The organism is Streptomyces sp. NRRL B-24484 (genome assembly GCF_000717715.1).
Classification (GTDB): domain Bacteria; phylum Actinomycetota; class Actinomycetes; order Streptomycetales; family Streptomycetaceae; genus Kitasatospora.
In genome coordinates this window covers 56,758-112,924 of sequence record NZ_JOAI01000024.1, presented here as the reverse complement: position 1 = coordinate 112,924, position 56,167 = coordinate 56,758, and the positions used below count along the sequence as shown (strand labels likewise).

Below are 56,167 nucleotides of genomic sequence, written 5' to 3'. Positions count from 1 at the left end.
CCGCAGTCCGGCCGGTGCCTGGACGCGCCGAACGGCGCCTCCGCCAACGGCACCCGGCTGCAGATCTGGGACTGCAACGGCGCCGCCGCGCAGAAGTTCGCGCTGAGCTGAGACCGGGCGGGCGGCAGGGGGCGGCCACTGCACCCCCTGCCGCCCGCGCGGCACCCTGGCCGCGCCCGGCCCGGTCGCGGCCCCCGGTCACCGAAGGTCACCGAGGTGCGCCGCGCTGCAGCGCCGTCCGGCCGTGGCGGCCACCGTGACCTGCGGTGCCGCGGCCCGCTCGTCCCGGCGGGTGCACGACGGCCGGATCCGGCCGGACAATGGAGGCCGGGGCGTCGGCGTGGTGGAGAGGGCGTGATCGCCGTGGCACCGGACACGGGCCGCTGGATGCTGACCTTCCCCGGAGCGGCAGGGTCCCACGGCGAGCAGGACGCCGTGGTGGTCGAGCGGCAGGCCGGGTACGGCCCGCACGGACACCCCGTCTACGAGGACGCGGACCGGGCCGTCCGGGTGGAGATCGAGGACGGCGGACTCGTGCACGTCCTGGACCTGGTCGGCCGGCCCGTGCCGGACACGCCCGTCCACGCCGTCCCGCTGCGCTGAGAAAAACCGGTTGGGCGCGGCCGGGCCGGGCTGATAGCGTCCGGTCAGCCGTGAGACGACCGAAGGAGGTGACACCCGTGAAGGCTGTATCCGTATGGGTGCTCCCCATCTCCGTTGCGGCGGGCGACTGACCGAGGTGTCGCCGGGAGCGCCTGCTCGATGGCACTCCCGAGAGGCAACTCCCATGAATCCCCTGAATCCTTCGCCCTCCACCCCCGTGGGGGGCGACCGTGCGGTCCCGGTCGTCCGGGTCTCCGACACGCAGTGGCAGGCCGTCGAGGACGGCGTGGTGGCCGGCACCGGCGACGCATCGCTCCGGCCCGACGGACGACTGTTCGTCAGCATCGACGCCTGGCACCGCGCCGCGTTCGACCGCATCGCCGAGGCCGTGCTGGCCGACCTGCCGGCACCGCTCCACACCCTGGTCGACGAGAACGACCACGAGGAGGCCGCCGCCTGGGCACGGCTCGGCTTCACCACCGAACGCCGCGAGTGGGGCCACCTGGTACCCACCGACCCCCGCACCACCGGCGCGGTGCCGTGCCCGGAGGGCGTGACGATCGTCCCCGCCGGCTCCGCCGAGGAGGGCCCGCTGCGCGAGCTGGACCGGATCGTCCGCGCCGAGGTCGAGTCCACCGTCGGCTGGCGGAGGATGCCGGCCGAGGTCCTGCCCCGCCCGACGGGGGACACCGTGGTGGACCCGTCGAAGTACGCGGTCGCGCAGGAGGGGGACCGGTACGTGGGCCTCGTCCGGGTGGTGCCGTTCCTCCGGCAGCCCCGGATCGGCCTGATCGCCGTCCGGGCCGACCGGCAGCGCCACGGCATCGCCCGGGCGCTGCTCGGCCACGCACTGGGCGCACTGCACGCATCCGGGCGGACCACGGCCTGGGCCGAGGTGGACGAGTCCAACACGGCGGCCACCGCCCTCCTCGCCGGCTTCGGCGCCCGGCGCACCTGCAGCACCCTGGAGCTCGTCCGCCGCTGACCCGCGGCCCCCGACGGGCGCACCCGGCCGTCCGGCCGGCCGTCCGCACCACCACCGACACAGAAGTGAGGACGCATGACCAAAACCGCAGGAGGCATCGAAGTGCAGGGCACCGTCGTCGAGTGCCTGCGCAACGCCACCTTCACCGTGCAGCTGGAGAACGGGCACAAGGTGCTCGCCCACATCAGCGGCAAGATCAGGAAGAACTACATCAAGATCCTCCCGGAGGACAAGGTCCTCGTGGAGCTCAGCCCCTACGACCTCACCCGCGGTCGCATCCGCTACCGCTTCCGGTGATCGCCCGCCGACGGTGACAACCTGTGAACGGCCCTGCCGAACCACCCGGTTCGGCAGGGCCGTCCGCCTTGAGCAGGACCGCAGCCCGGGGCGCCGGTTGACGGGCTCCGGCCCCGGCCTGTTGGATGACCCGAAGTTGGCTATACATCTTCGGGCCGTGGGCATGCGCCGGCGCCCGTTCGGAAGGGGGCGGGGTGACGCGGGAAGCGGTTCCGTTCGTGGTGCTCGCCGCCGCCGTGCTGCACGCACTGTGGAACGCCATGGCGCACCGCAACGCCGACAGGACGGCCGGGTTCGCGCTGATGAACACGGCGACGCTCGGCTGCGGCGCCGTGCTGGCCTGCCTCGTCCCGCTGCCGGACCGGGCCGCCTGGCCGTTCCTCGCGGCGTCCACCGTGCTCCAGGTCGGCTACCAGCTGCTCCTGCTCCAGGCGTACCGGCTCGGCGACTTCGGGCAGATGTACCCGATCGCCCGCGGCACCTCGCCGCTGGTGGTCGCGCTGCTGTCGGTCACCGTGCTCGGCCGGGCGCTGCCCGCCGGGCAGGCCGTCGGCGTGCTGGTCGTCTCGCTCGGCCTGGCCGGGCTGGCGTTCGCCGGCGGACGGCCCGGCCGCGCCCACCTGCCCGCCCTCGGCGCCGCCCTGGGAACGGGCGTGCTGATCGCCGGGTACACCGTGGTGGACGGCGCCGGCGTCCGCCGGGCCGGCGGCACCGCGGGCTACCTGGCCTGGATGTTCCTCGCCCAGGGCGCCGCGGTGCTGCTGGTCGCCCTCGCCGTCCGGGGCCGGCCGCTGCTCACCGCGATGCGCAGCCGGCCGTGGCAGGGTCTGGCCGGCGGGGTGATGTCGCTGGTGGCGTACGGCCTGGTGGTGTGGGCCCAGACGGTCGGCGACCTCGCCGCGATCGCCGCACTGCGCGAGACCAGCATCCTGATCGCCGCGCTGATCGGTGCGCTGGTGCTGCGTGAACCGCTCGGCCGCTCCCGGCTCGCCGCCGGGGCCGCGGTCCTGGTGGGCATCGCGGTGCTCCGGCTCGGCCACGGTTGACCTCGTACCGGCGCGTCGTCCGGCGCAAGGGCGTCCGGGGCAAGGTCGTCCGGCGCAAGGGCGTGCCGGTGAGGTGCCACCCGCACGCCCTCGGGGGAGACGGCCTACGGCTTCGGCGGCAGGTCCGGGGCCGGCAGGTCCGTGAGGCGGGCGAGGACGTCGACCAGGGCGGCGGCCCGGGTCGGCGCGTGGACGGACGCCACGTGGACGGATGCCCAGTCGGCGGCGAGGACCAGGAAGGCCGCGAGGTCGCGGTCCACGCCGGCGAGGAGGCCGCGGAGCTCGCCGACGGAGAGCTCGATCTCCTCGGAGTCGCTGAGCCCGGTGTCGACGACGAGTCGGACGGTGTCACCGTGCGGCAGAGCGGCCGGAGTCACCGGCTCGTGGCCGTACCAGAGGGGCTCGCCGGCCTCGGTGACGCGGTACCAGTCGCGCCGGTCCTCCAGGCCGTCGCAGCAGCCGGGCCGGAAGACGACGCCCGTCGAGGTGTCGGTGACCTGCAGCCCGCCGGACGCGCAGAGGCCCTCACCCGCCGTCAGCAACCCGTGCAGGAAGGCGCCGACCGGGTCGTCCGGCCCGGGCGGGACGCCCTCGCCGCCTTCGCGCAGGTACTCGGCGAGGCCCATCACCACCGTTCCGACCTCGGCCGGGGAGAGGCCGCCGTGCAGGGGCAGCAGGGCGAACGGCTCGACGTCGACGACCGGCCAGAGGCCGAAGGAGTCCGGCGGGACGATCTCCAGGACGGGCTGCATCACGATCACCGCCGCATTCTCGCCCGGGCGATGGGCCGGGTGCATCCGGTTTCCGTGCCGCGGGCGCGGGCTCCCGGCCCCTGATCGGGTGAGGTTCGCGCGGGGGCGCGGAGTGTCCGGGAGGGGGCTGCGGGTCGGCGGCTAGCGTGGCGGGCGGCCCGTGCACCTGCGGTCCGCCGCAGCAGGGAAGGGGAGATCCTTGGAGTTCGACGCCGCGACCGCGGTCACCACGACCCGTCCGACGCGCAGGACGGTGCTCCGCGGGCTGGCGGCGGGCGGACTGGCGGCCGGGCTCGCGAGCCGGTCGCCGGCCACGGCGCGGGCGGCGGGCCGGGACACCGGCTGGGACGCGTTCGCCGCCCTCGTGCGGGCGGAGTTCACCGCGATGGGCCTGGTCGGCGCGGCGGTGGCCGTGGTCGACCGGGACGGGGTGCTGCTGTCGCTGCCGCTCGGCGTCCGCGACCTGGAGGGCCGCGCGCCGGTCACGCCGTCGACCCGGTTCCTGGTCGCCTCGACGACCAAGGCGATGACCTCCCTGCTCACCGCCGTCCACGTCGACCGGCGGCAGCTGTCCTGGGACCAGCGGGCGGTCGACGCCTGGCCGGGCTTCCGCGCGCCCACCGACCGGCTGACGCACTCGCTGAAGGTCCGAGACCTGCTGGGCATGGCCACCGGCATCGACGAGCCGCCGGCGCTCTCCGGCCTCCACGAGGGCGACCCCACCGCCCCCCAGCTCCTCCGGTCGCTGGTCACCCTCCCGGTGGCCGGCCGGCCGAACACCGCCTTCCGCTACAACAACACGGTGTACTCCGTCGGCGGCTACCTGCCGCTGCTGGCCTCCGGAGTGACCGGCGACGACCTGACCGGCACCTTCGCCACCGAGATACGGGACCGGGTGTACGGGCCCGCGGGCATGGCCGGCGCCCGGATCGCGGACGACCCCCGCGGGCTGGTCACCGACTTCGCGCGCGGCACCGCCCTCGACCTCACCGCCGCCGCCCGGCCGCTCGCCTACGGGCCGGTCGGCAGCTACGCGCCGGCCGGCGGCACGCTCGCCTCGCTCGACGACATGGCCGCCTTCGTCCGCCTGCAGCTGCGGCGGGGCGTCTCGGTGGACGGCCGCCGCGTGGTGTCGGCGCAGAACCTCGCGGAGTGCTGGAAGCCGCACGTGCCCGTCCCCGTGTCGCCGGAGTTCGACCCGGACGTGACCGCCTCCGGCTACGGCATGGGCTGGATCCACCACCGCTTCCGCGACGGCACCTCGCTGGTCTGGCACAACGGCGGCATCGACGGCTTCAGCTCGTACATGGGCTTCCTGCCGGAGCACGACCTCGGGCTGGTCGTGCTCAACGCGATGAACCCGGCCCCGACCGGGCCGTACTTCCACCTGTACGTCCTCAACCTGCTGCTCGGCGAGCGGTTCGGCCTCAACCGGGGCGTCCCGGAGAAGGTCCACGCCGCGCACCTGGCCGCCCTGCAGGGCCTGCGCGACCTCGGGAGCCGCACCGCGCCGAGCGACCCGGGGGCGACCGCGGCGTTCCTGGGCCACTACGAGGGCGGCTACCGCCTCACCCGGCAGGGCCTCGACCTGTCCCTCCACCTCGGCCCGCGGACGATGCCGCTCGGGGTCCTGCCCGACGGCAGCTACGTGGTGACCACCGGACTGCTGGTCGGGAACGAGGTCCGCCTGACCCGGGACGCCGACGGCACGCCGCGGGTCGAGGTGCTCGGCTTCGAGACCGTCCGGCGCACGGTCGGGCTGCCCTGACCGCAGTCCGTTCAGACCGTCCCGGCCCCGGCGCCGTGCCGCTGCCAGGCCGCGACGATCCGGTCGCGGTCCGCCCCGAAGTCGGGGCCGGGGCTGAACGGGGCGGTGACGGGGCAGTGCAGGGTGACCACCTTGCCCGCCGTGGTGCGGAGCTCCATCACGGCGGCCTTCCGGACCTGCTCCTCGTGGACCGAGGCGATCCCGCTCCACGGGAGGACGGGCCGGGTGGCGAAGAACCTGCGGATCCCGATGCCGTCCCCGCCGACGACCGTCCCGGCCCCGGCGGCGGCGAGTACGCAGAAGGCGGGCAGCAGTACGGCGAACGGGACGTAGTACAGCGGGAAGGACGGGACCGCCAGGTAGGCGGCGACGCCGATGACCAGGTGGGAGACGGCGTGCCGGAGGGCGAGCCGGACCAGCCGGGCCGGCTTCATGGTGAAGGTCGAATGCTCCACGGGCGGGACAGCAGGGGATCACCGGCCGGCTGCACCAGGTCCGGTGGACCGCGCCCCGGGAGCGCAGCCCGCGGGGGTGCGGCCGGCGCGGACTCAGCCGCTGGGCGGCCGGGTGTCGACGGGGTACCAGGCGGCGTTGCCCGGCGCAGGGTTGAAGTCGTAGCGGACGCCACTGCGGCCGAGTCCGACCAGGGCGAGCGAGGTGGTGGCCCAGACCCGTCCGCCCCCGAAGTCGCGGTGCTGGACGAGTGCGGCCGGGTCGGTGCGGTCCAGGCCGTCGCCGTCGGCGATCGCCGGCCAGTCGCCCCACACCTCGGCGGTCGGCGCGTCCGGGCCGCCGGTGGTTGGCGCGTCCGGGCCGCCGGTGGGCGGCTCGGGCCGGTGGACGGCGGCCAGCCGGGGCCGGAAGTGCGCGAGCCGGGCGGCCATCATCCGCGAGGCGCTCCGCGAGGAGGTCCGGTGCGAGGCGAGCCCCTCCATGCCGTCGTTGATGACGGCGTGCAGGCCGGGCTCCAGCGTGCTGCGGGTGAGCTCGGCGCCGCTCCACCCCAGCATGGAGACCGCGTCGGGGCCGGCGGTGATCAGGTGGAACGGGTCGTAGCGGGCCCAGTCGCGGCCGGCCAGGTCGTCGCCCTCCGCGGCCAGCAGCGGCAGCTCCCCGCGGGAGAGCCGGTGCGCGGGGTCGGCCGGGAGCCCGAAGCCGTTCAGGATGCAGGCGAGCCGCGGCGTGCGGCCGGCGCCGCCCGGGTCGACCGCGAGCCAGGTGCCGCCCGCCAGCAGGTCGAGTCCGCCGAGCAGCCGGGGCCGGGCCGGCCAGTGCCGGGCCGGCGGCAGCCAGGCCCGGTCGGCGTACTCGTCCCGCGCGGCGAGGACGACGACCGGTACCGGCGAGCCGGGGTCGAAGCTGACGAACACGGTGCACACGGCGCATCCCCTCACCCGAGCCGGTTCCCTGCCTGTGATCCTCGCACGGCGGCGCGCGGCCCGGGCCGGCGGGCCGTCCCGTCCCGCCGACGGGACTTGACGCGCAGTCCGGGCCCGCGGCGGCGCCCCGCACGGCCGCCCCGGGCGGCAGCGGTTCCCGATCTTCCGAGAAATCTCGACATGAAGTATCTTGATGTCGAGATTCATATCGGAGGCGACGAACGGGGGCCCGCCGTGCGGCGGAAGCGCAACACCGACGGACTGCTGGCACAACTGCGGCGACCGCCGGGCGGACGCGACGGGCGGACGATGCTGCTCTCCCAGTTCGTCGACCGCACCGGCACCGGCGTCTGGTCGGCCGCGTCCGTCCTGTGGTTCACCTTCGTCCGCGGCCTCGACGCCGGGCAGCTCGGCCTGCTGCTCGGCGTCGGGGCGGTCGCCGGGATCGCCGGATCGCCGCTCGCCGGCCGGGCCGCCGAACGCTTCGCCGTCCGGGGGCTGCTGACCGCCTGCCACCTGCTGCGCCTCGGCACCACGCTCCTGCTGCTGGTCGTCGACGACTACACCGTCCTGCTGGCCGCGGTGGCCCTCACCTGCCTCGGCGAGCGGGCCGCCAAGACGCTCGAAATGCTCTTCGCCACCCGGGTCGCGGGCGAGCGCCGCGGCGTCTACCAGGCGCTCTTCCGCAGCACGGCCAACGCCGGCTACGCGCTCGGCGCGGGCATCGCGGCCCTCGGACTGGCCGTCGGCACCCCCGCCGCGTACCGGGCGCTGATCCTGGCCAACGCCCTCTCCTTCGTGCTGGCCGCCGCCCTCGTGCTGCGCACCCGGGAGCCGGCCGGCGGTGGGCCGGTCGTGGCGCGGAACGCGGACGGCGGGGGAACGGGGCCCGCGGCGCCGGCCGCCGCGCCCGGCCCCTGGCGGGACCGCGGCTACCTGCTGTTCGTCCTGCTCGACATCCCGCTGAACCTCGACGACTCGGTGCTCAACGTGGGCCTGCCGCTCTGGCTGGTGCACCGCACCGGCGCCCCGCACGCCCTCGTCCCCGCCTTCCTGGTGATCAACACCGTCCTCGTGGTGCTGCTGCAGCTGCGCGTCTCCGCCTGGGCCGAGGGCCCGCGCGGGGCGCTCAGGGCGCTGCGCTGGTACGGCGTGACGCTGCTGGCCTGCTGCCTGCTGCTGGCGGCCGCCACCGGCGCGGGCACCCCGGCGGCCTCGGCCGCGCTGCTGGCGGCCGCCGTCCTGGTCACCCTCGCGGAGCTGCTGCGCTCGGTGATCTCCTGGGAGCTGGCGGTGAGCCTGGCCCCGCCGCAGGCCCGGGCCTCCTACCTCGGGGTCGCCGGGATGGCCCAGTCCGTGCAGAAGTCGGTCGGTCCGCTGCTGCTGACGGGCCTGGTCATGACGGCCGGGCCGCTCGGCTGGATCGCGCTGGGCGGCGCGGTGACCGCCCTGGGCGCGGTCCAGCGGCGCGCGGGCCTGCGCCGACTGGCCGGGCAGGAGGCGGTGGCGTCGGCGGCGGCCCGGTCCGACCGGTCGCCCGCCCCCGCGGCCGGGGCCGTGTCCCCCTGACGGGTGATTCCGCCGTCCGGCTTCAGCGGGTCGTCGGAGCCCGCCGCAGGCCGGGTGCAGGGGCTTCGCGCAGGCCGCCGTTCGGGCGACATGTGCGTCTGGTCACATCGCTCCTCACAAAAATGCTAGGACGTCCTACTATATTTGTGTTCAGTAGCCTCCGCCGAACCGACATGAGGTCCTCCATGAGTGATCTGCACCGTCCCGTGCACCCCGTCCGACTGGTCACCGCGTCGGCACTGTTCGACGGGCACGACGCATCGATCAACATCATGCGGCGGATCTTCCAGTCCCAGGGCGCCGAGGTCATCCACCTCGGACACAACCGCTCCGTCCAGGAGGTCGTCGACGCGGCGCTGGAGGAGGACGCCCACGGCGTGGCCGTCTCCTCATACCAGGGCGGACACGTCGAGTACTTCGAGTACCTCGTCGACCGGCTGCGCGAGCAGGGCGCCGAGCACGTCCGCGTGGTCGGCGGCGGCGGCGGCGTGATCGTTCCCGAGGAGATCGCCCGGCTGCGCAGCAGCGGCGTCACGATCTTCTCGCCGGAGGACGGCCAGCGGATGGGCCTGGCCGGCATGGTCAACTCGGTCGTCAAGGACTGCGACTTCGACCTGTGGGACGGCCGGGCGGCCGACCTGGACGCGCTGCTCGCCGGCGACCGGTTCGCGATCGCCCGCAGCATCACCGGCGCCGAGCTGGGCAAGCTGCCTGCGGACTTCACGGAGCGGGTGCGCGCGGCCGCCGCGGCCCGGGTGACCCCCGTCCTCGGCATCACCGGCACCGGCGGCTCCGGCAAGTCCTCGCTCACCGACGAACTGGTCCGCCGGTTCCGCGTCGACCAGCAGGACAAGCTGCGGATCGCCGTCATCGCGGTCGACCCGACCCGCCGCCGCGGCGGCGGCGCCCTGCTCGGCGACCGGATCCGGATGAACTCCCTCGACGGCCAGCGGGTCTTCTTCCGCAGCCTGGCCACCCGCGGCAGCCACGAACTGCCCGAGCACCTCACCGACGTGCTCGACGTCGTCAAGGCCGCCGGCTTCGACCTGGTGATCGTCGAGACGCCCGGCATCGGCCAGGGCGACGCCGCCATCGTCCCCTTCGTCGACACCTCGCTGTACGTGATGACGCCCGAGTTCGGCGCCGCCTCGCAGCTCGAGAAGATCGACATGCTCGACTTCGCCGACGTCGTCGCCATCAACAAGTTCGAGCGCCGCGGCGCCAAGGACGCGCTGCGCGACGTCGGCCGCCAGCTGGTCCGCAACCGCGAGGCGTTCGGCCGGCGGCCCGAGGACATGCCGGTCTTCGGCACCTCCGCGGCCACCTTCAACGACGACGGCGTCACCGCGCTCTACCAGAGCCTGCGGGCCGGCCTCGCCGAGTACGGCCTGCCGCTGACCGAGGGCGCCCTGCCCGCGGTCGCCGTCCGCCACTCCTCCGGCATCCGCCAGGTCGTCCCCGCCGAGCGGGTCCGCTACCTCGCCGAGATCACCGAGACCGTCCGCGGCTACCACGCCGAGACCGAGCGGCTCACCGAGGCGGCCCGGTCGGTGCAGCGCCTGGACGTCGTCCGCGGCCAGCTCGCCGACGCCGGGCACGACGCGGCCAACGTCGACGCGCTGCTCACCACCGCCCGCAAGCAGCTCCCGCACGAGGTCGCCGAGCAGATCGAGAACTGGCCCGCGGTGGTCGCCTCCTACTCCGGTGACGAGCAGGTCGTCGTCGTCCGGGACAAGGAGATCCGCACCAAGCTGACCCGCGAGTCCCTCTCCGGCAACCGGATCCCGCGCGTCGCGCTGCCCCGCTTCACCGACCACGGCGAGCTGGTGGGCTTCTGGCGCCGCGAGAACCTGCCCGGGCTCTTCCCGTTCACCGCCGGCGTGTTCCCGTTCAAGCGGGACGGCGAGGACCCGGCCCGCATGTTCGCCGGCGAGGGCGACCCCTTCCGCACCAACCGCCGGTTCAAGCTGCTCTCCGAGGGCCAGCCCGCCACCCGGCTCTCCACCGCCTTCGACTCGGTCACCCTGTACGGCCGCGACCCCGACGAGCGCCCCGACATCTACGGCAAGGTCGGCACCTCCGGCGTCTCGGTCGCGACGCTGGAGGACATGAAGGCGCTCTACGACGGCTTCGACCTCGCCGCGCCGACCACCTCGGTGTCGATGACCATCAACGGTCCGGCGCCCACCGTCCTGGCATTCTTCCTCAACACCGTGATCGACCAGCAGACCGAGGCCTTCCGCGCCGCCGAGGGCCGCGAGCCCTCGCCCGAGGAGGCGGCCGGCCTGCGGGCGCACGCACTGGCCAACGTCCGCGGCACGGTGCAGGCGGACATCCTCAAGGAGGACCAGGGCCAGAACACCTGCCTGTTCTCCACCGAGTTCTCGCTGCGGATGATGGCCGACATCCAGGAGTGGTTCATCGCCAACAAGGTCCGCAACTTCTACTCCGTCTCGATCTCCGGCTACCACATCGCCGAAGCCGGCGCGAACCCGATCAGCCAGCTCGCCTTCACGCTCGCCAACGGCTTCACCTACGTCGAGGCGTACCTGGCCCGCGGCATGGACATCGACGACTTCGCGCCCAACCTGTCGTTCTTCTTCTCCAACGGCATGGACCCGGAGTACTCGGTGCTCGGCCGCGTCGCCCGCCGGATCTGGGCCGTCGCGATGAAGCAGAAGTACGGCGGCAACGAACGCTCCCAGAAGCTGAAGTACCACGTGCAGACCTCGGGCCGTTCGCTGCACGCCCAGGAGATGGACTTCAACGACATCCGCACCACCCTGCAGGCGCTGATCGCCATCTACGACAACGCCAACTCGCTGCACACCAACGCCTACGACGAGGCCGTCACCACTCCCTCCGAGGAGTCGGTGCGCCGGGCGCTGGCGATCCAGCTCATCATCAACCGCGAGTGGGGCCTCGCCATGAACGAGAACCCGCTGCAGGGCTCGTTCGTCATCGACCAGCTCACCGACCTGGTCGAGGAGGCCGTGCTCGCCGAGTTCGACCGGATCAACGAGCGCGGCGGCGTGCTCGGCGCGATGGAGACCGGCTACCAGCGCGGCCGCATCCAGGACGAGTCGATGCTGTACGAGCAGCGCAAGCACGACGGCACCCTGCCCATCATCGGCGTCAACACCTTCCGCCGCCCCGGTGGCGACGGCGAGCCCCAGCAGCTGGAGCTCGCCCGCGCCACCACGGCCGAGAAGGAGTCCCAGCTGGAGCGGGTCCGCGACTACCAGCGCGGGCACGGCGCGGAGGCCGCGGAGGCGATCGCCCGGCTGAAGACGGCCGCCATCAGCGGCGAGAACGTCTTCGAGGTCCTCATGGACGCCGCCCGGGTCTGCTCCCTGCAGCAGGTCACCGAGGCCTTCTTCGAGGTCGGCGGTCAGTACCGCAGGAACGTCTGACACGGACGGCCGGCACCGTCGGGCCCCGGCCCGCCCCCACGGGCGGGCCGGGGCCCGACCCGTTCCGCCCGGGTGTTCGAGTCCTCCGCGCGGCACTCGCACGGCACCCGCGCCGCACCCGCACGGCGCAGCACGGCGTGGCCCCGGTGCGTGCGCGGGTTCCGCGGCCTACCGTCGTCGGCGAGACCCGAGGAACGGGAGGACGCAGTGCCCGAGCAGAAGATCACCACCTTCCTGTGGTTCGACCACCAGGCCGAGGAGGCGGCGCGGTTCTACACCTCGCTCTTCCCGGACTCCCGGATCGTCGACGTGCAGCGCTACGGCGAGGTCGGCCCAGGCGCGGCGGGCTCGGTGATGACGGTGTCGTTCGAACTCGCCGGGCAGCGCTACCTCGCCCTCAACGGCGGCCCGATCTTCCCGTTCACCGAGGCGATCTCGCTGCAGGTGAACTGCGACGACCAGGCGGAGGTCGACCGGCTGTGGGACGCCCTCACCGCGGACGGCGGCCGGGAGAGCGACTGCGGCTGGCTGAAGGACCGCTACGGGCTCTCCTGGCAGATCACCCCCCGGCGGCTGACGGAACTGCTCGGCGACCCGGACCCGGTCAGGTCCCAGCGGGCGATGCGCGCGATGCTGCAGATGCAGAAGATCGACATCAAGGAGCTGGAGGACGCCCTCGTCGACGACGGCGCCACTGGAGCGGCCTCGTAGCCGGCCCGGTCCGGACGCCCGCTTCTTCGTGTCATCCGCCAGTACGGCCGTCCGGTGACGCGGAGGAGACTCTCTGCCACGACCGCGATCCCGCGCGCCCCGGACACCCGGGAGCGCGCGGGGTCGCGGACCGGACGACGCGCAGGAGGGGGCGGCACATGGGTGTGCAGCAGTACGACGGGATCGGCGAGGCGTTCGAGGGGTTCAAGTCCCTGCCGTTGATCCGCTACGGGGAGGTGCCCAGCTTCCTGGGCATGGTCGGCGAGGTGAAGGACCGGTCGGTGCTCGACCTCGCGTGCGGAACCGGCTTCTACAGCCGCGAGTTCAAGCGGCGCGGCGCCACGGACGTCCTCGGCGTCGACATCTCCGGCGAGATGATCGCCGCAGCCCGGGACATCGAACGGCGCGAGCCGCTGGACATCCGCTACGAGGTCGGCGACGTGGCCCGACTGCGGCCGCTCGACCGGCGGTTCGACCTCGCCGTGGCCGTGCAGTGCCTCAACTACGCCGAGACCGTCGCGGACCTGGAGCGGATGTGCCGCAGTATCCACCGCAGCCTCGTCCCGGGCGGCGAGTTCTTCGTGTTCGCCCAGAAGCCCGACTACGCGTTCGACTGCCCGGACCTGGAGCGCTACGGCTTCCGCTGCGAACCGACCGGCGAGGAGACCGGAACGGGGCCGCAGGTGCGCGTCACGGCCCTCCTCGAACCGCAGCCGATCGGCATCGTCGCCTCCGTCCCGCGCCGCGAGGTCTACGAGCAGTCCCTGCGGGCGGCCGGGTTCGTCGGGCTGGAGTGGCACCCGCTCCGGATCTCCGAGGCCGGACTCCGCGCGTACGGCGAGGAGTTCTGGGCCGACCTCCTCGCCCACCCGCCGCTGGAGATGCTGCGCTGCCGCACCTGAGCCCGGCACGGTCCCGCCCCGCGGCCGGCGGGATCGGCGGCCGCGACGACGGGGCCGTCCGGGTGCCTTCCGGGCCCCGCGCGAGCGCGCGGGGCCCGGCCGGGGTATGCCGTTCCCCACGAGACCGCCGAGGGACCCGCGAGGAGAACGACGTGTACGCAGCAGTGCGACGGTACGAGGGCGTGACCGATCCGGCGGAGGCGGGACGCCGCGTGGCCGAGGGGTTCGTCCCCCTCCTGCGCCGCGTTCCCGGCTTCGTGGCCTACTACTGGGTCGACGCGGGGAACGGGGTGATGGTCTCCACCAGCGTCTTCGAGGACCGGGCCGGCGCCGACGAGTCCGTCACCAGGGCGGCCGACTTCGTCCGCGACAACCTCGCCTCGCTGCTCCCCAACCCGCCCCTGGTGACGGCGGGTCAAGTCGTCGCTGCCGGATAGCACTCGACCGCACCCGGGCGGCCGCCCGTCGGTGTGTCTCTGAGTACGGATACTCATTGCGCCCGGCCGTTCGGGAGCGGATGATCTCCACCGCCATGGTTTCCACGAGGGGGCGGGGATGATCGAGTTCGACGACGACCGGTACGAGGAAGCCGAGTACGGCGACGCCGAGTACGAGGACGTCGACGACGGGGCGGCGGTGCCGCGGCGACGGCGGCGCGCCGTCCGGATCGGCATCGCCGTCGTCTGCGCCGGGATGCTGACGGTCGGCGGCCTCGGCGCCTACAACGTCGCCAGCGCCGTCTGGGGCGGCTCCGGCGGCCACGGCGGATCCGGCGGCGGGGGCGGGGGCGGGGCCGCCGGGCCGACGCAGCCGGCGGCCGCCACCCGGGTGCCGACCGCCGACCAGGCCGCCACCGCGGCGAAGGGCTTCCTCGACGCCTGGGGCAAGGGCGACTTCGCGGCCGCCGCCGCGCTGACCGACCGCCAGGACATCGCCACCGGTGCGCTGTCGGACTTCCAACAGCAGCTCCACCCTCGCGAGTTCACCCTCGCCCCGACCGGCCCGGCCCCCACCGCGGGCCGGCCGGGCGGGACGACGGTGGGCTTCCACGCCAGGCTGCGCTTCGAGGGCACCGACCGCGCCTGGGAGTACGACGGCCGGCTCGGCGTGGTGCGCACCGGCGAGGGGCGGATCGCCGTCCACTGGGAGCCGGCCGTGATCCACCCCGGGCTGGCGGGCGGCGGGACGATCGCCGTGCAGACCGTGGACGCCCTGCCCGGCCGGCTGGTCGACCGCAACGGCAAGCCCTTCGACGACTCCTCACCGGTCAAGGCGATGCTGGCGGGCGTGCGGACGGGCAAGGACGCCTCCGGCACACCGGGCCGTGCGGTGGTGATCGTGCGCGGCGCCACACAGCCGGCCGAGCAGCTGTTCGCCCTCACCGATCCCGGCGCGGCCGAGTTCCGGGTGACCCTCGACGCGGAGCTCCAGCGCGTGACGGAGGCCGCGCTGCGGGAGCAGACCGCGGGCGGCCGGGCCGGTTCGGCGGTCGTCGTCGAGCCGAGCACCGGACACGTGCTGGCGGTGGCCAACGCCGGCACGTTCGACCGCGCCTTCGGCGGCGGGATCGCACCCGGCTCCACCATGAAGGTGGTGACCGGTGCCGCCCTGCTGGAGGCCGGCCTCCGCCCGGACGGCCCGGCACCCTGCAAGGACACCGCCAACTCCCCGAAGGCGTGGCACAACGACGAGCGCGGCGACCACCTCGGCTACACCCTCGCCGACGACTTCGCCCACTCGTGCAACACCGCCTTCATCGAGCAGGGCCTGGCGAAGCTCCGGCCGGGCACGCTCGCCCAGGTCGCCTCCGAGCAGTTCGGCCTCGGTCTGGAGTGGCACACCGGTCTGCACAGCTTCGACGCCCGGATCCCGGCCCCGGGCAGCCGCGACGAGCAGGCCGCCGAGTACATCGGCCAGGGCGGCATCCAGATGAACACCCTGCTGATGGCCTCCGTCGCGGCGACCGTGCAGAGCGGCACCTTCCGCCAGCCGGTGGTGGTCGACGGCGTCGCCGACCGGGCGAACGCCCCCCGCCGGCTCCCCGCGGGGGTGGCGCGCGACCTCCGGTCGATGATGGCGAAGACCGTCCGGGAGGGCACCGCCCGCACGCCGATGGCCGGCCTCACCGGGCAGGTCGGCGCGAAGACCGGCACGGCCGAGGTCGACGGCAAGAACCCCAACAGCTGGTTCATCGCCTACCGCGGCGACCTGGCCGTGGCGGTGGAGGTCGAGGGCGCGGGCCACGGCGCGGACGCCGCGGGCCGGGCCGCCGCCGAGATCCTGCGGACGGGCAACGGCGGCTGACCACCCGTCACCGCGGCCGTCACCGCCGCTGCCGCGCCCCGGGCCGGGCCGGGGCCGGCTCCCCGCGCGCTGCGGGGCCGGCTCGTCGAGTCCGCGCGCTCGCCCCGCTTGTCGCGCGCTGTCCGCGTCGGCGGGACGATCGGCACAGGTCCGAAAAATCCCGGCAATCGAGGACGGATGAGGCGTATGGTCGTGAACCCCCCTCAAGGGAGAGGAGTTGACCTGATGGGACTCTTCAGGGACGCACCGCCCCAGGTGCATCCGGAGTACACCCACCTGCGCTTCATGGCCGCCGGCTCGCCGTCCTGGTGGAAGCAGAACCGGCACCGCGTCCTGGCCGTCGCGGGCCTCCTCGTCGGCTTCTGGCTGGCGGGACACCACGACGCCGCGCCCGGCACGTGCGACACCCCGGCCGCCACGGCCAGCCCTGCCCCCTGATCCGGCGTCCGGTGCCCTGACGGGCTCCGCCGTGCCCCGTGCGACCCCGGATCAGGGCGGTGGCGCGCCGTACTCGACGGCGACCCCGGCCTCGGCGGCCCGGGCGACGACGGCGGGGACGGCCCGTTCGGCGAGGGCGGCGATGGTCAGGGACGGGTTGACGGTCAGCGAGGTCGGGACGGCTGCGCCGTCGGTGACGAACAGGCCGGTGTGGCCGCGCAGTTCGTTCCGGTCGGTGAGGGCCGAGGTGCGGGGGTCGTCGCCGATCCGGCAGGACCCGAGCGGGTGGGCGGTGACCGAGCCGCCGACCCGCTCCGTCCAGGGCCGGACGGTGCCCAGCCCGTCCTGCTCCAGGACGGTGCGCAGTTCGGCGTCGGCGGCGTTCCAGCCGGCCCTGGTGGCGGCGGTCGGCGCGTAGGCCATGGTGCCGAGTCCGAGGCCCGGGGCGAGGCGGACGAAGCCACCGGTGGGCGGCGGCGGGCCGAACGTCCCCTCGTTGTCGTCCTCGGTCATGGCGAGCACCGTCAGCCAGGACCGCCACGAGCGGCGCAGCTCGCGCTTGCCGGTGCCGAACCACTCCGGGCCGAGGGTGGCCCGGGCGAGGGTGTTGGTGATCGGCGGGAAGTAGATCTGCTGGAGCGTGAATCGGCTGAACTCGGGGGCGCTGCCGTCGAGGTGGTCGAAGCTGGCGGTGGTGATGGGCTTGCCGATCGGCAGCGCGGCGTACGCGGAGCCGTCCGGACGGGCGAGGCCCAGCAGGTCGCGGACCTTGGTCTCGTCCAGGAGGGCGACGGAGACCCGGTCGCCGTTGCCGGAGAAGTAGCGGCCGACGGCGGCGGGGATGCCGCCCAGGGCGAGGGCGGAGCGCTGCAGGACGACCGGGGTGCCGACCGCGCCGGCCGCGAGGACGACGACCTTGGCGTGGACGGTTCCGGTGTCGAGGGTGCAGCCGTAGTCGGAGGGATCCAGCACGGTGTAGCGGACGGCGTACCGGTGGCCGTCGATCCAGGACGGGACGACGGCCTGCACCTCGTGCAGCGGCCGGACGTCGGCGCCGTGGGCCTCGGCGGCGGGCAGGTAGTTCAGCAGCATCGAGCGTTTGGCGTCGAAGCGGCAGCCCGACAGCATCCAGTTGCAGTCCGTGCAGCGCGCCGGGTCGACCGCGACCGGCACCGGGTTGCAGGTGCGTCCGGCCCGGTGGCAGGCCGCGGCGAGGACGCCGCCGGCGTACGAGATGCCGTCCCAGTCCAGCCGGCTGGTGGGCAGCGACTGCTCGACCCGGTCGTACCAGGGGTCGAGGGCGGCGCGGGTCAGCGCGGCGGGCCAGATGCGCCGCTGCAGGCTGCCCCGGCGTTCGAAGACGAAGGAGGGGGCGCGCAGGGACGCGGCGAAGTACACCACGCTGCCGCCGCCGACACAGTTGCCGGCCACGACCGAGATGCCGTCGCCCTTGATGACGTCGACGATCCTCGTGTAGCTGCCGAGCCGGAGGTCGTGGGTGAAGTCCGCGGCCGCCAGCCGGGGGCCGCGCTCCAGTACGGTGACGCGGGCGCCGCCGGCCGCGAGGTGGTAGGCGGGGATCGCGCCGCCGAAGCCGGAGCCGATCACCAGCACGTCGGTGGTCTCTGCGCTCATGCCGGGCTCCCCGAGGGCGTGGTGCGCGGATGGAGGTCGGCCAGCGGCCGGCCGTAGGAGTGCTCGGGGAAGCGCCACAGGCCGTCCGCGTCCGGCGGCGGGAAGCCGATCCAGGCGAGCCCCGGGTGGCCGCCGGCCACCGCGGCTGCGGTGTGCTCCTGGGCGGCGGTGTCGAACGCCAGGCCGACCAGCAGGGCGAGGACCTGCCAGACCGGCCGGTCCGGCTCGCCCGGGTCGAACAGGCCGGTGACGAGCGCCGTTCGGTGGTCGAAGGGCAGGCCGGCGAACGGCGGCCAGCCGGGCGGCAACCACACCAGGTGGGTGGCGGCCCGGGCCAGTGCGCGGGCGTCGAGCAGGCCGGCGATCTCCGGCAGCCACGGGCCGAGCGGCAGGTCGGGGGAGGCCAGCACCTGGACGGCACCGGCCTGGACCGCGCCCGGTCCGGTGACCGCACCGGCGATCGCGAGGTCACCGGGGCGGCGGCGCTGCCCGGGGATCAGGGTGTCGGCGAACGCCTCCAGGCTCCGGACGGTCCAGGAGCCCAGGTCGGCGGCGCGGGCGGCCGGAGCCGTGCCCGGCGGGCCCGCGGCGAGGACGGCGGCGGTGGCGGCGAGGGCCTTCAGCAGGCCGCGCCGGTCGAGCGGGGCGGGGGACACCGGCCGCTCACCCGCCCGACGCACAGCGCAGATCGGCCGGCAGCCCCGTGGTGAAGCCGCTCTCGCCGGAGGCGGTGCCGTACGCGGCGAGCTCCTCGGCCAGCGCGGGGTGGTGCGGCCGGAGGGCGAGGACGGCGTCGCCGATCCCGACCGGCACGCCGTCGACGCGGAAGTGCGTCAGCCGCGCCCCGGCCCGCCGGGCGGTCCGGTCCCACCAGTACTGGCCGTCCCAGGCCACCCGCGGCACCGCACCGCCGGTGGACTGCACGCTCCAGTGGTCCTGCTGGTAGTAGCGGCAGGTCAGCAGCGAGGCCGCGATCCGCGCGGGCTCGGCGAGCAGGAAGCGCAGCGCGCCTCCGTCGTCCAGGGTGATGTCGCGCTTGCTGTACTCCACGCACAGCGGATCGGCGAACATCAGCCACCACGGCGGCCGCTCGCCCTCGCCGTAGCGGTGCCACGCACAGGAGGCGGCGAAGTCCGGCTCGGTGAACGGGCCCGGCAGGGCCGGGGGCGAGACGGCGGCCGCCGGGGCCGCCGCGGAAGCGGCAGTGGCACCGGCGGGGGCCGCGGCCGCGGCGACCGTTCCGGCGGCCAGGGCGGCGGCGAGCAGGGCGGAACGCAGACGTGGACGGGACACGGGGCCTCCTGGAACGGAGCAGGACGGGGGTGTCGCACGAGGATCCGGCCCGGCGCCGCAGCAGTGGCGGCGGGGCGCCCGGCCGGCACGGACGAGGATGCGGCACGGCCACCGGCGAGGACAAGGGATGTGACGGTGACTCATCCACTGCACTCACAGGCAGGTCGAGTGCCACGTACAGGAGCCTGCCGCAGCACTCTTGACGGCTCATCAGCTCCAGTGGTTCGGTGGCTGAGCCACTGACGACCGGAGCGCGGACGGCGAGGAGGACGGGCATGGGATCGCGCGGAACCTCCTTCGCCGAGACGCTGCTCGGCACCGCCCGGATGACCGGGGAGGCCGAGGAACACCCCGTGCGCCTGGACCTCGCGGTGCGTGCCGGCACCCTCGTCCTGCCGCACCGCACCACCGTCGCCGCCGTGACGGGCCGGGTCCGGATCCGGGGCATCGCCGACGACCCCCGGGCCACCGGGGAGTTGGAGATCTCCCCGTCGCGGCCCGGACGGATCCGGTACCGGCTGGAGTTCACCGCCGGCGGCCGGCGCTTCACCCTGGACGGCCGGAAGTCCCTCTCGCTCCGGCGGCCCGTGCGCTCGGCGACCGTCCTGCCGTACACCCTCTCCGCGGACGGCCGCGAGGCCGGTCGCGGCACGCTGCGCCTCCCGTGGACGGGACTGCTGCCCTTCCTGGCGAGCTGGCGCTTCCCCCGCCACGGCGAAGGGGCGCGGCAGTTGGGGACGCGCTGGGACGGCCGACCGGGCCGCCTCGAGGTCTGGTACGCCACACTCACCGAACCGGCCGGAGGGACGGGCGTCTGGCTGCACCGCGAACTGGTCGCACCCGCCGACGGCTCGCCCGCCCGGGTGCACGGCTGGATCGCGCTCTTCCCGCCCGACGGCCCGCCGACGCACGCCCGGTTCGGCCCCGAACCCTGGCCGCCCCGCCGGGAGTTCTCCGCCGCCGCCGATACGGAGAACGAGGACGGGAAGGGGAACGGCGTACGGCACCTGCGCGGCACCGCCGGCCCGTACACCTGGGACCTCACCGAGCAGCCCGCGGGCGATCCGCTCTACACCTTCCCCCGCTGGGCCTGGCACCACGGCGGGCTGCCGGCCGCGCAGATGCTGCCCGCCGCCGTCTCCCGCTACACCGGCACGATCGAGCACCCCGGCGGCGTGCTCCGCCTCGACGCCGCCCCCGGGGCGACCGCCCGGATCCACGGCCACGGCAACGCCGAGCGCTGGGCCTGGCTGCACGCCGACCTCGGCGGCGGCGACGTGCTGGAGGTGGTCGCCGCCGTGTCCGGCAGGCCGGGGCTCGACCGGCTGCCGCCCCTGGTCTTCCTCAGACTCCGCCACCGCGGGCGCACCTGGCCGCGGAGCGCCGCCCGCCCGGCACTCGGCTGGGCCGGACCGGGCCGGTTCCGGGCACGCATCTGCCTGCCGACCTGGACGGTCACCGGCCGGACCCTGCTGCGCCGGGTCCGCGTCACGGTCACCCAAGCGGAGGAACGCACCCTGACCCTGGCGTACACCGACCCCGACGGCCGCCGCGCGGTGTGCCGCAACAGCGAGGCCGCCGACGCCCGGATCGTGCTCGAACGCTGGTGGGGCCGCTGGCGCCCGGAGGCGGCCTGGACCCTGACCGGAACCGCCCACGCGGAGGTCGGCGGCCGGTGAGCCCGCACCGCCGGGCCCCGTCCGCACGGCCTGCCGCGACCACCATCCCCGGACGGGGCCACCACCCCCGGGCGCGCCAACCCCGGCCCGTCCGCCACCGGCCCGACCCCCGGGCCGGCGACCGAACTGCCCGGCCGGGCAGCCGAGGAACGAGGAGACCGATGCCGGTGCCGCCCGAGACCATCCAGCGCCGATCCGTCGTCGACCTGCTGGCCCACCGGCTGCGCCAGGACATCCTGAGCGGCCTCCACCTCCCCGGCGCCCTGCTGCCGCCCGAGCGGGACCTCGCCGCCGGCTACGGCGTCACCCGCACCACCCTCAAGCACGCCCTCTCCCGCCTCGAACAGGCCGGCCTGATCAGCACCCGGCACGGCATCGGCACCCGGATCCGCGACTTCCTCCACGAGGGCGGCGCCGACCTGCTGCCGATGCTCGCCGCGCACGACCCCGGCTGGCTCACCGAGGTGTTCGAGGTCCGCCGGCACATCGGCGCGCTCATCGCCCGCCGGGCCGCCGCCCGCCGCACCGCCCGCCACGCCCGGCGCCTCGACGAACTCCTGCAGGCCGTCCGGGACGCGCCGGACGGGGACGCCGCCCAGCTCGCCGACGCCGAGGTCCACCGCGAGCTGGCCCGCGCCACCGGCAACCGGGTGTACCTGCTGCTCACCAACACGCTGTTCAACGCCTACCTCCCCGTCCGCGCCGCCCTGCGCGCCCCGTTCGAGGACGCCGCGTCCGCCGCCGACCGACTGGCCCCGGTCGTCCGCGCGGTCGCCGACGGGGACGAGGTCCGGGCCGGGCACGCCGCCGAGGAGTACCTCCGCGCCACCGAGGACATCATGCTCGGCTCGCTCGGGGCGGCCCGCGCCGACTGACCGCGCCACCCGCCGTGGAGGAAGCCGGCACCCCCCTTGGAGGTACCGACAGCCGTTGCCGCGGGGCCGGGCAATCGAGCCGGAGGTCTTGACCGTCCCGGCCGCGCTTTCTACATTCTGTGGAACCGAATCGCGGAACCACCGTTCCGCATCGCGGATCTGTTCCTGGGTCGGGCCCGTTCGCCGCGGGCCCGACGGGTGGGCGACGGCACCGCCGTCCGCCAGGGTCGTCCCGACGTCGCCGTGTCCCGTTCCGGCCGCCGTCCCCGGGCCCGAAACCACCTCGGATGTGGAGGACAGCACATGGGACGTCGCGAAGCGCCCGTGAAGCCCGCAACGCCGCCGCACCCCGTCGACGAACTGCTGCCGCCCGGACGGATGGCGACCGTCGCCCTCCAGCACGTCGCCAGCATGTACGCCGGGGTCGCCGCACCGCCGCTGATCATCGGTGCCGCGGCCGGTCTGACACCGGCGCAGCTCACGACCCTGCTGGCCGCCAGCCTGTTCATCGCCGGCATCGCCACCCTCCTGCAGACCCTCGGGTTCTGGCGGGTGGGCTCGCGGCTGCCCTTCGTCAACGGCGTCTCCTTCGCCACCGTCTCGCCGGTCCTCGCCGTCATCGAGGCGGAGAAGGACGCGGCCCTGCCGCTGATCTTCGGTTCCACGCTCGTCGCCGGACTCTTCTGCTTCCTGCTGGCACCGGTCTTCTGCCGGCTGGTCAGATTCTTCCCGCCGGTCGTCAGCGGCACGGTGATCACGCTGATCGGCGTCTCCCTGCTGCCCGTCGCCGGGAACTGGGCGCAGGGCGGCAACCCCGCCGCGCCGGGCTACGGCTCGCTCGCCGACCTCGGCCTCGCCGGGGTCACCCTGGTGTCCGTGCTGCTGTTCCACCGCTTCCTGCGCGGATTCTTCCAGCGGATCGCGATCCTCCTCGGCCTGCTCGTGGGCACCCTGGTGGCGATCCCCCTCGGCAGGGTGGACGCCCATGCGCTCGCCGGTCTGCCGCTCGTCGAGCTGCCGCACCCGTTCGCGTTCGGCGCGCCCCGGTTCGAGGTCGCGGCGATCGTCTCGATGCTGGTGGTCATGGTGGTGTCGATGACCGAGTCCACCGCCGACATGATCGCGCTCGGCGAGGTCGTGGAGCGGCCCGCGGACGACCGCACGATCGCCGGCGGCCTGCGCGCGGACGGGATCGCGACCGCCCTGGGCGGCGTGTTCAACGGCTTCATCTGCTCGGCCTTCGCCCAGAACATCGGGCTGGTGGCCCTCACCAGGATCCGCAGCCGCTTCGTGGTGGCGCTGGCCGGCGCCCTCCTCGTCGTGATGGGCCTGCTGCCGGTCGTCGGCGGACTGGTCTCGCTGGTGCCCCAGCCGGTGCTCGGCGGAGCGGGCGTGGTGCTGTTCGGGTCGGTCGCGGTGGCGGGCCTGCGCACCCTCGGCAAGGCCGACCTGAGCGTCGGCTCCAACGCGATCATCGTCGCGGTCAGCCTCGCCTTCGGGATCTTCCCGATCGCCTACCCCGGCTTCTACCACGCCTTCCCGGAGCAGATCGCGACCGTGCTGCACTCCGGCATCTCCGCCGGCTGCCTGCTGGCCGTCACCCTGAACCTGCTCTTCCACCACCTCGGCCGCCGGCCCGAGGTCCAGCCCGCGCCCGTGCCGCCGCCGCCCCGGACCCCGGCCGCGGACCGGGTGGCGGACCCGGCCTGACCCCCGCCGGACCGGTGCGCCGCCCGGCCGACGCGTCAGGCGCGTCGTGCCGGGCGGCGGGCGGGCGCCCCCGATGATGAGGGGATGCGCGACCTGACCACCGTCACCGCCTTCGTGACCTTCTTCGCGGTCATCGGCCCGCAGAAGGTGCTGATCGCGTTCGCCCGGCTGAGCCGCACCCGCACGATCGGGCAGATGCGCCGGCTGACGATGGTCAGCTCGCTGCTGGCGGCGGGCGTCGGCATCCTGATGGCCTACACGGCCGAGTTCCTCACCTCGTTCTTCCACGTCTCCGACCAGTCCCTGCAACTCGCCGGCGGAGTGATCTTCTTCATCTACGCCGTCGCCCTCGTGATGGGCATCCACCTCGGCGAGGGCGGGGACGAGGACGCCGACTCCCTCCACCCGATGTTCGAAGGGGTCCGGGAGCTGCTGCTGCCGTACATCGTCAGTCCGCTGGCGGTGACGGCGGAGCTGCTCGGATCGCTGGACGAGAACAGCTGGAACTGGCGGACGACCGTCGCGGGCATGTACGTCCTGGTGATCGTCATCGACTGCGTCTGCGTCCTGCTGCTGGCGCCGCTGCTGCAGCGGACCCACGGCACCGTGCTGGAGGTGCTGTCCCGGCTGCTGGGCCTGCTGCTCGCGGCGGTCGGCGTGGAGGTCTTCCTGTCCGGCCTGGAGAGCCTGGGCGTCCACCTGTCCGACCCGCACTACTGAGCCGTGGTCGGCCGCCGCTGGACGGGTGGATTGCGCGCGCCCCGGCGCGCGGCGGCGCCCGGTGCGGCCCCGCGCCGACCAATACTCGCGTGGTGGCGCCGCCGCACCGGAGCCGCGCCCGCCCGGACGAGGGGAGTGGTCGATGGTTCGTCACGGTGGCCGGACGGGCACCGGGCCCGCAGCACGCGCGGCCGTGCCGCTGCTGGCGGGAGTGCTCCTCGCGGGCTGCACCTCCGGGTCGGCGAACGGCCCGGTGGTCGCACCCGCACCGAGCCCCTCGTCCGCCCCGGCGACCGCACCCCCGGCGCAGCCGGCACCGCAGCTGACGGACCAGCAGGTGGCCTCCGCCGTCGCCCGGATCGACGGCTACGTGCAGAACGCGATGGCGAAGACCGGCGTGCCCGGCGCGGCCCTCGCTGTCGTGCACAAGGACAAGGTCCTCCACGTGAAGGGCTTCGGCCTCCGCCGGCTCGGCTCGCCCGAGACGGTCGACCCGGACACCGTCTTCCAGCTCGCCTCGCTCTCCAAGCCGATCGGCTCGACCGTGGTCTCCGGAGTCGTCGGCCAGAAGACCGTGACGTGGGACGACCCGATCGCCGCCCACGACCCCGGCTTCGCCCTGGCCGACCCGTGGGTGAGCAGCCACGTGACGATCGCCGACCTCTTCTCGCACCGCAGCGGCCTGCCCGACCACGCCGGCGACCTGCTGGAGGACCTCGGCTACCAGCGCGACTACATCCTGCAGCACCTGCGCGACCACCGGCTCGCACCGTTCCGCGCCAGCTACGCCTACACCAACTACGGCCTGACCGAAGCGGCCGTCGCCGTCGCCAAGGCCAAGGGCGTCCCCTGGGAGGACCTCGCGGCCGACGTCGTCTACAAGCCGCTCGGGATGACCTCCACCAGCTCGCTGCGCTCCGCCTACGACAGCGCCGCGAACAAGGCGACGCCCCACGTGCGGACGGACTCCGGCTGGCAGGTCAGCACCACCCAGAACCCGGACCCGCAGGCCCCCGCCGGCGGGGTCAGCTCCACCGTGCAGGACCTCGCCAAGTGGATGCGGCTGCAACTCGCCGACGGCAGCTTCGAGGGCCGGCAGATCGTCGACGCGACGGCGCTGAACCAGACCCGGCTGCCGCACATCGTCTCCGGCCCGCCGCACGCCCCCGCGGGCAACGCCGGCTTCTACGGCCTCGGATGGAACGTCAACTACGACTCCCACGGACGGCTCCGGCTCAACCACTCCGGCGCCTTCGACCTGGGTGCGGCGACCGTGGTGACGCTGCTGCCCTCCGAGCAGCTCGGGATCGTCGTGCTGACCAACGGCCAGCCGATCGGCCTCCCGGAGGCCGTGGCCGAGGAGTTCTTCGACCTCGCCCAGGAGGGCCACGAGACGGTCGACTGGCTGAGCTTCATGGGCAGGGTCGTGCCCGCCGCCTCCGAGGGGCAGGTCTCGCCGACCGACTACACCGAACCCCCCGCCGGCGCCGCCCCGGCCAAGGCGGACTCCGCGTACGTCGGGACCTACGCCAACGGGTACTTCGGGCCGATGACCGTCACCTCGCAGGACGGCAAGCTGGTCATGAGCCTCGGACCGGACGACCTGAAGTTCCCGCTCCAGCACTACGACGGGGACGTGTTCAGCTTCCGGACCCGCGGGGAGAACGCCGTCGGCCTCTCCGGGGTCACCTTCACCGTGGGCGCCGACGGGAGGGCCTCAAGCGTGGTGGTCGAGCAGTTCAACCACGACGGACTCGGAACCTTCACCCGCAGCTGAACCCGTCCGCGGCGGACCCGGGCGGGCGGCGGACAGCCTCGGCCGAATGACCACCACGCTGAACGACTCCGTCCGTGCCGCCCCCGCCGGCCCGCGGAACCGTTCGCCGTCCCGCAGCGTTCGGCCGACGGGCACCGCCGACGCGGCGGAGCGCCGCGCGCGGACGGACGGAGCACGGCCGTCCGCACGGACGACAGCGATGCAGGGGGCAGCCGGTGGAACGTGCGGAGATCACCGAGGAGACGGTGGCGCTGGCCCGGGAGGCCGCGCGGACCGATCCGGCCACCAGCCTGCCCGAGCTGGCCGTGACCCTCCAGCGCTTCTCCTTCCGTGCGCGTGACCGCACCCTCGCGGAACGCACGGCGCTCGTGGCGGAGGCCGCCGACATCTACCGCCGGCTGCTGGACGGCGGCGCCGAGGCTCACCGGCTCTCCGCGGCCTACGCGCTCGGCTCCCTGGCCCAGAGGTACTCGCTGGCCCACGCCGACGACCGCGCGCTCGCCACCCGCCGCGAGGCCGCCGAACTCGCACGGCACCTGCCGTCCGAGCCCCTCCGGGCGGGCGAGGTCGTCGGCCCGGGCAACGGCTTCAAGGCGTCGCTGGCGTTCGCCCTCGCGGAGGCCGGAGAGCTCGACGAGGCGGTGGTCCTCCTCCGGGACGTGACCGACGCCTATCGCGCCGCGGCTCCCGAGGGCGAGTTCTGGGTGGTGTGGGGCATGATCGAGCTCGTTGCGATGCTCGGTCCGGCCGGTCGCACCGGCGAGAGCCTGGATGTCGAGCGCGAGGGAGTCGACCGGATGCGCCAAGACCCCCGGCGGCTGCCGCACAGCCCCGGTGTGGCGCTGCGGGAGGCCGGTGCCGCACTCTGGTTCGCGGCTGCGGGCCGGTCCGAGGAGGCCCACCGGTTCCTCGGCGACGCGCTGAAGTCCAGCGAGCAGCTGCCGCCGGAGGGATCGATCGCCGACTTCGGCTTCCTGGAGAGCTTCCGGGCATCGCTGTTCGCCCGTTCCGGCGTGCGGGACGAGCCGGCCGTGTCCGGTGAGCCCGTTCCCGGGCCTGTGCCCGCGCCCGCCCTGCGACCGGTCCTGGGGGTGTCCTTCCACCACTGGTCCTTCAGCCTCCGGGAGTCCTTCAGGGCCGGACTGGGCGACCTGGACCGGGCCGTCGAGGCCGCCACCGCCGAACCGGAGGGCACCGGCTCGCCGACGTGGCCCACCGACCCGGCCCGACTCGCGGAACTGGGCACCCTGCTCCGGCGCCGCAACGTCCGCCGGGCGGTCCTGCGGGACGAGCACCCGTACTCCTACCACGAGGTGACGCTCCCGAACCTGCAGCGCAGCGTCGACCTCGAACGCCGCCTCCACGAGGCGGACCCCGCCACCACCGACCGCCTCGTCCGGGCACTCACCGACCTGGCGATGGCACAGCTGGTCGTCGGCGCCAACACCGCCGCCACCGGTACTCTGCGGGAGGCCCACGCGCTCGCGACGGCGAGCGGCTGACCGGGTTCCGGCTCCTCGCGGCCGCGGCGGTCGGCCGCTGCCCTGCGACGACCGGTCGCCGTGGGGGACCGGTGGCCCCGGTGGTCGGCGAGGTCGTCAGGTACGGCTCGCCGTGCAGTGCATGGCCGCGGTCCGGGCGGGCATGAATGACGGGTCCGCGCCAACTCCACTCGGAAGGCAGTCACGTGAAGCGCAAGACCTGGTCCCTGGTCACCGCCCTGGCCACCGTGCCGCTGGCCCTGTCCAGCACCGCCGCCGTCGCCCAGCCGGCCACCACCGGCGCGACGGCGGCCGCCGCCTGCACCTACACGCCGGCGGTTCCGGCCGACAACTTCAAGGGCATCCCCGTCTTCGACGCGAAGAAGGCCGCGAAGCCCTACAGCGCGACGCTGCGGACCAGCCAGGGCGCCATCACCTTCAAGGCGCTGACCGACAAGGCCCCGTGCACCACCTTCTCCTTCCGGTTCCTCGCCGAGCACGACTACTTCGACCGCAGCCACTGCCACCGGCTCACCACGCAGCGGATCTTCGTGCTGCAGTGCGGCGACCCGACCGGCACCGGCAGCGGCGGCCCCGGCTACTCGTTCCCCGACGAGAACCTGGAGGGCGCCACCTACCCCGCCGGAACGGTCGCCATGGCCAACGCGGGCCCGAGCACCAACGGCAGCCAGTTCTTCTTCGTCTGGAAGGACACCAAGCTCTCGCCCGCCTACACACCGTTCGGCCAGGTCACGGCCGGGCTCGACGTCCTGCAGAAGATCGCCGCGGGCGGTGAGGACGACCAGAACAACCCCGGCGACGGATTCCCGAACCTGCCCGTGAACATCCGGCACGTCGCCCTCGGCAAGCGCTGACCGTCCGGCCGCCCCGCCGCTGACGCGGGGTGATCGCAGCACCCGTCGCCACCGCCTGCGGCGGCCCGTCCGGATCCGCACCGGACGGACCGCCGCAGGCCGGGGCCGCAACGGAGCTGACGGACCGTCGCCGACCGGTGTCGCCCGAGTCACGGAACCACAACCCGCAGGTCTACCGCCGAGTACCCCGATACCTTCTGGCCCTCACCACCCGTTCTCCCAGAGGACCACCATGCGCCCCGCCCCCCTCGCCGTGGCCGCCGCCTGCGGACCCCCGGACGCCGACCCCGTCCAGCAGTCCACCGCCGCCGCTCCCGCACAGCACCCCGCCGAAGCCTCCGCCGCCGCTGCAGCCACCCCGACCGGTGCAGCCGCCACCGCCGACCGTGCGGCCACGCCGACCCCGTCCGGCAGCGGCGAGAAGCCGAAGGACGTGGAGATCACCAGTTGCTCGGTGGATCCGACGCTGCACCGGCCGTCCGCCGAGCTCTCCGTCACCAACCACGACACGAGGGCGTCCACCTACCTGGTGCGGGTCGAGTTCGTCGACGCCACCGGAACCCGCATCGGCGAAGGCACGGTGACCGCCAGCGGCCTCGCGCCCGACCGGCCGACCGTCCTCAAGGCGCAGGGCACCACGACCGCCACCGGCAGGACCTCGTGCCGGCTGGTCGAGGTCACCCACTACGCCACGCCCTGAGGCCCGGCGGCCGAGGCCCCGCCGCCCGCCGGGCGGGGGAGTGGCCGAGGGGCCCTGCGGGCGCGTCCGACCGCTGTCGGCCCGGTGTCGGCCCGTGTCTGCCCGTGTCGGCCCGGTGATGCCCGGGGCCGGCCGGGACCGGTCGGCGGTTCACAAGACCGGCCGAGGCGATTAGAGTCCGAGTCAAGATCGACGGAAGGGGCCGGCCGTGAGCAACGCGATCCCGCCGGGACGACGATCGGGCCGTCCGGCCGGGGCCCAGGGGGAGCCGGAGAGGTTGACCGACCGGCAGCGGGCCATCCTCGACTACGTCGCCACCACCGCGGCCCGGCGGGGATACCCGCCGAGCATGCGGGAGATAGGCCAGGCCGTGGGGCTCAGCTCCACCTCCTCGGTCGCGCACCAACTCGGTGCGCTGGAGCGCAAGGGCCTGCTCCAGCGCGACCCGCACATCCCCCGGGCCTACCGGGTCCGCCGCAAGGACGGCTACGAACCCCCGCCCGCCCGGGAGGCCGGGCACGGCCTCGTCGACGTCCCCGTCGTCGGCCGCATCGCCGCAGGCCGGCCGATCCTCGCCGAACAGGACGCCGAGGACGTCTTCATGCTCCCGCGCCGCCTCACCGGCACCGGGGACGTGTTCATGCTCCGCGTCGTCGGCCGGAGCATGACCGGCGCCGCGATCTGCGACGGGGACTGGGCCGTCGTGCGCAGCCAGCCCACCGCCCAGTCCGGTGAGATCGTCGCCGCCATGATCGACGGCGAAGCCACCGTCAAGCGGCTGCGCCGCGACGGCGACCGCACCTGGCTGATGCCCCACACCCCCGACTACGAGCCGATCCCCGCCGACTCCGCCACGATCCTCGGCAAGGTCGTCGCCGTCCTGCGCAGACTCTGACCCGCCGCCCGCCGCCCGCCGCCCGCCGCCCTCCGCCGGGCGTCGCTGCGCCGAGCCGGGGTGCCGTCGCCCTGTCGTGGAGCGTTCTATGGAGCGTCGCGGCTCGCCGGCTCAGGAGTAGTCCGCGGTGTTCCGCACCTCGCCGAACCGGGGGAAGATCCTCCCCACGGTGAAGTCGTGCTCGTCGGCGGCGAAGCCGGACATCGCGTCGGCGACGAACTCCAGCTCGTAACCGTGGTCGCTCGCGGCCCGCGCCGTGGACTCGACCCCCATGGTGGTGACCAGCCCGGCGAGCACCAGCGTGCCCACGCCCAGCTCGCGCAACCGCTCGTGCAGGTCGGTGCCGTGGAAGGCGCCGACGGTGCGCTTGACGACCACCACGTCGCCGGGCCGGACGAGGCCGTCGGCGAAGTCGCTGCCCGGCGGCTGCTCGGCCGTGTCCGGCCGCTCCACGCGAACCTGCACCACCGGACGGCCGCTCTCCCGGAACACCTCGGCCAGCCGACGGCAGCGCGTCAGGACCTCGTCGCCGGAGTGCGGGGCGAGGGGCAGGGCGATGATGCGGGGCATCAGGTCGACGAGGATCAGCGCAGCGGTCACGGAGATGATCGTAGGCCAGGACCGGTGGCCTGCCGCCCGCGGCCCAACAGGCAAGCGCACCGGGCCGATTCGCCTAGACCGCGAATATCCCCAGCCGCAGCAGCGCGAGGACGGAGCCGTCCACCACCGCCACCAGCGCGAGGACGGCCGACACCCCGCGCAGCACGGACACCTCGAAGCACCGCTCGACCAGCCCGAAGGCCTGCACGGCGAGCATCGGCGACGCGAACAGCACGACGAAGAACGCGCCGGAGAGCACCAGCGCCACAGGATTCATGTCAGGCTCCTCCTCCCCGCTCCCGAGGGAGCCGCACCATCCTGGCACCTCATTTGAACGCGTTCAACACTGAGGCCGGGGCGCCCCGGAGCCGGAGCCGTTCGTACCCGTGCCGAGGACGTCCGGCCGCCGGCCCGTACCTCGACGGTCGGCGTGTCAGTGCGGTGTGGGAGGTTCTCACCCGTGACGAGTGAGAGCACTGACAGCGTTTTCGCAGGCCTGGACGCCATCGACTGGACGTCCCTGGAACATGCCTACGGTCCGGCGGGTGACGTTCCGGACCAGCTCCGGGCCCTGTGCGGCGAGGACGCCGACGGGCGTGAGCAGGCCCTGGACGACCTGTACGGCAACATCTTCCACCAGGGCAGCCGGTACCAGGCCTCGGCCTCCGCGGTGCCCTTCCTGGCCCGGATGGCCACGGCCCCGGCGTTGCCCGGCCGTGCCTCGGCCGTGGAACTGCTCGCCGCGCTGGCGATCGGCTTCGACGAGGCGCACCTGCCCGGCGGGGTCGCCGTCGAGGAGTGGCGGCGCGACATGGCGGACCTCCGGGCGAAGGACCCGGCCGAGATGCTCGCCGAGTACGACGCCTGGGTCGCCCGGGCCACCGACGAGGGGGAGCGCCGGGCCCGCGAGTTCCAGCGCCGCATGTTCGACTTCGACCGCCACCTCGCCTCGGGCGAGGCGGAACTGGCCGCCTACGACGCCGTCAGGCGGGAGGTTCCGGCGCTGGCCGCACTGCTGGCCGACCCCGAGCCCGCCGTCCGGGCCGAGACCTGCCGCCTGCTCGCCTGGTTCCCGGAGGAGGCCGCGGCGGCCCTGCCGCTGCTGCTGGACCTGGCCGACCGCGAGACCGTCCCGGCGGTCGCCGCCAGCGCGCTGATCGCGGCCGGACTGCTCGGTGACGAGGCCCTCGTGGAACGGCTCCGGTCGTTCCTGACCGCCGACGCGGCACCGGTCCGCCGGGGCGCCGCGATCGCCCTCGCCCGACTCGGCAGCACCGGGGCCGAGTCCGCCGTCGATGCCGCGGTGCTCGCCGAACTGGCCGCCGTCGAGGCCGACGACTCCGACTCGGAGGAGGAGTCGGAGTCGGACGGGCCGACCGTCCCGTTCCACGACGGCGACCTGCGCGGGTACGCCGCCCTGGCCCTCACCCAGGTCGCCGACCGCTACCCGGCCGAAGCCCTCGCCGCCGTGACCACCGGCCTCGCCTCGGCCTCCGGACCGGCCGCCTTCCCCGTCACCGCCGCAGCCCTCTCCCTGGCCTTCGGCAACCGCCCGCCCACCGCCCTGCCGCCCTTCGCCGACCTGGACGAAGGCCAGCAGCGCCTGGTCACCACCCTCGCCTCGATGGGCGACGACACCTGGTGCTGGGGCAACTTCCGGGAGATCCTGCGCGGCTGGCAGATCCCCGCCGACCAGGCGGAACTCCGCACCTACGCAGGCCTCCCCACCACCTGAGGCCCCACCCCAGCCCCCCGGCTCGGGCCCCGGGCCGGGGTGAGCGCGTTCGGACACCGGCGTCTTCCCATCGGTGTCCTCCGGATCTTTGGACGGAGATGGTTCGGGGCATGTCGTCGGTGGACGCTCTGGCGGAGCTGGTGGGGTGGCGTGGCGGAAGGTCCTCGTCGTGCGACTGGGCGGCGGTGGAGGGCGAGATCGGGCTCGGGCTGCCCGGGTCCTTCAAGGAGATGGTGGAGGTGTTCGGGGCGGGGGAGTTCAGCCAGTACCTCTTCGTTCCCGGCGCGGGCGGAGCCGACTCCCCCGCACGCCTGACGGCCGCGTGGGCAGCACCCGCCGTGCACGGCTCGGGAATCCTCGATCCGTACGTCGCGCGACCGGCCCCGGGCGGGCTCGTGCCGTGGGGGCAGAGCTGTCAGGGCGACGTCTTCTTCTGGCTCCCCTGCTCGGCCGACCCCGAGGTGTGGCCCGTCCTCGCCCTGGAGGAGGACTCGGTGGCGTGGCACCGGTTCGACATGAGGGTGCCCGAGTTCGTCCTCCAGGTCGTCTCGCCCGGAGGCCAGGCCGCCCCCTTCGCGGTGGGGGACCTCGTTCCGCCGTCGTTCACCCCGCTCGACTGAGGACCCTCGTACGCACTGCCCGTAGGCGCGGGCCTCGACCAGCCGCCGAGCCTTGCCGGTCAGCAGTCCGCGGGTGAACGGCTCAGCACCCGCGCCAGTACGAGGGGCGCATCACGCGGGCTTCCGAGGGTCCCCGAGGCGCCCCCCTACGCGTGGTGGGAACCGGACGAACCCGGTCCCTCGCCGCCGACCGTGCCGTCGGGCCACGACGCGATCGAGACGGAGCCGTACGGTGCGCCCCCGCTGCGACCGCTCGCCTACTTGAGCAGCCGGAAGCCCGGCTGTGCGGCCCACGCACGCAGGAACTCCGCCGTGCCGAAGACGGTCGGCAGCGGGCCGTCCGTCATCGCGAGCACACCCGGAAGGCCGGCCACGAGGTCCACCTGGTCGTCGAGCAGTTCGGCGCCGGCGACGCCTCCGACCACGTCCATGGCGGCAGCCGTCAGCAGGGCCGTCGCGAGGTGGTCGACCGGTCGGTTGCACCCGGCGACGACGTCCACCGCCCATACCGGGCTGAAGCCGATGAGGGGCACCGGGTCGGGTTCGTCCGCGTGCTCCGCCTCGAAGACGGCCTCGTCGCCGATGCCCGGCCCCATGACGTGGACCAGGAACGGCCGGCGCCCGTCGACCGCGGGGGAGTGCTCGACACCGAGCCGGTCGGCGAAGACGTTGAAGTCGTAGCCGCCGGGGCGCTTCTCCTCGAACCAGGACGACGATCCGGCGAGGAAGTCCCGGAGCCGCTCGACGACCGAGGCGGGCAGCGGCTCCGCCAACTCGATCACCAACGCAGGGCCACCCATAAGTGCGAGCCCAGCCGACCGATCGACACACCCCCACCTCATTGGCCGACGTGACGCTCCGACGCGGAGCCGGACGGAGCCCCGTGCTCGCTTTTACACCGGGGCACTGACACTCCGGACGGCCAGGAGCCCGAACTTCGTCGAACGCATGGCCGATCCGGAGTCGGGCAGCCGTCTACCCGGCGCCCACGACCCGCCGCCGGACGCCGCACACACAACCCTGACCTGCACAGACGATCGACCGACGAGCCCTCCGCCCGGCAGCCGCGCACCCCTGCGGCCGAGGCGAGCACAACCTCCCGCTCGCGCCCCGGGGCGCCGCACGTTCACCACCGGCGACCCCCGCACCACCTGTACGGCCACCCGCCGCGATGACACCGTGGTCACCCCGGGTGCTCGGCGCCCGGCCCCGGCGAGCCCGGCGGACGGGCCGGCACTGCACGGTGTCCGACCGTCACGGCAGCTGCGCCCGCGCCCGCCGCGAACGCCGCCGGAACCCCGGAACGCCCGGAACCCCGGAACGCCCGGAACCCCCGTCACCACCGTGCAAGAAGCAGGAGTCATCGTCGATGCCAGCCACCATGCGGCTGCTCCACACCTCGGACTGGCACTTGGGCCGGACCTTCCACCGTGAATCGCTCATCGACCACCAGCGGGTCTTCCTCGACCACCTGGTCGCGACCGTGCGGGCGCACCGGGTGGACGCGGTCCTCGTCGCGGGCGACGTCTACGACCGCGCCATCCCCGGCCTGGAGGCAGTGGCCCTCTACGACCACGCGCTGAACCGTCTCGCGGACCTCGGCGTGCCCGTCGTGATGATCAGCGGGAACCACGACTCGCCCGGCCGCCTCGGCGTGGCCTCCCGGCTGATCGAGCGCGCCGGCATCCACCTGCGCACCGCCCCGGCCACCTGCCACATCCCCGCCGTGCTCGACGACGAGCACGGCCCCGTCGCGTTCTACGGCCTGCCGTACCTCGAACCGGCCATGACCCGCGACACGCTCGGCGCCCCTGCCGCCACCCACGAGGCGGTGCTCGGCGCGGCGATGGACCGGGTCCGGGCCGACCTCGCCACCCGCCCCGCGGGCACCCGTTCCGTCGTCCTCGCCCACGCCTTCGTCACCGGCGCGGCCGAGAGCCGCGACAGCGAACGGGACATCACGGCCGGCGGCATCCCGACGGTGCCCGCGTCCGTCTTCCACGGCGTCGACTACGTGGCCCTCGGCCACCTCCACCGCGCGCAGCGGATCACCGACCGCATCCGCTACAGCGGCTCCCCGCTCGCCTACTCCTTCGGCGAGGCCCGCCACCCCAAGACCATGTGGCTGGTCGAACTCCACCCCGACGCCGTCCCCACCGCCGAGGCCCTGCCCTGGCCCGTGCCCCGTCCGCTCGCGCAGCTCACCGGGCGCCTGGAGGACCTGCTCGCCGACCCGGCGCACGAGGCCGTGAGCGAGGCCTGGCTGCACGTCACCCTGACCGACGCGCAGCACCCGGTCAACGCGATGGACCGGCTGCGCAGCCGCTTCCCGCACGCCGTCCACCTCGCGTTCGAGCCCGAGGGCGGCACTGACGCCGTCGCCTCCTCCTACGGCGAGCGCACCCGCCACCGCACCGACACCGAGATCGCCCACGAGTTCGTCAGCCACGTCAGGGGCGGCCGGGACGCCGACCCGGCCGAGGCGGCACTGCTGCAGCGCGCCGTCGAGGAAGCCCGTGTCGACGAGGCCGCGAAGGAAACCGCCTGATGCGTCTGCACCACCTCTCCCTGCAGGCCTTCGGGCCGTTCCGGACCGCCGAGGAGGTCGACTTCGACAGGCTCGCGGAGAGCGGCCTGTTCCTCTTCCACGGCGCCACCGGAGCCGGCAAGTCCACCGTCTTCGAGGCGGTCTGCTTCGCCCTCTACGGCAGCGTCCCCGGCACCCGCCACCCGCTGTCGCTGCGCAGCCACCACGCCGATCCCGGCACCGCCACCAAGGTCGAGCTGGAGTTCACCATGGCGGGGCGCCGGCTGCGGATCGTCCGCACCCCCCAGCAGGAGAAGGACGGCCGCGCCACCCCCGTGGCGGCCACCGCGCACCTCTGGCAGCGGCACACCGATGCGTCCTCCGGAGCGGAGGAGTGGCGGCCGGTCTCCTCCGGACACCAGGAGACGAACGGCGAGATCACCGCCCTGCTCGGAATGAGCCGCGAACAGTTCTGCCAGGTGGTGCTGCTTCCCCAGGGCGAGTTCGCCAGGTTCCTGCGGTCCGACGCCAAGGAGCGGGGCGCCGTCCTGAGCCGCCTCTTCGGCACCCACCGCTTCACCGCCGTCCAGCGCTGGCTCGCCGACCACGCCAGGGAGACCGGCCGGCTCCGCGACGAGGCCCGGGACGCGGTGTGGCGCGAAGCGGACCGGATCCAGCACGCCGCCGCCACCGCCGGCATCACCACCACCGCGCCCACCCCCTCCGCCGACACCCCGGAGCTCACCCCCGCGCAGACGCTCCACTGGGCCCGCGAGCTGCACGCCGCCGCCGACGCCACGTACCGGGACGCACAGACCGCACTGGCGACGGCCCGCGCCGAACACTCCGCCGCGACCAGGCACGCGGAGGCCACCCGTGCCCTGGCCGAGCGCCAGCACCGCCACCGCGTCGCGACCACGGCCCTCGCGGACCTGCGCGCCCGGGCCGACCACTTCGAGGAACTGGCCGGGACGGTCGACCTGGCCGCCCGCGCCGAGCCCGTGCGGGCCCTGCTGAACGCCGCCGACGCCGCCGACCGCGAACACACCACGGCGGCCGAGGCGGCGGACCGGGCCCGGCAGGACCTGCCCGAACCGCACACCCGGGACGGCGACGCGGATCTGGCCACCGCCGAGAACCGGCTGACGAACGACATCGGACAGCTGGAGGCGCTGCGCCCCGAGGAGCAGCGCGCCGCCGACCTGGCCGCCGAACTCGCCCGACTGGACGCGGAACTGGAGCAGGCCGAGGCCGACCAAGCGGACGTCGCGGAGTGGCTTCAGCAGGCGGACGCGCGGCGCGCCGAGCACACCGCCCGGCTGGAGGCGGCCCAGCGGGCCCACGCCGAGGCCACCCGGCTCGGCGCCACGCTGCCGCAGCTCACCCAGCGACTGGAGGCCGCCCGGCAGCGCGACGCGCTGGCCGACACGACTGCCGAGGCCCGCGCCGAGGCCGAGGCGCTGAAGAAGGCCGCCCACACCGCGCGCGAGCGGGCGGTCGACCTGCTCTCCCGCCGTCTGGAGGGCATGGCCGGTGAACTCGCCGGACAGCTGGAGCCCGGCCGCCCCTGTCCCGTCTGCGGCTCCCCGGCCCACCCCGCGCCGGCGACCGCCGCGGCGGGACACCCGACCCGGGAGGAGGCCGCGCAGGCCGACGAGGAGTTCGAGGCCGCCCGCCGGGCCGCGCAGGCGGCCGAACTGGCCGTCAGCACGTACGAGGCGCAGGCCCGTTCCGCCGAAGAGGTGGCGGGCGGTGCCGCGACCGCCGACCTCGCCCGGGCCCTCGACGACGCCGAGCGCACCCACACCGACCTGCTGCACGCGGCCGCCGAGGCCGCCCCTGCTGAGGAGCAGCTGCGGCAGTTCGACGGGACGCGCGCCGAGCGCACCGACGAACTCGTGACGATCGGCCGGCGCATCGCCGACTACCGCGGACGACGGGAGGCCCGCAGCAGTGACGCCGAAAGCCTCGGCCGACGGCTGGCGGACGCCCTGGCCGGGCACCCGACGGTGACCGACCGCATCGAGCAGCTGGCCGGGCAGCGGGCGACCGTCACCGCCGCCCGCACCGCGGTCGGGCGCGCCGACACCGCGGCGGCCACCCTGGCCCGGGCCCGCCGCCACGCCGAGGAGCAGGCCACCGATGCCGGCTTCGCGTCCCTCCTCCAGGCGCGGGAGGCACTCCTGCCGCGCGAACGGGTCCTCGCCCTGACGGCCGAACGCGACGCCTGGCAGACCGAACAGACGACCCAGCGGGCCACCGTGGACGACCCGGCCGTCGCGGCGGCGGCCCGGCAGGAGGCCGCGGACGCACCGGCCGCCGACACCGCCCTCGCCGAGGCCACCGAACGGCTGACCACCGCCACCACCACCGAGAGCACCACCCGGAGGTGCTGCGAGGCGCTGGCCGGACACCTCGACGCCCTCACCGCGCACACCACCCGGCTCGGACCACTGGCCGAGGAGCACGCGCGCGCCCGGCACCTCGCCGAGCTCGCCGCCGGCACCTCCACCGACAACCAGCTGCGCATGCACCTGGAGGCCTACGTCCTCGCCGCGCGGCTGGAGGACGTCGCCCGCGCAGCCAACACCCGCCTGAAGCGGATGTCCTCGGGCCGCTACCTGCTCTCGCACACCGACGCCCGGACGGGCCGCGGCCGCTCCGGACTCTCCCTGGAGATCCTGGACCAGTGGACCGGCCGGACGCGCGACACCAAGACCCTCTCCGGCGGCGAGTCCTTCTTCGCCTCGCTGTCCCTGGCCCTCGGCCTCGCCGACGTGGTCGCCCACGAGGCCGGCGGCAGCCGCCTCGACACCCTCTTCATCGACGAGGGATTCGGCAGCCTGGACGAGGTCACCCTCGACGAGGTGCTCCAGGTCCTGGACGAACTGCGCTCGCACAGCCGGGCCGTCGGCGTGGTCAGCCACGTCGGGGACCTGCGCCGGCGCATCCCCACCCAGATGCACGTGCGCAAGAGCGAGAACGGCTCGACCATCCGGGCCCTGGACCACGCACCCGCCCACTGACGCGCGGCGGTTTCCGGAAATTTCTCCGCGGGAGGTGTAGAGATCCGGTCGGCGGCTCCGTTCACGGGGTGCGTGCGCCACACTGGCCGCGCCGGAGATCATGATCGAGGAGTTCACGTGCCGAGGTACCTGCTGATGGTCAACCACGACGGCGGAGCGGTCGAGGAGCCGATGGACGCGTGGGCGCCCGCCGACGTCGCCGCGCACTTCGACTACTACGCGGCGCTGAGCGAGGAACTCGTCGCCAGCGGTGAGATGGTGCGGTTCACGCCGCTGGCGGACCCGCGGCTCGCCAGGATCGTCCGGTCGGACGGCGTGTCGGCCCCGGTGGTGACGGACGGTCCCTTCCCGGAGTCCAAGGAGGTGCTGGCCGGCTTCAACGTCGTCGAGGTGGACTCCGAGGCCCGGGCCCTGGAGATCGCCGCGCGGATCTCGGCGGTGCCGGGCCCGGGCGGAGTGCCGACGCGGCAGCCCGTCGAGGTGCGCCAGGTCATGACCGACAGCGCCTTCGACCTGTGACCGACCGGCCCGAGGTCGAGGACCTGCTGCGCTCCCTGGCGCCGCAGGTCCTCGGCGTGCTGGCCCGGCGGACGGGCGACTTCTGCGCCTGCGAGGACGCCGTCCAGGAGGCCCTGATCGCCGCCGCCTCGCACTGGGCGGCCGAGGGCGTGCCGGAGAATCCGCGCGGCTGGCTGCTGCAGAGCGCCACCCGCCGCCACATCGACCTGATGCGCAGCGACACGGCACGGCGGCGGCGCGAGGAACGCGTGGCCAGGGAATCCGTCCCGGCGCAGGCCTCGGGGGTCGACGACTCCCTGGCGCTGCTGTTCATGTGCTGCCATCCGGTGCTCACCCCCGCGTCGGCGATCGCGCTCACGCTGCGGGCGGTCGGCGGCCTGACGACGGCACAGATCGCCGCCGCCCATCTCGTCCCCGAGGCGACGATGGCGCAGCGCATCAGCCGTGCCAAGCAGCGGCTGAAGGCCTCGTCTGCGGTGTTCGAGGCGCCGGTGCCGGGCACGGCGGAATGGTCGGCGCGGCTCCGCTCGGTGCTGCACGTGCTGTACCTGCTGTTCAACGAGGGCTACACCACCTCGGGCGGGCCGGTCCTGCACCGCGCGGACCTGTCCGGCGAAGCGATCCGGCTGGCCCGGCAGCTGCACCGGCTGGTGCCGGGCGAGGGCGAGGCGACGGGGCTGCTGGCCGTGATGCTGCTGACCGAGGCCCGCCGTCCGGCGCGCACGGGACTGCACGGCGAGCTGATCCCGCTGGCCGAACAGGACCGTGCCCGCTGGGACGGGAGCCTGGTCGCCGAGGGCACCGCGCTGCTCGTCGGGTCGTTCGCGGGTCCGGCCGCCCGCCGGGGCCGGCCGGGCGAATACCGGCTGCTGGCCGCGATCGCGGCCGTGCACGACGGCGCGGCCCGCGCCGAGGACACCGACTGGCCGCAGATCCTCGGCCTGTACGGGCTGCTCGAACAGGTGGCGGGCAGTCCGCTGGTCACGCTCAACCGGGCGGTCGCACTCGCCATGGTCGAAGGTCCGACCGCGGGCCTGGCGCTCCTCGACCGTCTCGGTACCGACGGCGGGCCGCTCGCCGCCCTGCACCGGGTGGACGCCGTGCGCGCCCATCTGCTGGAGACGGCGGGGGAGGAGGCCGCGGCCCTCGACCACTACCGCTCGGCGGCGGCCCGGACGACCAACCTGCCCGAGCAGCGGTACCTGATCGCCCGGGCCGCCCGGCTGCACCGGCACGCCCCACCGCCGACCGGCTCCGACGGGTCACCCGGAGCGGACGGCGGCTGACGACGCACCGGTGCCCGCGCGGCGGCCGGGAGCGCACCTCCCGGCCGGCCTGGCCTCAGAGCGGGGTGAGGACGTCCTGGTGCGCCCCGTCGAGGACGAAGCCGTTGTCGAACCGGACGCGCACCGTCACCCGGTTCCCCTGCTCCCGGTACGCCGACCACTCCGGTTCCAGCGCGGCGATCTCCGCCTCCAGCCGCTTCCGGCTGGCCTCCGGCATGGTGTGGGCGTAGTCCTCGAACAGCGCCTTGAGCCGCTGGTACTCGAGGACCTCGTCGCTCGGCGGGAGTTCCCCGTCCACCCGTTCGACGGTGCCCTCGATCCCGGCTCCCAGGGAGAGGAACCCGACCGTCGTCGCGGCCTCCCCGGCGACCGCGCCGCCGATCCCGAGGTCCTCGGCCAGCCTCACGCGCAGGCCCTCCACCAGGGTCATCCGTCCTCTGCCTCTCCGTCGGTCCGTGTCGCCGGCGCCGCCGGCCACGATCATTATCCGGGGGTGCTGCACGGCGTGTGGACGCGGCCCTGGAGGCACGGCGGAGCACTCACGGAGTGGCGCCGATGGGGACGGACACGGCCGCCGCCTCGGTGGCGTCGACGGGTACCGCGGCCTCGGGGCGGCGCAGGTCGAGGACGATCAGGACGGCGGCGGCGACGCCCAGGTAGACGAGCAGGACGGTCAGGGCCTGGCTCGTGCCGTGGCCGTCGAAGTAGATGGTGTGGTGCAGCAGGACGTAGCCGTTGCGGGGCGGCAGGTAGGGGCCGATGTCGCGCCAGAAGGCGGGCAGGTAGGGCACGCCGCTCGCGCCGCCGGAGGACGGGTTGCCGAAGAGGACCATCACGACGACCGTCACCAGCGTGCCCACGGGGCCGAGCAGCTTCTGCAGGATCGCGGCGACGAAGGCGACCACGGCGACGACCAGCGAGCAGATCGGCCAGGTGATCCAGAACTTGTGGCTGGGGAAGCCCTGCAGCCAGTAGCAGACGATCAGGTCGATGACGAGGCCGCTGACGACGGCGAACCCGGCGAGCTGGGCGGCCCGCCAGCGGCCGGCCGCCCGGCCGGTCGCGGCCATGAGCAGGGTCGAGCTCATGTAGCCGCCGATGAGCAGCGGAACGAGCATGAGTCCCTGGACGAGGCCGAACGGGTCCTTGGGCACCAGCGGTGTCGGGGCGTACTGCTGCACCTGCACGGTCTGGCCGGTGGCCTTGGCGGCCTCCTCGAACCTCACCGCGAGGTCGAGCGGGGCCAGGTCGCTCATGGACGGCACCACGATCAGGGTGTTCGAGGTGCCGGAGGAGACCAGCGCGCCGAAGATCCGGGCCTCGTCGATCGCGGTCTTGGCCGCGGCCTCGGTCGGGTACGGGGTGACCTTCAGGGAGATGGTCTTCTGGGCCGCGGGCAGGACGGGCGAGGTGCCGACCGTGCCGAACGGCAGGTTGTCGGCCTTGGGGGCGTGCGAGGCGCTCATGTAGGTGGTGGCGAACAGGCACTGCATGACGGCGCAGACGCCCAGCGCCACGAGCATTCCGATCATGGCCCGCCTGCGGTCGGGAGGGTTCCCTGCGGGCAGGGGGGCCGTCCGGGCCGCCTCCCTGCCGGGGCGGATCCGGCCGAACCAGCCGATCACGGCGATGCCGAAGAAGGCGTAGAGGAACAGCACTGTCAGCGGGGTGGAGATGTCGCTCCCGCCGAAGTAGAGCACGTGGTTGATCAGGGTGACCGCGTTCTGCGCCGGAAGGACCACACCGATGTTGCGCCAGTAGACCGGCAGCAGGTAGGTGCCCAGACCGCCGGCGGGTGGGCCGCCGACGGCGATGAAGAGCACCGCCACGATCAGGGTGCCCATCTTGCCCACCAGGGCCTGCACCGCGGCGGCGGCCAGCGCCACCGCCGAGGTGATGAGCCAGAAGCACGGCAGCAGCGGCCAGAAGTGGCTGCTGGAGTACGCGCCGATCCCCAGCCCGGCGATCAGGTCGGTCAGCAGCGCGCCCACCAGCGCGTACCCGGCCAGGATGACCGCCCGCCAGGGCGCGGCGGCAGTGCCGTGGGCCGCCTTGTAGACCAGGACGGCGGCCAGGTAGCCGCCGATCAGCAGGGGCAGCAGCAACAGCGACGTCACCGCGCCGACCGGGTCGGTGGAGGCGAGCGGCGCGACCGTCTGCACGGTCACCGGTTGACCCAGCTTGTGGGCCGCCGCGACGAACGCCGGCTCCAGCTCGGTCTGGGCGAAGAAGCTCTTCGCCGGGACGACGACGACCGTGTCGGTCGCTCCGCCGCTGACGTACCCGCCGTACAGCTCGCCCCGGTCCGCGGCGTCGGTCAGTGCCGCCTGGTCCTTGTAGGAGGTCAGGTCCAGCCCGACCTTCGACGCCACCTCGGCGACCACGGGCGACGGCGGCCCGGTCACACCGAACGGCATGTTCCGGGGGACGAGCAGCTGTTGGGCGCTGACGAGGGAGAGCGCGAGCAGGGCCTGGGCGAAGAGCACCAGCCCCAGCGCGAAGGCGATCTTCACCACGCCGCTCCGTCTGCCCGCGGGCGGTGAAGCCTGAGCCGGTACCCTCGCCATCGCTGTCCTCCAGCCGGCCTTCGTCGCCGCGGGCGAGACGGACCCGGGCGCACGCTGATGCGGGGTCCGAGTCCTGGCGGGGATCGCCCCTCGCCCGCGCGTCGTCGAGCGGCGGCGCAGCGGACCGTTCCGGTTCCCGGCCGGTGTCGGCCCGGATCCCGGTCCGTCCGCCACCGGCCTCGTTCCCTGTCGTGAGCCATCACCACACAGCCTCGATCGGGCGGCAACTCGGGCGGCGCCGGGCTGCCGCCGTCCGCCCGCCGCGCCGCCCGACGGCCCGGCGCGGTGTCCGTGGGCCGTCGCGGCGGGGGAGGAGGGCGCTCCGGGAGTGCGCTGTCCGGGGGACGCCGCCGGGTGGCGGCCGGGCCGCGGGGTCGTGCGGCGCGATACTCGGCGGATGCTCAGCAGCCTCCGTGACCGCGTGCTCCCCGATCACCAGCGCCGGACGCCGGAGGAGCTGGAGGAGGACCTCGACCTGTCCGCCGGGGACACCCGGGCGAAGCAGTCCGCGTTCTGGACGATGCTGTTCCTGTCGGCCGTCATCGCGGCCGCCGGGGTGCTGACGGACTCCACCGCCACGGTGATCGGCGCGATGATCATCGCGCCGCTCTCCACCCCGATCATGGGGATCGCGCTGGGCGCCGTGCAGCGTCGGCGGTCGACGGCGGCCCTGTTCGTGGCGGCCGGGGGCCTGCTGGTGGTGGCCGTCGGGGCGGTGGCCTCGCTGGTGGTGCCCGCCTCGTACGACCTGCTGTCGGACAGCCAGATCTCCAGCCGCACCTCGCCCGGGCTGCTGGACCTGGTGGCCGCGGTCGCCACCGGGTTCGCCGGCGCGGTCGCACTCTCCCGCAGGGACGTCGCCGCCGTGCTGCCCGGTGTCGCGATCGCCATCTCGCTGGTGCCGCCGCTCGTGGTCACCGGCGTCTGCGCCGGGCAGACCGCCTGGTGGCTCGCCCTCGGCTCCTTCGTCCTGTTCGTCTCCAACCTGCTGGCGCTGGTCGTCGCCGGCATGGTCGTCTTCGGCGCCCTGGTGCACACGACCGCCGACCGTCCGGCCGGGAAGGGGTCCGCCCGCAGGACGTACCTGGCGCTCGGCCTGCTGTTCGGGGCCGTGGGTCTGCTGCTGGCGGCGAACACCGCGGCCACCGTGCTCGTGCAGCTGTGGACGACGCGCACCGCGAACGCCGCGGCGGACTGGCTCGCCGCGGCTCCCGGCGCCGCCGTCGTCAACGTCCAGGCGCACTCCCGGACCCTGTACGTCCAGGTGCGCGCCCCCGGCGACCTGCCCCCGGTCGAATCGCTGCTCACCGCCCTCCAGGGGCAGGTCCCCGACGGGCTCCCGGTCGTCGTCACGACGACCGAGGGCCGGCAGATCCAGGCCGGACGGGTCGGCGGCTGAGCCCGGACGGCGAGGCTTCGCGTCATGTCCGGACATATAGGGCAAAGCGGATACGCTGCGTCAAGGAAGCCCGCGACCTCGGAGCGCTCATGGACCGTTACCCGCCCATCGCCGACCACGGACTGGTGGGGGACCTGCAGACCGCCGCGTTGATCTCCTCGCAGGGCGTGGTGGACTGGTTCGGCGTCCCGCGGTTCGACTCGCCGAGCATCTTCGCCGCCCTCCTCGACCACGAGCGCGGCGGCCACTTCCGGCTGGCCCCGGTGGAGCACGCCCCGACCTGCCGTCAGCTCTACTACCCGGACAGCGCCGTCCTGGTCACCCGCTTCATGTCCGAGGACGGCGTCGGCGAGGTCATCGACTGGATGCTCCCCGACCGCAGCAACCGCGCCTCGGACCGCCACACCCTGATCAGGGCCGTCCGCGCCGTCCGTGGCACCGTCCGGTTCGTACTCGACTGCCGGCCGCGCTTCGACTACGGCCGGGCCGAGCACCACGTGACCGTGGACGGCCCGGACGCCGTCTTCCGGGCGCCCGGGGCAGCCCTCCACCTTCGCGCGCTCTTCCCGCTGCACCGATCGGACCGCGACGTCCGCGGCACCGTCACCCTGGAGGCCGGCCAGACCTCGGGCGTCGTCATGACGGCCTGCGGCCCCGACGGCGAGGCCCCGCCACCGCCCACCGAGGCCGGGCTCACCGAGCAGCTCTGGGAGGCCGTCGACTACTGGCAGAGCTGGGTGCGCCAGTCGCACTACCGCGGCCGGTGGCCCGACGCCGTCCACCGCTCCGCGATCACCCTCAAACTGCTCACCTACGCCCCGACCGGCGGCCTGGTCGCCGCCCCCACCATGGGCCTGCCCGAGCAGGTCGGCGGCGAGCGCAACTGGGACTACCGCTTCACCTGGATCCGCGACGCGTCCCTCTCGGTGCGCGCCCTGCTCGACCTCGGCTTCACCGAGGAGGCCGAGGCCTTCACCAGCTGGCTCAACGAACGCCTCCGCGAACGCCTCGACCTCCCGGGCGAACGCCTGCAGATCATGTACCGCATCGACGGCGACCCGCAGCTGACCGAAGAGATCCTCGACCACTTCGAGGGCTACCGCGGATCCGCGCCGGTGCGCGCCGGCAACGCCGCGATGGACCAGCTCCAGCTCGACATCTACGGCGAAGCCCTCTACGCCCTCGCCGAAGGACGCCGGTCCGGCGTCCAGCCCGGCTACGACGGATGGAAGGCGGCGGCGAAGACCCTCGACTGGCTCACGGAGAACTGGGACCGCCCGGACGAAGGCATCTGGGAGACCCGCGGCGGCCGCCGGGACTTCACCTTCAGCCGGGTCATGACCTGGGTCGCCTTCGACCGCGGCCTGCGCCTCGCCGAGGAGTTCAGCCGCCCCGCCGACCTCGTCCGCTGGCGGGAGACCCGGGACGCCGTACTCGAACAGATCATGGAACGCGGCTGGAGCGAGAAGGAACAGGCCCTCGTCCAGCACTACGACGGCCACGTCCTGGACGCCTCCCTGCTGCTGATCCCGCGCGTCGGCCTGCTCGGGCCGAAGGACCCCGCCTGGCTCTCCACCCTCGACGCGATGGACCGCAAACTCGTCTCGGACAGCCTCGTCTACCGCTACGACCCGGCCGCCTCACCCGACGGCCTGCGCGGCTCGGAGGGCACCTTCAGCCTCTGCACCTTCCTCTACGTCGACGCGCTCGCCCGGGCCGGCCGGCTGCGGCAGGCCCGCTACGCCTTCGAGAAGATGCTCACCTACGCCAACCACGTCGGCCTGTTCGCCGAGGAGATCGGCCCCTCCGGCGAGCAACTCGGCAACTTCCCGCAGGCGTTCACCCACCTCTCGCTCATCATGGCGGCGTCCTCGCTCGACGACGCCCTGGACCGCGCCACCCGGCGCTGACCCGGAGAGGAACCGACCGTGGACGCAGGCCAGGACCCGGAGCCCACCGGACAGCAGCGGGCGGCGCGCCTCGACCGGGCCGCGTTCGACGCCCTCCACCGGCGGATCAGCGCCGCAGCCCCCGCCGCCGCGCCCGCCGGCGAGCACCCGCGCGGAGCCCTGGAGACGATCACCCCCGCCCGCGTCCTCGCCGCCGCCGGCGAGGTGCGGACGGGCCGTCACGTGAGCCTGGCCGCACCCGTGGGGACACGCGCGAGGCCCGACAACCCGGAACCCGCCCACCACCCGATGACCGGCGCCGTCGCCGGGCGGCTGCGCGGCGAAGGGCTGGAATTCGCGCGGGACCGCATCGAGATGAACGTCCACGGGGACGCCGACAGCCACCTCGACGCGCTCTGCCACGTCGTCTACGACGGCACCCTGTACGGCGGCGTCCCCGCCACCACCCTCACCGCGACCGGCGCCGGGGCCCTCACCGTCGGCCTCGCCGAGGCCGGCATCGTCGGCCGCGGCGTCCTGCTCGACATCCCCGGACTGCGCGGCGTGCCCTGGCTGGAACCGGGGGAGTACGTGACGGCCGAGGACCTGCAGGCCGCCGAGGAGGCCCAGGGAGTGCGCTTCGGTGAGGGCGACCTGCTCTTCGTCCGCGTCGGCCACCGGCGGCGGCGACGGGAGATGGGGGCATGGGACGCGGCCGCCGCCCGGGCCGGCCTGCACCCCGCCGCCGTGGAACTGCTGGCCGAGCGGCGGATCGCCGTCCTGGGCAGCGACAGCAACAACGACTGCGCGCCGAGCCCGGTCGACGGGGTCGGCTTCCCCGTCCACGTGCTCGCCGTCCACGCCCTCGGCATCCACCTGCTCGACTACCTGCAGTTCGAGGAACTCCTGCCGGTCTGCACCGAGGAGGGCCGCTGGTCCTTCCTCTGCATGGTCGCACCGCTGCGCCTGGCCGGCGGGACCGGCTCCCCGGTCAACCCGATCGCCGTCCTCTGAGCCCGCCGATCACCGACCGCGTTCACCGGACGGTGTTCACCGGAGGCAGCCCCGCGGTGAAGCGTTCGAGCTGCGAGCGCACCAGCGCCCGGGCACGCGGCTCGAAGGCCGAACTGTTCCCGCCGACATGAGGGGTGATCAGCACGCTCGGCGCCGACCAGAGCGGATGGCCGGCCGGCAGCGGCTCCGGGTCGGTGACGTCCAGCGCCGCACCCAGCCGCCCGCTGCACACCTCGCGCACCAGCGCACCGGTGTCCACCACCGCACCCCGGGCGACGTTCACCAGGAGGGCGCCGTCCTTCATCCGGGCGAGGAACCCGGCATCGACCAGCCCGCGGGTCTCCGGCACGAGCGGCACGGTCAGCACCACGACGTCCGCCGCGCCGAGCAGGCCCGGCAGCTCCCCGAAGGCGTGCACCGGACCGCCCGGGGCCTGCCGCGCCGTGCGCGCCACCCGGACGATCTCGCACTCGAAGGCGGCGAGCCGCGCCTCCACCGCCGCGCCGATCGACCCGTGGCCGACGATCAGGACCGTCCGCCCGGCGAGCGCCGGACGGAACCCGCCCGACCACCTCCCGGCCCGCTGGGACTCCACGAAGCCGGGGATCCCGCGCAACGAGGCCAGCACCAGGGCCACCGCGAGCTCCGCCGTGCTCGCGTCGTGCACACCGCGCGCGTTGCACAGCGTGACGCCCGCGGGCACGTACGGCGCCAGATCGTCGACACCGGCGCTCAGCGACTGCAGCACCCGCAACCGCGGCATCCGCGCCAGCAGCGGCCGGGCCGCCGCCGTGAAGGTGTACGGGATCACGAAGAACTCGACCGCCGCGAGCACCTCCGGGCCCGGCGGACCGTTCGTCCCGTCCCAGACCGCGGCACCCCAGCCCGCCGGCAGGCCCCCCACCTCGCCGGGCGGGTACGGCAGCAGCACCTGCGGGCCGCTCACCGCCCCGACGTCAGTGCCGGACATCTCATCTCCTGCGGGACGCGGGCGGGCACCCGACAGTGGTCGTGCACCAGTCTCACACGGTGACCGCCGACCGGCAGGGAGACGCACATGGAGCCGGCACCCGCACCCCCCGTGATCGTCGTCATGGGGGTCTCCTCCTCGGGCAAGAGTACGATCGGCGCCGCCCTCGCCACCCGCCTGGGCGTGCCGTTCCTGGAGGGCGACGACCTCCACAGCCCGGAGAACCGCCGCACGATGGCCGCCGGCCACCCGCTCACCGACCGGGACCGCGAACCCTGGCTCGCGGCGCTGACCGAGCGCATCCGGCAGTGGGCCGACGACGGCCGCGGCGGCGTCGTCGCGTGCTCCGCCCTCAAACGCGCCTACCGCGACCGGTTCCGGGCGACCGGCGCCCCGATCCGGTTCCTCGCACTCGACCTCGACCCCGAACTCGCCGCCCGCCGCAGCGCCGCACGGACCGGCCACTTCATGCCGCCCGGCCTGATCGACTCCCAGTACGAGACCCTCGAACCGCTCGCCGAGGACGAACCCGGCGCCACCGTCGACGCCGCCGGCAGCATCGCCGAGACCCTGGCGGCCGCCACCGCGGCCCTCGCCCGCAGCACCGCCCCGCCGCACCCCGATGCCCGCCTGCACTCGCCTTCCCGGGGCCGCCGCTCTAGCGTCGACGGAGATGGTCCCGGCCCCGCCCGCCGCCCCTGAGCGAGGCAGCGGGCGGGGCCGCAGGACGGCCGGCGCCGAGCCCCGCGGGGGCAGCACCGGCCCGGAAACGGAGTCCCCGTGGCTGACACCCAGCACTACGACGTCATCATCATCGGCACCGGCGCAGGCGGCGGCACACTGGCCCACAGCCTCGCCCCCACCGGCAAACGGATCCTCATCCTCGAACGCGGCGGCTACCTGCCCCGCGAACGGGACAACTGGGACTCCACCGCCGTCTTCGTCAAGGGCAAGTACCGGGCCCCGGAGTACTGGTACGACAAGGACGGCAACGCCTTCCCGCCCGAGGTCAACTACTACGTCGGCGGTAACACCAAGTTCTACGGCGCCGCACTCTTCCGGCTGCGCCCCGAGGACTTCGGCGAACTGCGCCACCACGACGGCCTCTCACCGGCCTGGCCCATCCGCTACGAGGACCTGGAGCCCTACTACACCCGGGCCGAGCACCTCTACCTCGTCCACGGCCGGCACGGCGAGGACCCCACCGAGGGCCCGGCGAGCGCCCAGTACGCCCACCCCCCGGTCGAGCACGAGCCGCGGATCCAGCAACTCAGCGACGACCTGGAGAAGCAGGGCCTGCACCCCTTCCACCTGCCGATCGGCGTCAACCTCAGCCAGGACGCCACCGGCCGGGCGGCGCACGACAGCGTCTGCATCCGCTGCGACCGGGTGGACGGCTTCCCCTGCCCGCTCGGCGCGAAGTCGGACGCCCAGGTCATCTGCGTGGACCCGGCGCTGCAGCACGACAACGTCCGGATGATCACCCACGCCGACGTCCGGCGACTGGAGACCGACCCCACCGGCCGGACCGTCACCGGCGTGGTCGCCGAACTCGCCGACGGCACCACCGAGACCTTCGCCGGCGACATCGTCGTGGTCGCCTGCGGAGCGGTGAACTCGGCCGTGCTGCTGCTGCGCTCCGCCGGCGACAAGCACCCGGCCGGGCTGGCCAACAGCTCCGGCGTGGTCGGACGCCACTACATGCGCCACAACAACCTGGCGCTGATGGCCGTCTCGAAGGAACCCAACCCGACCCTCTTCCAGAAGACCCTCGCGCTGCACGACTGGTACCTCGGCGCCGACGACTGGGACTACCCGCTCGGCGGTATCCAGATGCTCGGCAAGTCCGACGCCGAACAGATCCACGGCGAGGCCCCGCGCTGGGCCGGCGCGGTCAGCCCCGACATGCCCTTCGAGGTCATCGCGCACCACGCCGTCGACTTCTGGCTCTGCGGCGAGGACCTGCCCGCCCCCGACAACCGGGTCACTCTGGACGCCGACGGCAACGTGCACCTCGCCCTCGACGAGAAGAACAACACCGCCGGACTGAAACGGCTCCGCCACAAGCTCCAGGGCATGCTGGGCGAGCTCGGGATGCACGAGCACCACCTGCTCTCCCGCAGCATCTACCTGCACAAGGGCATGCCGATCGGCGCCACCGCCCACCAGGCCGGCACCGTCCGGTTCGGCACCGACCCGGCCTCCTCCGCCCTGGACGTCAACTGCAAGGCGCACGACCTGGACAACCTCTACGTCGTGGACACGAGCTTCTTCCCGAGCATCGGAGCGGTGAACCCGTCGCTGACGGCCATCGCCAACGCGCTGCGGGTCGGCGACCACCTCGCCGACCGCATGCGATGAGCAGGAGGGCCAACGAGATGGCAGCACAGCAGATGGACGCCCTGGTCATCTTCGGCGCGACCGGTGACCTGGCCAAACTGGAGACCTTCCCCGCCCTGGTCGGGCTGGTCGACCGCGGAGTCCTCGACGTCCCCGTCGTCGGCGTGGCCAAGAGCGGCTGGGGCCTCGACCAGTTCCGGAACTACGCCGAGGCCTCGCTGAAGCTCAACGGCATGGACCCGACCGCGCCCGCCGCCCGGAAGATGCTCGGGCTGCTCCGCTACGTCGACGGCGACCTCGACGACGACGCCACCTACCAGGCCATGGCCCGGGAGATGGGCTCCGGCGAACGGGCCCTGTTCTACCTGGAGGTCCCGCCCCCGCTCTTCGGCCGGATCGCCAAGGGCATCGCCGACGCCGGCCGGGCGAAGGGCGCCCGGGTGATGGTCGAGAAGCCCTTCGGCACCGACCTGCGCAGCGCCCGCGAACTCAACGCCACCATGCACGAGTACTTCCCCGAGGAGTCGATCTACCGGGTCGACCACTGGCTCGGCCTCGACCCGGTGGAGAACGTGCTCTTCGCCCGGTTCGCCAACTCCGTCATCGAACCGCTGCTGAACCGCACGCACGTCAGAAGCATCCAGATCACCATGGCCGAGGCCTTCGACGTCTCCGACCGCGGCCGGTTCTACGACCGCACCGGCGCCGTCCGGGACGTCGTCCAGAACCACATGCTGCAGGTCCTCGCCACCGTGCTGGCCGAACCGCCCTCGGGCGAGGGACTGGAGTCCTGGCGCGACGCCAAGGCCAACGTGGTCTCCTCGCTGCGCCCGCTCACCCCCGAACACGTCGTGCGCGGACAGTACGACGGCTACCTGGACGTCGACGGCGTCGCCGCGGGCTCGACCACCGAGACCTTCGCGGCCGTCCGGCTCGCCGCCGACTCCTGGCGGTGGGCGGACGTGCCGATCCTGATCCGGGCCGGCAAGTGCATGCCGGTGACCGCGACCGAGGTGAGCATCCACTTCCGCAGCGCCCCGCACGACGTCTTCGGGCTGCGCCCGAGCCCGGCCGCGAACAGCCTGCGGTTCCGGGTCTGGCCGGAGACGCAGGTCGCCCTCACCCTGGCGGGCAAGGCACCCGGCGGCGGCTGGCAGGCCAAGCACGAGGAACTCTCCTTCAGCGAGGTCCCCGGGTCCGACATGCGGCCGTACGACCGCCTCATCGGGGCGGCCCTGGACGGCGACCGGTGGCTGTTCGCCCGGGAGGACACCGTCGAGGCGGCCTGGCGGGTCGTCGACCCCATCCTCGGGAACGCGTCACCGGCCCTCCCGTACGCCAGGGGCAGTTGGGGCCCGAAGGAGGCCGACGCGCTGCTGCCGGACGGCGACCACTGGCACGACCCGAAGTGACGGACCGCCACCGGGCGGGCCCACCGGCCGACGGTCGGTGGGCCCGCGGCCCGGGGGACGGCCGCCTGCGCGGTGTCGGCCGATGGGATGACACCGGCCGTGCCCTCCCGACCGGGCCGCCAGGGGCGTGCTTGACTGGGGCCGAGCCACTCGCAATGGGGAACAGATGAGCCAACTCGACCTCGCCAGGCTGCAGTTCGCCATGACGTCGATCTACCACTTCCTGTTCGTACCCGTCACCATCGGTCTCGGATTCCTCACCGCCCTGCTGCAGACCGGCTGGCACCGCAGCGGCCGGGACGACCTGCTGCGGCTCACCCGCTTCTTCGGCACCCTGCTGGTGATCAACATCGCGGTGGGCGTGGTGACCGGGCTCGTCCAGGAGTTCCAGTTCGGCATGGACTGGTCCGCGTACTCCCGCACGGTCGGCGACGTGTTCGGCGCGCCGCTGGCCATAGAGGGGCTCGCCGCGTTCTTCCTGGAGTCGACCTTCCTCGGGCTCTGGCTGTTCGGATGGGACCGGCTGCCCCCGCGCGTGCACCTGGCGACCATCTGGCTGGTCGCCGTCGGCGGCGCGCTGTCCGCGGCGTTCATCATGGCCGCCAACTCCTGGATGCAGCACCCCGTCGGCTACACGATCGACCCCTCCACCGGCCGGCCCCAGCTCAACGACGTCTGGAAGCTGTTCACCAACCCCGTGTTCCTGCGCGGCTACCTGCACGTGATCCTCGCCTCGCTGGTCACCGGCTCCGTCGTGATGCTCGCCGTCTCCGCCTGGCAACTGCGCAAGGGCTCGTCCCCGCTGGCCTTCCACGCCGCCGCCCGGCTCGCCCTGGTCGTCCTGGTGCCGGTGATCCTCGCCGCGATGCTGGTCGGCAGCGAACTCGGCGTCACCGAGGGCAAGTACCAGCCCATGAAGATCGCGGGCGCCGAGGCGCAGTGGGACACCTGCCAACCCTGCTCGTTCTCGCTGTTCCAGATCAGCGGCGGCAAGAACGACATGACGCCGACGCAGATCATCGCCATCCCGCACCTGCTCTCCCTGCTGGCCACCAACCACTGGAACGGACAGGTCCTCGGGCTCAACGCCGTGCAGGCCCAGTACGAGCAGCAGTACGGCCCCGGCAACTACATCCCGAACATCTTCATCCAGTACTGGTCGATGCGGGTCATGGCCTACCTGGCCGTGGTCGTCCTCCTGGTCGGGCTGTGGGGCCTGTGGCTGCTGTGGCGCAAGCGGCTCAGCAGCGCACACCGCTTCCACCGGGTCGCGGTCTGGGCCGGCGCACTGCCCTTCCTGATGAACACCGCCGGGTGGCTGCTGACCGAGAACGGCCGCCAGCCCTGGATCGTCCAGGGCCTCCAGCTGACCCGCAACGGCGTGTCCCCGTCGGTCAGCACCGCCACCGTCGCCACCAGCCTGATCGTCTTCTTCCTGCTCTACGCGGCGCTCGCCGTGGTGGCCGTGGTGCTGCTCACGCGGTACGCCCGCAAGGAGCTCTCCCCGCCCCCCGCCGAGGACACCGCGGTCCCGGCCCTGACCTACTGAGGCCGCCCGATGGCGCTCGCCACGTTCTGGTTCATCGTCACCGCTGTCCTGTGGACCGGCTTCTTCGTCCTGGAGGGCTTCGACCTCGGCGTGGGCATGCTGCACACCTTCGTCTCCCGCGAGGAGGCGGGCCGCCGGGCCGCCATCAACACCATCGGGCCGCTCTGGGACGGCAACGAGGTCTGGCTGATCGTCGCCGCGGCCGCGATGTTCGCCGCCTTCCCGGCCTGGTACGCGACCATGTTCTCCAGCTTCTACCCCGCGCTGATCCTGCTGCTGGTCGGGCTGATCGTCCGCGGCGTCTCCTTCGAGTTCCGCGGCAAGGTCGACAGCGCACGCTGGATCCTGACCTGGGACGCGCTGCTGACCGCCGGCAGCCTGCTGGTGCCGCTGCTCATCGGCATCGCGCTCGGCAACCTGCTGCACGGCGTGCCGATCGACCAGAGCCAGGAGTTCACCGGCGACTTCGGCGACCTGTTCTCCGGCTATTCGGTCTTCACCGGGATCACCCTGGTGCTGCTCTGCCTGCTGCACGGTGCCGTCTTCATGACGCTCAAGACCACCGGAGCGGTCCGGGACCGCGCTCTGTGGCTGGCCCGGCGCATCGCCCCCGTCACGGTCCTCGCCGTCCTGGTCTTCCAGCCCTGGACGCACTCCGTCGCCGGCGGCGGCGTGCTGCCGGACGTCCTCGAACTCACGACCGTGATCGCGGCGATCGCCGCCGGCTGGCTGCTCGCCGGACGGCACGAGGGCTGGGCCTTCGTGGCCACCACGGTCGTCATCGCGACGACCGTGCTGTCGTTTTTCGCCGACCTCTACCCCCGGCTGATGGTGTCGAGCACCGACTCCGCCTTCGACCTCACCGTGCACAACAGCGCCTCCGGCGGCTACGCCCTGAAGGTGATGAGCGTCGTCGCGATCGTCTTCTTCCCGCTCGTGCTCGCCTACCAGGGCTGGACCTACCACGTCTTCAGGCTCCGCGTCTCCGCCGAGCAGTTCGACGTGCCGCACGCCCGGCGCGACTGAGCCGCCGGCACCCGGTACCACCCCGGAGACCCGTGGCCCGGTGCCCCGGGCGGCCGGCGGGGGAGCCGGGCACCCGGGGCGGACGGCCGTCGGACCGGCCCGCCGGTCGGGGGCTGGGCAGGTCGGGTCGGGTCGGGTCAGCTGAACCGGAACAGGGCGGTGTGGACGCTGCCGTCCGTCAGCCCGAGCGACGTCGTTGCTGTTGAAGTCGGCCGTGTACGCGTGCGCCGTCCGGGGAGACCGCCACGCCGGCCGGGGTCCTCGCGTCGGAGCTGCTGATGGTGGCGGTGACGGCATCGGTCGCGGTGTCGATCACCGAGACGGAACTGCCGACGAAGTTGGCCACGTACACCCGTGCGCCGTCCATGGATCACACCTCTCTGGGCTTCGTGGTGCACCTCGGCACCTGCTCGGGCAGCATCGCGAGAGGGTGGGACGGCCGGGGCCCCGATGGACCGTCATTCACCGGATCGAGGAGGAATTCCTCCGGGAACGACCTGATCGGCCGACGCGGACGCGCCCGCCGGGTGTGGACGTGCCGGCGGGCGGTCGGCTGCCCGGGTCAGGACGGGTCGGGTGGAGCGTGACCCGGGGCGGCGGTCGTTGGTTGTCGGCCGTCAGCTGTCTTTCGGTGCGGCGCCGCTGCCGTGCTCCCGCTCCCAGGCCGCTGCGAACATCTCGTGCAGCGGGGCGACCGGCAGCACCCTGCCGAACGGGGAGCGGATCGTGTTGCCCCACAGCGGCGTCACGCGGTGGGAGGCGAGCTTGACGGTCTCCAGTGGCAGGTGCGGCGCCTTCAGCTCCGTCCAGCCGCCGGGCAGGAAGAGCGCCCGGCCGGCCCGGGCGCGCTTGGCCTCCACCACCACACCGGTGGCGAGGAGCTCGGTGCGGGCCTCGGTGTGCTGCTTGGCCGTCCAGCCGTTCCAGCGGCGGACGTTGCGGTCGGTGGGTGCGGCGAGCGCCGCGATCTGGAGGTAGAGGGCGGCCGCGTCGGCGCCCACCGCGAGCCGGCTGCGTACCCGGGCGACCAGCTCCGGGCAGGACCGCCGCGGGTCGGCCTCGTACGCACCCGCCGGGACGGCTCCGGAACGGCTCCGGTCGAGCATCCGCTGCAGGCCGCCGCCGGGCAGCAGCGGCGCCACGAGGTCGAGGCCCGCGGCCAGCCCGGGGATCTCCCGGAGCGTGCGCCGCACCTCCGGGTCGGCCGCCGCCGGGCGCAGGAACGCGGTGCCGCGCGGCGCGCAGACGACCAGCGGCCCGGAGTCGTAGGCGACGTGCGGCAGCGGGCCCTCCTCCTTGCGGCGGTCGTCCGCCACCGGTGTCCGCACCGGCCCGAAGCGCCGCGCGATCCCCTCCTCGGTGTCCTCCACGTACCCGCGGTCCAGCTCCAACAGCAGCTCCGGACGGGCGAGTTCGGCGAGCAGCCGGTCGTGCAGGGCGACCGCGCCGGCCACCGCCGGATCGCCGACCGGCCGGTCCGTGCACGCCCACACCAGGGCGCTCGCGATCCGCCGGAGGGGCAGCCCGACGGGAGTGCCGTACCGCACGTCGAGCCCGGCCGGCGGGACGGCCCTGACGTCGACCCCGGTGCTGTACGGGGTGGCCGTCAGCTCCCAGCCCGCCGCCGGCACCGTCCCGTCGTCGGCGGCCTCGTAGCCGCCGGCGAGCCGCCGGGCCCACACCTCCGGCAGGCCCAGCTCGGCCTCCAGCGCATCGGCCGCCCCGTCGTGCAGGGCGGGCTGCGCGCCGAGGCGCGCACACCAGACCGCGGCCATCCGCTCGGCAGCGGCCTCCACCCCGCCGGGCCGCCACAGCTCGGCCGGGTCCTCGGGCAGCGCGGCCGCCAGGACGGCCCGCCGGCCCTCACCGCCGAGCCGCTCG

Annotated in this window: 50 protein-coding genes (1 of these 50 cut by a window edge); 36 read left to right on the top strand and 14 right to left on the bottom strand. The window is 74.1% G+C overall.

Features of this window, described 5'->3' with window-relative positions; all coding sequences use genetic code 11:
• From IE98_RS46630 to IE98_RS0122550, 5 genes are all read left to right on the top strand, one after another.
• A partial coding sequence (locus IE98_RS46630) for an RICIN domain-containing protein (RefSeq protein WP_159401024.1) occupies nt 1–111 on the top strand: 111 nt, incomplete at its 5' end.
• Nucleotides 112–354: 243 nt separating this feature from the next.
• On the top strand, nt 355–603 hold the full coding sequence (locus IE98_RS0122565; RefSeq protein ID WP_030271659.1) for a DUF6296 family protein: 249 nt from the start codon (nt 355–357) through the stop codon (nt 601–603).
• 184 nt (nt 604–787) lie between these two features.
• On the top strand, nt 788–1,588 hold the full coding sequence (locus tag IE98_RS0122560; protein WP_052390826.1) for a GNAT family N-acetyltransferase: 801 nt from the start codon (nt 788–790) through the stop codon (nt 1,586–1,588).
• A gap of 75 nt (nt 1,589–1,663) precedes the next feature.
• On the top strand, nt 1,664–1,885 hold the full coding sequence (infA, locus tag IE98_RS0122555) for a translation initiation factor IF-1 (protein WP_030271656.1): 222 nt from the start codon (nt 1,664–1,666) through the stop codon (nt 1,883–1,885).
• A 260-nt stretch (nt 1,886–2,145) separates the two neighbouring features.
• Entirely contained in the window at nt 2,146–2,931 is a 786-nt protein-coding gene (locus tag IE98_RS0122550) for an EamA family transporter (RefSeq protein WP_052390831.1), read from the top strand.
• Nucleotides 2,932–3,035: 104 nt separating this feature from the next.
• Here the strand turns inward: IE98_RS0122550 and IE98_RS0122545 are convergent, their stop codons facing one another.
• Nucleotides 3,036–3,683, bottom strand: a complete 648-nt coding sequence (locus tag IE98_RS0122545; protein ID WP_030271653.1) for a hypothetical protein — start codon at nt 3,681–3,683, stop codon at nt 3,036–3,038.
• Nucleotides 3,684–3,882: 199 nt separating this feature from the next.
• Here IE98_RS0122545 and IE98_RS0122540 point away from each other — a divergent pair, with 199 nt between their 5' ends.
• Nucleotides 3,883–5,451, top strand: a complete 1,569-nt coding sequence (locus IE98_RS0122540; protein ID WP_030271651.1) for a serine hydrolase domain-containing protein — start codon at nt 3,883–3,885, stop codon at nt 5,449–5,451.
• 11 nt (nt 5,452–5,462) lie between these two features.
• On the opposite strand, the gene IE98_RS0122535 is transcribed toward IE98_RS0122540, so the two are convergent.
• A complete protein-coding gene (locus IE98_RS0122535; protein ID WP_159401023.1) occupies nt 5,463–5,906 on the bottom strand; it encodes a PH domain-containing protein in 444 nt (147 codons plus the stop codon).
• Nucleotides 5,907–5,999: 93 nt separating this feature from the next.
• Entirely contained in the window at nt 6,000–6,830 is an 831-nt protein-coding gene (locus IE98_RS0122530) for an NRDE family protein (RefSeq protein ID WP_030271648.1), read from the bottom strand.
• Nucleotides 6,831–7,010: 180 nt separating this feature from the next.
• On the opposite strand from IE98_RS0122530, the gene IE98_RS0122525 reads away from it, so the two are divergent.
• The 7 genes from IE98_RS0122525 (at nt 7,011) to IE98_RS0122495 (ending at nt 16,167) form a co-directional block, all read left to right on the top strand.
• A complete protein-coding gene (locus tag IE98_RS0122525) occupies nt 7,011–8,399 on the top strand; it encodes an MFS transporter (protein WP_234443634.1) in 1,389 nt (462 codons plus the stop codon).
• Nucleotides 8,400–8,584: 185 nt separating this feature from the next.
• Nucleotides 8,585–11,812 carry a fused isobutyryl-CoA mutase/GTPase IcmF gene (icmF, locus tag IE98_RS0122520; RefSeq protein ID WP_030271644.1) on the top strand — a complete coding sequence of 1,076 codons (3,228 nt, stop codon included), beginning with the start codon at nt 8,585–8,587 and terminating at the stop codon, nt 11,810–11,812.
• Nucleotides 11,813–12,019: 207 nt separating this feature from the next.
• Entirely contained in the window at nt 12,020–12,523 is a 504-nt protein-coding gene (locus IE98_RS0122515; RefSeq protein WP_030271643.1) for a VOC family protein, read from the top strand.
• 158 nt (nt 12,524–12,681) lie between these two features.
• Nucleotides 12,682–13,425: a class I SAM-dependent methyltransferase gene (locus IE98_RS0122510; protein ID WP_030271642.1), complete on the top strand. Its 744-nt coding sequence runs from the start codon at nt 12,682–12,684 to the stop codon at nt 13,423–13,425.
• Between the two features lie 152 nt (nt 13,426–13,577).
• The gene (locus IE98_RS0122505; RefSeq protein WP_030271640.1) at nt 13,578–13,862 is read left to right on the top strand and encodes a hypothetical protein; all 285 of its coding nucleotides are present in this window, start codon (nt 13,578–13,580) and stop codon (nt 13,860–13,862) included.
• 118 nt (nt 13,863–13,980) lie between these two features.
• Nucleotides 13,981–15,729, top strand: coding sequence for a penicillin-binding transpeptidase domain-containing protein (locus IE98_RS0122500; protein WP_052390825.1), 1,749 nt, complete (start codon nt 13,981–13,983; stop codon nt 15,727–15,729).
• Between the two features lie 225 nt (nt 15,730–15,954).
• Nucleotides 15,955–16,167, top strand: coding sequence for a hypothetical protein (locus IE98_RS0122495; RefSeq protein ID WP_030271638.1), 213 nt, complete (start codon nt 15,955–15,957; stop codon nt 16,165–16,167).
• A 51-nt stretch (nt 16,168–16,218) separates the two neighbouring features.
• Here the strand turns inward: IE98_RS0122495 and IE98_RS0122490 are convergent, their stop codons facing one another.
• From IE98_RS0122490 to IE98_RS0122480, 3 genes are read right to left on the bottom strand one after another with little or no spacing between them, the layout of a single operon-like run.
• A complete protein-coding gene (locus IE98_RS0122490) occupies nt 16,219–17,802 on the bottom strand; it encodes an FAD-dependent oxidoreductase (protein ID WP_030271637.1) in 1,584 nt (527 codons plus the stop codon).
• A complete protein-coding gene (locus IE98_RS0122485) occupies nt 17,799–18,458 on the bottom strand; it encodes a DUF5987 family protein (RefSeq protein WP_234443633.1) in 660 nt (219 codons plus the stop codon). The genes IE98_RS0122490 and IE98_RS0122485 overlap by 4 nt, the downstream gene beginning before the upstream one ends.
• Nucleotides 18,459–18,465: 7 nt before the next feature.
• On the bottom strand, nt 18,466–19,095 hold the full coding sequence (locus IE98_RS0122480) for a hypothetical protein (protein WP_030271633.1): 630 nt from the start codon (nt 19,093–19,095) through the stop codon (nt 18,466–18,468).
• A 275-nt stretch (nt 19,096–19,370) separates the two neighbouring features.
• On the opposite strand from IE98_RS0122480, the gene IE98_RS0122475 reads away from it, so the two are divergent.
• The 9 genes from IE98_RS0122475 to lexA all read left to right on the top strand — a co-directional run bounded on the left by IE98_RS0122475 (nt 19,371) and on the right by lexA (nt 29,807).
• The gene (locus IE98_RS0122475) at nt 19,371–20,774 is read left to right on the top strand and encodes a hypothetical protein (RefSeq protein WP_030271631.1); all 1,404 of its coding nucleotides are present in this window, start codon (nt 19,371–19,373) and stop codon (nt 20,772–20,774) included.
• 161 nt (nt 20,775–20,935) lie between these two features.
• On the top strand, nt 20,936–21,649 hold the full coding sequence (locus IE98_RS0122470; RefSeq protein ID WP_030271629.1) for a FadR/GntR family transcriptional regulator: 714 nt from the start codon (nt 20,936–20,938) through the stop codon (nt 21,647–21,649).
• 303 nt (nt 21,650–21,952) lie between these two features.
• Nucleotides 21,953–23,359, top strand: coding sequence for a nucleobase:cation symporter-2 family protein (locus IE98_RS0122465; protein WP_078661206.1), 1,407 nt, complete (start codon nt 21,953–21,955; stop codon nt 23,357–23,359).
• An 84-nt stretch (nt 23,360–23,443) separates the two neighbouring features.
• Complete coding sequence (locus tag IE98_RS0122460) at nt 23,444–24,079, top strand: MarC family protein (protein ID WP_030271626.1); 636 nt, start codon at nt 23,444–23,446, stop codon at nt 24,077–24,079.
• A gap of 142 nt (nt 24,080–24,221) precedes the next feature.
• Entirely contained in the window at nt 24,222–25,856 is a 1,635-nt protein-coding gene (locus IE98_RS0122455; protein ID WP_030271624.1) for a serine hydrolase, read from the top strand.
• Nucleotides 25,857–26,071: 215 nt separating this feature from the next.
• Complete coding sequence (locus IE98_RS0122450) at nt 26,072–27,358, top strand: hypothetical protein (protein WP_030271623.1); 1,287 nt, start codon at nt 26,072–26,074, stop codon at nt 27,356–27,358.
• Between the two features lie 185 nt (nt 27,359–27,543).
• On the top strand, nt 27,544–28,212 hold the full coding sequence (locus IE98_RS0122445; protein ID WP_030271622.1) for a peptidylprolyl isomerase: 669 nt from the start codon (nt 27,544–27,546) through the stop codon (nt 28,210–28,212).
• 232 nt (nt 28,213–28,444) lie between these two features.
• Nucleotides 28,445–28,912, top strand: coding sequence for a hypothetical protein (locus IE98_RS0122440; RefSeq protein WP_030271621.1), 468 nt, complete (start codon nt 28,445–28,447; stop codon nt 28,910–28,912).
• Nucleotides 28,913–29,120: 208 nt separating this feature from the next.
• Complete coding sequence (gene lexA, locus IE98_RS0122435; protein ID WP_030271620.1) at nt 29,121–29,807, top strand: transcriptional repressor LexA; 687 nt, start codon at nt 29,121–29,123, stop codon at nt 29,805–29,807.
• Nucleotides 29,808–29,918: 111 nt separating this feature from the next.
• Here the strand turns inward: lexA and IE98_RS0122430 are convergent, their stop codons facing one another.
• The gene (locus tag IE98_RS0122430; RefSeq protein WP_030271619.1) at nt 29,919–30,407 is read right to left on the bottom strand and encodes an isochorismatase family protein; all 489 of its coding nucleotides are present in this window, start codon (nt 30,405–30,407) and stop codon (nt 29,919–29,921) included.
• Nucleotides 30,408–30,480: 73 nt separating this feature from the next.
• Nucleotides 30,481–30,684, bottom strand: a complete 204-nt coding sequence (locus IE98_RS0122425) for a hypothetical protein (RefSeq protein WP_159401022.1) — start codon at nt 30,682–30,684, stop codon at nt 30,481–30,483.
• 183 nt (nt 30,685–30,867) lie between these two features.
• Between IE98_RS0122425 and IE98_RS42875 the strand changes: the two genes are divergently transcribed.
• The gene (locus IE98_RS42875) at nt 30,868–32,142 is read left to right on the top strand and encodes a hypothetical protein (protein WP_030271616.1); all 1,275 of its coding nucleotides are present in this window, start codon (nt 30,868–30,870) and stop codon (nt 32,140–32,142) included.
• Nucleotides 32,143–32,252: 110 nt separating this feature from the next.
• Nucleotides 32,253–32,762, top strand: a complete 510-nt coding sequence (locus IE98_RS49315) for a hypothetical protein (RefSeq protein WP_052390823.1) — start codon at nt 32,253–32,255, stop codon at nt 32,760–32,762.
• Between the two features lie 257 nt (nt 32,763–33,019).
• Here the strand turns inward: IE98_RS49315 and IE98_RS0122410 are convergent, their stop codons facing one another.
• The gene (locus IE98_RS0122410) at nt 33,020–33,562 is read right to left on the bottom strand and encodes a DUF6368 family protein (protein ID WP_159401021.1); all 543 of its coding nucleotides are present in this window, start codon (nt 33,560–33,562) and stop codon (nt 33,020–33,022) included.
• Between the two features lie 581 nt (nt 33,563–34,143).
• On the opposite strand from IE98_RS0122410, the gene IE98_RS0122405 reads away from it, so the two are divergent.
• From IE98_RS0122405 to IE98_RS0122390, 4 genes are all read left to right on the top strand, one after another.
• Nucleotides 34,144–35,310, top strand: a complete 1,167-nt coding sequence (locus IE98_RS0122405) for an exonuclease SbcCD subunit D (protein ID WP_030271609.1) — start codon at nt 34,144–34,146, stop codon at nt 35,308–35,310.
• Nucleotides 35,310–38,315: an AAA family ATPase gene (locus tag IE98_RS0122400; RefSeq protein ID WP_030271607.1), complete on the top strand. Its 3,006-nt coding sequence runs from the start codon at nt 35,310–35,312 to the stop codon at nt 38,313–38,315. The genes IE98_RS0122405 and IE98_RS0122400 overlap by 1 nt, the downstream gene beginning before the upstream one ends.
• A 117-nt stretch (nt 38,316–38,432) precedes the next feature.
• Nucleotides 38,433–38,834, top strand: a complete 402-nt coding sequence (locus IE98_RS0122395; RefSeq protein ID WP_030271605.1) for a YciI family protein — start codon at nt 38,433–38,435, stop codon at nt 38,832–38,834.
• Nucleotides 38,831–40,120 (top strand): RNA polymerase sigma factor, encoded by a 1,290-nt coding sequence (locus tag IE98_RS0122390; RefSeq protein WP_052390822.1) that lies wholly within the window; start codon nt 38,831–38,833, stop codon nt 40,118–40,120. Before IE98_RS0122395 ends, IE98_RS0122390 begins: the two co-directional genes overlap by 4 nt.
• A gap of 55 nt (nt 40,121–40,175) precedes the next feature.
• Here IE98_RS0122390 and IE98_RS0122385 read toward each other — a convergent pair whose 3' ends face one another.
• Both IE98_RS0122385 and IE98_RS0122380 read right to left on the bottom strand, forming a co-directional pair.
• Nucleotides 40,176–40,550 carry a hypothetical protein gene (locus tag IE98_RS0122385; protein ID WP_030271601.1) on the bottom strand — a complete coding sequence of 125 codons (375 nt, stop codon included), beginning with the start codon at nt 40,548–40,550 and terminating at the stop codon, nt 40,176–40,178.
• A 109-nt stretch (nt 40,551–40,659) separates the two neighbouring features.
• Nucleotides 40,660–42,636 carry a hypothetical protein gene (locus tag IE98_RS0122380; RefSeq protein ID WP_159401020.1) on the bottom strand — a complete coding sequence of 659 codons (1,977 nt, stop codon included), beginning with the start codon at nt 42,634–42,636 and terminating at the stop codon, nt 40,660–40,662.
• A 448-nt stretch (nt 42,637–43,084) separates the two neighbouring features.
• On the opposite strand from IE98_RS0122380, the gene IE98_RS0122375 reads away from it, so the two are divergent.
• From IE98_RS0122375 to IE98_RS0122365, 3 genes are all read left to right on the top strand, one after another.
• On the top strand, nt 43,085–44,086 hold the full coding sequence (locus IE98_RS0122375; RefSeq protein WP_030271596.1) for a DUF389 domain-containing protein: 1,002 nt from the start codon (nt 43,085–43,087) through the stop codon (nt 44,084–44,086).
• 89 nt (nt 44,087–44,175) lie between these two features.
• A complete protein-coding gene (locus IE98_RS0122370; protein WP_030271594.1) occupies nt 44,176–45,996 on the top strand; it encodes a glycoside hydrolase family 15 protein in 1,821 nt (606 codons plus the stop codon).
• 18 nt (nt 45,997–46,014) lie between these two features.
• Nucleotides 46,015–46,989 carry a cyclase family protein gene (locus IE98_RS0122365; RefSeq protein ID WP_420706211.1) on the top strand — a complete coding sequence of 325 codons (975 nt, stop codon included), beginning with the start codon at nt 46,015–46,017 and terminating at the stop codon, nt 46,987–46,989.
• A gap of 22 nt (nt 46,990–47,011) precedes the next feature.
• On the opposite strand, the gene IE98_RS0122360 is transcribed toward IE98_RS0122365, so the two are convergent.
• Nucleotides 47,012–47,959: a 2-hydroxyacid dehydrogenase gene (locus tag IE98_RS0122360; RefSeq protein WP_030271589.1), complete on the bottom strand. Its 948-nt coding sequence runs from the start codon at nt 47,957–47,959 to the stop codon at nt 47,012–47,014.
• A gap of 87 nt (nt 47,960–48,046) precedes the next feature.
• Here IE98_RS0122360 and IE98_RS0122355 point away from each other — a divergent pair, with 87 nt between their 5' ends.
• The 5 genes from IE98_RS0122355 (at nt 48,047) to cydB (ending at nt 54,286) form a co-directional block, all read left to right on the top strand.
• The gene (locus IE98_RS0122355) at nt 48,047–48,661 is read left to right on the top strand and encodes a gluconokinase (RefSeq protein WP_063748984.1); all 615 of its coding nucleotides are present in this window, start codon (nt 48,047–48,049) and stop codon (nt 48,659–48,661) included.
• A 78-nt stretch (nt 48,662–48,739) separates the two neighbouring features.
• Complete coding sequence (locus tag IE98_RS0122350; RefSeq protein WP_030271585.1) at nt 48,740–50,320, top strand: GMC oxidoreductase; 1,581 nt, start codon at nt 48,740–48,742, stop codon at nt 50,318–50,320.
• A gap of 17 nt (nt 50,321–50,337) precedes the next feature.
• The gene (gene zwf, locus IE98_RS0122345) at nt 50,338–51,711 is read left to right on the top strand and encodes a glucose-6-phosphate dehydrogenase (protein ID WP_030271582.1); all 1,374 of its coding nucleotides are present in this window, start codon (nt 50,338–50,340) and stop codon (nt 51,709–51,711) included.
• A gap of 166 nt (nt 51,712–51,877) precedes the next feature.
• On the top strand, nt 51,878–53,260 hold the full coding sequence (locus tag IE98_RS0122340; protein ID WP_030271580.1) for a cytochrome ubiquinol oxidase subunit I: 1,383 nt from the start codon (nt 51,878–51,880) through the stop codon (nt 53,258–53,260).
• 9 nt (nt 53,261–53,269) lie between these two features.
• On the top strand, nt 53,270–54,286 hold the full coding sequence (gene cydB, locus IE98_RS0122335) for a cytochrome d ubiquinol oxidase subunit II (RefSeq protein WP_030271578.1): 1,017 nt from the start codon (nt 53,270–53,272) through the stop codon (nt 54,284–54,286).
• A gap of 178 nt (nt 54,287–54,464) precedes the next feature.
• On the opposite strand, the gene IE98_RS0122330 is transcribed toward cydB, so the two are convergent.
• Nucleotides 54,465–54,653 carry a hypothetical protein gene (locus IE98_RS0122330; protein WP_030271576.1) on the bottom strand — a complete coding sequence of 63 codons (189 nt, stop codon included), beginning with the start codon at nt 54,651–54,653 and terminating at the stop codon, nt 54,465–54,467.
• A 250-nt stretch (nt 54,654–54,903) separates the two neighbouring features.
• Nucleotides 54,904–56,167: the final stretch of a hypothetical protein gene (locus tag IE98_RS0122325; protein WP_052390821.1), read on the bottom strand. 3,530 nt of this gene lie beyond the right edge of the window; 1,264 of the gene's 4,794 nt are visible here — the last part of the coding sequence; its start codon lies beyond the right edge, outside the window; its stop codon occupies nt 54,904–54,906.

Bases quoted from the DNA above. Each gene is read 5' to 3' on its own strand.
- IE98_RS0122490 (WP_030271637.1), bottom strand. From the start codon at position 17,802: ATGAGCGCAGAGACCACCGACGTGCTGGTGATCGGCTCCGGCTTCGGC.
- IE98_RS0122465 (WP_078661206.1), top strand. From the start codon at position 21,953: ATGGGACGTCGCGAAGCGCCCGTGAAGCCCGCAACGCCGCCGCACCCC.
- IE98_RS0122385 (WP_030271601.1), bottom strand. From the start codon at position 40,550: ATGACCCTGGTGGAGGGCCTGCGCGTGAGGCTGGCCGAGGACCTCGGG.
- IE98_RS49315 (WP_052390823.1), top strand. From the start codon at position 32,253: ATGTCGTCGGTGGACGCTCTGGCGGAGCTGGTGGGGTGGCGTGGCGGA.
- IE98_RS0122495 (WP_030271638.1), top strand. From the start codon at position 15,955: ATGGGACTCTTCAGGGACGCACCGCCCCAGGTGCATCCGGAGTACACC.
- IE98_RS0122405 (WP_030271609.1), top strand. From the start codon at position 34,144: ATGCGGCTGCTCCACACCTCGGACTGGCACTTGGGCCGGACCTTCCAC.
- IE98_RS0122550 (WP_052390831.1), top strand. From the start codon at position 2,146: ATGGCGCACCGCAACGCCGACAGGACGGCCGGGTTCGCGCTGATGAAC.
- infA (WP_030271656.1), top strand. From the start codon at position 1,664: ATGACCAAAACCGCAGGAGGCATCGAAGTGCAGGGCACCGTCGTCGAG.
- IE98_RS0122440 (WP_030271621.1), top strand. From the start codon at position 28,445: ATGCGCCCCGCCCCCCTCGCCGTGGCCGCCGCCTGCGGACCCCCGGAC.
- IE98_RS0122560 (WP_052390826.1), top strand. From the start codon at position 788: ATGAATCCCCTGAATCCTTCGCCCTCCACCCCCGTGGGGGGCGACCGT.
- cydB (WP_030271578.1), top strand. From the start codon at position 53,270: ATGGCGCTCGCCACGTTCTGGTTCATCGTCACCGCTGTCCTGTGGACC.
- IE98_RS0122400 (WP_030271607.1), top strand. From the start codon at position 35,310: ATGCGTCTGCACCACCTCTCCCTGCAGGCCTTCGGGCCGTTCCGGACC.
- IE98_RS0122475 (WP_030271631.1), top strand. From the start codon at position 19,371: ATGGGATCGCGCGGAACCTCCTTCGCCGAGACGCTGCTCGGCACCGCC.
- IE98_RS0122330 (WP_030271576.1), bottom strand. From the start codon at position 54,653: ATGGACGGCGCACGGGTGTACGTGGCCAACTTCGTCGGCAGTTCCGTC.
- IE98_RS0122425 (WP_159401022.1), bottom strand. From the start codon at position 30,684: ATGAATCCTGTGGCGCTGGTGCTCTCCGGCGCGTTCTTCGTCGTGCTG.
- IE98_RS0122460 (WP_030271626.1), top strand. From the start codon at position 23,444: ATGCGCGACCTGACCACCGTCACCGCCTTCGTGACCTTCTTCGCGGTC.
- IE98_RS0122375 (WP_030271596.1), top strand. From the start codon at position 43,085: ATGCTCAGCAGCCTCCGTGACCGCGTGCTCCCCGATCACCAGCGCCGG.
- IE98_RS0122455 (WP_030271624.1), top strand. From the start codon at position 24,222: ATGGTTCGTCACGGTGGCCGGACGGGCACCGGGCCCGCAGCACGCGCG.
- IE98_RS0122360 (WP_030271589.1), bottom strand. From the start codon at position 47,959: ATGTCCGGCACTGACGTCGGGGCGGTGAGCGGCCCGCAGGTGCTGCTG.
- IE98_RS0122545 (WP_030271653.1), bottom strand. From the start codon at position 3,683: ATGCAGCCCGTCCTGGAGATCGTCCCGCCGGACTCCTTCGGCCTCTGG.
- IE98_RS0122500 (WP_052390825.1), top strand. From the start codon at position 13,981: ATGATCGAGTTCGACGACGACCGGTACGAGGAAGCCGAGTACGGCGAC.
- IE98_RS0122355 (WP_063748984.1), top strand. From the start codon at position 48,047: ATGGAGCCGGCACCCGCACCCCCCGTGATCGTCGTCATGGGGGTCTCC.
- zwf (WP_030271582.1), top strand. From the start codon at position 50,338: ATGGCAGCACAGCAGATGGACGCCCTGGTCATCTTCGGCGCGACCGGT.
- IE98_RS0122470 (WP_030271629.1), top strand. From the start codon at position 20,936: ATGCCGGTGCCGCCCGAGACCATCCAGCGCCGATCCGTCGTCGACCTG.
- IE98_RS0122410 (WP_159401021.1), bottom strand. From the start codon at position 33,562: ATGGGTGGCCCTGCGTTGGTGATCGAGTTGGCGGAGCCGCTGCCCGCC.
- IE98_RS0122370 (WP_030271594.1), top strand. From the start codon at position 44,176: ATGGACCGTTACCCGCCCATCGCCGACCACGGACTGGTGGGGGACCTG.
- IE98_RS0122340 (WP_030271580.1), top strand. From the start codon at position 51,878: ATGAGCCAACTCGACCTCGCCAGGCTGCAGTTCGCCATGACGTCGATC.
- icmF (WP_030271644.1), top strand. From the start codon at position 8,585: ATGAGTGATCTGCACCGTCCCGTGCACCCCGTCCGACTGGTCACCGCG.
- IE98_RS0122510 (WP_030271642.1), top strand. From the start codon at position 12,682: ATGGGTGTGCAGCAGTACGACGGGATCGGCGAGGCGTTCGAGGGGTTC.
- IE98_RS0122525 (WP_234443634.1), top strand. From the start codon at position 7,011: ATGAAGTATCTTGATGTCGAGATTCATATCGGAGGCGACGAACGGGGG.